We start from the raw sequence: 56,377 nt of genomic DNA on the forward strand, positions 1-56,377 counted from the left end.
CCAGGTCTAGACCGACAGCGTGGTGGGCACCCTTGCCGACGTCCAGGCCGAGGAACACCTCGTAACCGTTGTCCACGTGCGTACCGTCTCTCCTACCGAATGTGCCGGTCACCAGTCAGCATCGACAGCCGGCAGCCACGTTACGAAGAGACCTACCCAGAGGGTGGCCGTGTCCCTATTAGCGGTCCACCGATGCCACCAGACCCGGTGACACCACCCCCCCGGATCATGCGTGCGACTGGGGGCGTAAGTCATACCGGGCCTGGCGACCGGAGCTCCTTGATCAGGAGCCACGAAGAAGGTAACGGGGGGGTGCACTCGAGGAACGGGCCCGGCGGACACTCTTGATCGACCTCGACCCGCAAGGGCACCTCACGACCGAGGCTCTGCGGATGGAAGAAGCCGAGCCCGGCGAACCCAACCTCGCGGCGGCTCTCTCAGGGAGTTTCACCGGACCGGTCAAGGAGCTGATCCGGCAGCGGCCAGCACACTCCAGCGGCGGGCAACTGGACATCATTCCAACGTCGGTGGAGATGTTCCTGGTCGTTCGACAGCTCTATCACGGCAGGGCGCCGGAATCTCGGCTCGCGCGACTGCTGGAACGATTGCCAGCAGGGGTCTACGACCACGTGCTCATCGACTGCCCTCCCTCACTCGATATCCTCACCGACACAGCTTTGGTGGCCGCTGATGGTTTGGTTGTGCCCGTGCAGCCGAGCAACACGTCGCTGCGCGCACTTCGGCTGCTGATCGAGCAGTTGTCGGTGCTGGAAGAAGAGCTCGAACTCCCCCGCCGCCAGCTCTACGGTTTGGTTCCGGGTATCTACCGGAAGCCGCTGTCCGGCATTGCTAAATACAAGATGACCCAGCTCGAGCAGTACGGGGCCCCAGAGGACCCCACTATTCCCCCGCTCCCGATCATCGCGCATCTGCCGTTGGCGGCAGTAGTGGAAGAGGCATGGCTGATGGGCCAGACAGTCACCCAGTACAAACCCACCGCTCCCATCGCGGATGCTTACCGTCGGATCGCGCTGCGTCTCGAGGTTGCGGCTGGACTGGCGTCTGCCGACGAATGGAATCTGCTTCCTCCGCTCGGCTCGTTGACCGAGCCCGCCGAGCGTTCAGCTGTCGCTATCGGGGGTGAGTAGTCGTGCCGAAGAAGGATTTCGCGGCGATGGAGAGCAGCCGGCGTTCCGGCGACAGAGCGGCGCGAGCGGCGTTGCGCAGCAGGATGGCTCACCCGACGAGCCTTCGGCTGGACGAGGTCCAGCCGAATCCGCTGAACCCCCGCTACGACGAGGATGATGTGGAGGTACTTGAACTCGCCGAGACGCTGACCCGGGTGGGGCAGCTCCAGCCGGTGCTCGTTGTCCCGCGCGAGCAGTACTTGCAGGCCTATCCCGATCAGCACGGGAATCTCGGAGGAGAGGCCTGGGTGGTAATCGTCGGCAATCGACGGTTGACCGCATCAAGGATCGCCGGCCGACCTGCACTCGACGTTCGCGTGGCTGCTGACCTGGATACAGCGCAGGATCTTGAGGATCGGATTCTGATCGAGAACATCCAGCGAAAAGATCTTCCTCCGCTGCTCGAGGCTGAGCATCTGCAACGTCGTCTCAATCGTCCTGGACAGACGACCCGATCCGTCGGAGCCGCCATCGGGAAATCCCATGCCTATTTCCAGCAGCGGGTAGACCTGCTCAAGATGATCCCGGAGTTTCGTGAGCTCTTCCGATCCGGAGAGATCAACCTCAAAATCGGTCGTAGGCTCGGCTCCCTCGATGAATCGGAGCGGCGGTCGAGACTCGCGGCCGGGCCGCCGTATACGCCGATTGATTCGGCCGTGAACTCCCATGCCGCGAGGATCCTCTCAGGAAACCCGGTTTGCACCGAGAGCGCCGGAACCGGGGATGTCGTCAGGGAGACCGTGACGGCGCTGGCAATCCCTAGACAGAGCCAGCCAGTGGGCAGCCCCGCGATCGACAACCAGGTTTCCGTCGACCCCTCGTTGCACCAGGGACAACCGCCCGCAACGGGCGATCAGGACATCGCCTCTGATCTGTCCATCTCCTCCGACGATCAACAGCTGATAGAAGCCAGCGGGCCACGATTTGACCATGGGACCCGTTCTGAGCCGCAGCCGGTGTGCAATGAAACTGGAAACGGTGCGGGTGTCGGTGTCCCAATGTTTGGACAGTGCGCTCGCCGAGCTCGACAGCGCCTTGCAGAAGGACGTCGAGGATCGACTGAGTCATGCTTTGGCGGAGACACAGAGTCACATCTTGGCCGCCCGTGAGGCCCTTCTCCGCGCTCACGGTTAACGCATGGAGCCAGGCCAGCCACCTTGCGATAGCCACATCGATGTAGTCGGCCGTGACTGTCGGCGCTTCGGTGGCCACGGGCAAACACACCCGAGTCCTGCTCATCACCGCCGCCTGCGTGGCCGGTATTCATAGAGGTCGGTGGCCACCCGCACAGCCGAGACATGGTCGCGGTCATGAGGTACAGCACTTGACCACTCAGGACACTGTGTGGCCAGTTGACCACGGTCAAGGAACGGTCGTGTAGTTGTGTCGAGATCTCGGCTCCCGCAGCTCGCTGCCCGACGACCGGACACCACGCCATTCGGTTCACTGCGGCGACCTGCTACCTGATCAGAGCATGAAGACCTCCACGAGCCGATCAATCCCTGCGGCCCATCGTTCGGCCAGGCGTCGGGTCAGAATGCGCACGGCAGCATGCAGTGTCCGCGAGCCTGTCCCCAGAAGCCGGAACGCTGGTGGACGGTCCACTGCGGGCGAGCGCAGCTTAGTGGTCACGGCCTACCCACGACGCCCTGCACCCACAGTGACCGTTACCGCGGAAATCGTGATCGTCATCGGCGTGTCTTGCGCGTATTGCGAATACGAAACGGTACAAATCTCTCATGGCATCACACGGACGACCTCATCGTTGGGGAGAACCGACCAGCGCGGTGTCGGTGCGCTGGCCGGCATCGCATCGGGAGTTCTATGCCCAGCGCGCAAAGGAGCTGGGCATGCCTTTCAGCGAGTACATCATCCGTGAGATGGCCGAACGTCACAGCCTGGAGCTGACCGCAGGAGACGACGGAGACCAGCTGCAGCTGACCGCCTGAGCACCAACGCGAGACCTAACACGCGAGAAACCCCCCGACACGCCGGGAAGCAAGTCCGGGGGGGATCTCGGTACACCGTTCCTCTAAATGAGAGGTCGCACGTGCGACTGTACAAGCCGCGACTGCGGCGCGCTATCTTCACGTATCGGCGCGTCGTCACAAAACACACCCTGAGTCGAACTGGGCACTACTCTGCGCGGCCCGTTCTCTTAGCGCCTCTACCTTGTGCCGCTCAGTGGTATGGCTTCGACGCCAGCCTCAACGGAGACCCCTCGCACTCCCACCAGACTTCCCCTCGCGTATCCAGCGCGCAGCGGATCATGCCCGCCTCCAGCTCACTCGACGGGCCCGTTCATCTGTCTGAAGGGAGGGCACCCTGAGCTACTGACACACCATCGGCCTGTGAGCCGTGGGGCCGACCACCCCACTTCCCTAAGCCCGACGGTGACAACCACATACCGGGCCTTTTACGCACAGTGCGCCTCAGACGCGAAAGGGCCCGCCTCTCCGGTGTGAGAGACGGGCCCACGTTCGAGGACACGCGGAGTGACCGCTCCGGTGCCCAGGCCCCCTTTCTTAAGGAGGCGTACGCTTGCCTGCGCGCTCTCATAGTAGCGCGCGCCCTGATGAGTACCTAGGCGACACGTTCGGTGATACCCACCGAAAACTGAGCACGAACCGTCACCGGCTTTCCGTGACGGCACACTCGCTCGACCTCAGCCTGTTCAAGTCATCGCACTCGATGACGCCTGTGGTCGAAATGTGTGTGTTGTGCTGCCGTCGTTCAGGACTGGCGCGCCCTGTTCCCCTACACACCGTTTTGTGCGGCCCCTGTTGGCTTGCCGAGCGCTGTCAACCCACCGCCGCTGAGCCCGACGGTGATCCGACCCGCACGCGGCCGAGTCGTCCGTTCACTCAGCTGCCACGCGACGCTCGCAGTTGGGTTCACGACGTTCGAGCCTCCGACTGGTTCCACACCCGCCGAGGTGACAGCGCAGCTCGGCTCACCCGCTTGCTGGTGTGCCTGGCCCGCCATGCCGACTGGCACGATCACACCACATGGCCGACCTGGCAGCGGCTCATGAACGCGACCGGGTGGAGTCGGAGCACCATGAGTGGCTGGCTCGCTCAGCTGCACGCTCGCGGGTGGATCGACCGCGTCGAACCCGGCACAACACCCCGGTTCCGGCCTAGGGCCCTACGGCATCTGGAAGGCAATCGGGCTGCCGTCTACCAGCTGCGTGTACCCGTGTACGCATCCGATCAGAACATAAATCGGACCCCAACCGTCCCCCTAACTACTTCTAACTCAAGATCCATATCGGTTCTAACGCGCGCGAGCCAAATTTTCCACAGCTGCGAGACTGAACGTTCTAGTTCACAGCAAGAAGACGGCCCTAGCGGGCCGCGCCTTGACCAGAAAACAGGCGGTTATTTCAATCTTCGAGTTCCGGTTGGGCGGGCGCAGATGCTCGCTGCCGCGACTGAACTCCGCCACAGGGATTTCGCGCTGTCGCGGCTTAGCTCGCGCGCAATCCGGGCGCTGCTGCGTACTTGGTGGCAGGCCGGGTGGACCAACTCTGACCTGCTACAAGCTCTGACCCAGCGCCCGGCTCCCGGCGGCACCCTCGACACCCACCGCTGTCCAGCCGACCAGCTGCGCCACCCCAGCGGGTGGGTCCGTCACCGTTTGCGCGCCTGGTGCGATCCGATCAGCGGAACGCCTGTTGTGCCTCCGTCGAAGTGGGCACACAGCCAGAACCTCGTACGGGCCTCACACGGCGGCGAGGCCGCGAAGAGGCTGCGGTACGGACAAACTCGACTCACCGTCGCCGACCTCAACGCCACCGACGCTCAGCGCGCCTCGGCTACTGTGATGCTGATGCGGCGCCGGGCAGGCGAGTTCAGCGATGCCCGCGCTGCACTCCGGCCGGTGGAACTCATCGCATCCAGCGAAGTCCGGCGTGCACGGCTAGACAGAATTCACGCAACCCTCGACAAGCACACGTCAGCAGGCAGGTCCATTACGGCCACGCCATCATCTCCTGAGTCGTCCGCACACCCATCGCGGCAGGAGCCTCACCGGCGAGAGTCGCACGAGAGCTGGCTGCGTGCCCTTGATCGTGCTCGCAGCGAGAAGAGAGGGCGTCCTCAACAGAGGCACCGTCGATGACTTCCGAAACTTGTGTGCCGGAGGGGAGAGGTCCAAGGCCGACGATCTGGCGTAAAACCCGTCAGTCTTTAACTGACGCCAGACAAGTGTCTGGACTAAACGCCACAGAACCTGCCCGTCGATTGGCGACCGTGAACGCGACCCGGCCTTGGCGCGCTCCATGTCTCCGCACACCCGGTGCGACGATTTTCACTGGTCAGAGGCCGGTACGCAAGCACGTGACGTGCTGGATTACCTGTGTCGCCGGCCCCCGAGACCTGGACGCTATCCGGGCATCATTAGTTGGCAGGGCACCGGGGAATACCTGCATCGTCTAGACGCGCTGGTCACCGAGTACCAGCGCACGCAGAGGATGCCGCACGGCCCGGCACATGGGATGGCTCGGCGGACCCGCTACAGGTGCGGACGCAGACCATCCGAGCCGCTCGGGGCGCGAGATGGGCGCTCGGCCTGAGTCAGCCACGCGGAGGAACGGGCCCATCCATCATGGCAACGCTGGTTGGAACTGCACCGACCGCGCGTGGCGGCGGCGTTGAACGACGTCCTCGAACAAGTAGATCGCCAGGGCATACGCCCTGCTGTGGATGAAGGACAGCGTAGGGCTGGCGGAGTTCCAGGATGCTGACCTTCGGGACAAGGTTCAGTCGAGCCTCAGTGATTACCGTGCCATGTTGAGCGACGACTACGTGACCGCGTAGTAGACACTAGTGCCTCTCGCCAGCCTTCGACGGGTGCAGGGCGAACTCCGCCTAGATCCTCATGTGGTGGGCCAGACGGCCGTTCACGGCATTCACGGAGCTATCGGAACCGCAGTTCGGCTACGCGCCGAACTCAGTCGGCTGGCCAGCGCGGGCTGACGCGGCTGGAGCGCCGGCGTAATTGTCGGGTCTGATACCAGCGGGGGTATACAAGGTGATCCACCCGCTGGTATCAGACACTGCGGTGGTCAGCCCACAGCGGACTCAGCGAGCTTGAGTTGTTCGCTGAGCAGGCTCACGAGCAAGCTGAGCTCGTCATCGTTGAACTTGGCGCGAATTGATTCCGCGGCCACGGCAGGGCTGCTCACCCTGATGACTCGCGTGCCGGGCCGGCTGCCACCAGGGACAGGTCGGGAGAGGTACGGCGGGCCACCCGCATGGATCCTGCGCTGCTCGGACTGCGGCAGCTCGCCGAGCTGTCGTGCACGCTCGACCTTGAGGACGCCGCGTTCGAACAACTCGCGGAACTCAGGGATCAGCTTGAGCAGCGACAACCGCTGCGACACATACATGTGCGACTTGCCGATCCTGCGTGCCAGCTCGCGCTGCGAGATCCCCGACGCTTTGATCGCTTCCTCGATCGCTTCGGCCTCGAGCACGGGTGGCAGGTCCTTACGTTGACCGTTCTCGATCAGCATGACCTCGTACATCGAGCTCACCTGGCCGTCGTTGACGACGATCGAGACTTCGGTCAATGGCACCAACCGCGCAGCCGCCAGCCGCCGGTTCCCGATGAGCGTGATCCAGCGAGCGTCACCGATGGCCATCCGCTGGCTGGGGAATGCGGCGAGATAAGCCTCTGCCGAGCAGACGACGAGAGGCTGTATGACGCCGTGCTGACGAATCGTCTCTGCCATCTCGAGAAGTTCGTCGTCGCCGCCGACGTGGCGCTTATTCAGAGGGTTGTTCGCCAGATCACCGATGGGCACAGTTCGTGTGCCACCGAGATCGCCCTCGGGCGCGGTGCTCACTTCCTCAGGAACTGCCGCTGCCTCGACCACCGGCGGTGGGACCGCTGCCGATGGGGTGTCGACAGAGAGCGGCTCCGCCGCGCGGAGAGTGGGCGCCGGTTGGGCAGGCTCGTAGAAGTCGTCCTGCGCCAAGGCAGCGAGACTGACTCGTTTACCCATGGCTCAGCTCCGTCCCGCGGCAACGACAGCGTCCGTGCGTGCGTGCTTGGGTAGGCCTCCGTTGCTGCCCAATACTTCAAGTGCCAGGCGGAAGAAGTCCTGCCGTGCCTCGAGCGCAACGCGATTCTTGGCGTACTGCACCACGGTGACGCCTTCAGCGGCGGCCCTGGTGTGCAACTTGTAGTGGCGGATCACGGTGTTGAAGATCGGGAACCGCTTGGCTGCGAGGTACTCGCGGGTCTGCTGCAGGTCGCTCTCGCCGTCGCGCGGATCCCAGTTGTTGATGAGGACCCGCCATGGGACCTTACTTGGAACGATCACCGACTGGATGGTTCGCGCGGCCGGCTGGAACGCGAGCGGCTCGGGCTCGATGGGCACGATGACGTCGTCGGCCTGACGCAGCACCTCCTCCAGAATCGACTGGTTCTCGAGGGTCCCCGGGGTGTCGACGAAGATGTGCTCGTACTTAGTGATCGCGCGAAGCCGGGAGAGCATTCCCGGGTCGTCATCGCACTGCTCGAAGTCGAACGGCAATTCATCGCCGACTCTGGTGGCCCACTCGAGCATGGAAGCCTGGGGGTCGGTTGACACGCCGAGCACCGGAGTGTCCTCGGCGGTGCGGCCCATGGTGTCGGCGACGACGGCCGCCAGATTGACAGTGACGGTGGTCTTACCGACCCCGCCCTTTTGATTCGCGATTACGTGGACATGTGCCACTGGTAACCTCCGTGTGCTTCCCAGCGCTGAGCTGGTACTTCGGATGGGCAGCTCCAGGATCGCATGCCGAGTTGCGGATGTTGTGAAGACATGCCGAGGGCCGTGGCGGGTGTAAACGTCGTTTCCACCAGGGGCGTCGCACGGTTGCGGAATCGACAGAGCAGGATCACCACCGTTCCGGCTGGCAGACTCCACGTTCCTATTTTATAACACTGTTTTTAATCGCGATTGGCCGCTGTTCTCCTGGAACCGCGGGCCGAGCGATGCCGTCTACGTCATGATCGAATGAATCAACTCTTGAGCTCAGGGGAGAGTGATCGCAACCGATCGCCGCCGACTCTGGAAACGGCGTTTACAGCTGCGCAGCATATCTCTGGCTGCAGAGATCTCAGCTCACAGGAGTGGTACAAGATGCGGTCGACACAACGGATTGTGCCGGCTGCACCTGTGCCGCCATGTCTACCCGGGTTTGGTTCACCTCCGCCTGTAAACGGCGTTTCCATCGGATGCACAACGAACCGCTGACCCCGCCGGCTCACTGTCATCCGCACCCATGAGTTGCTAGAACGCCAACGGGAGACCGCACCTTGCGCCCTCCGGCCCGAGAGCGACAGGATGACGACTGATTGAAATCGTGGAACTCTGTGGTGCACGTCAGGGTGTAAACGTCGTTTCCAGCCGGGCGATCTCGGGGCGAAACCGTGGCGCTGACGGCCCGATGGAGGGCGCGGTATGACAGCCGCCGCTCGACACCGGAGACATGAAGTCCAACTGGGGAATTCTTAGCGAGCTCGATGCTGAACCAGGCGGGCGCCGACCGCCCTGCCACGGATGACAAGCTCCGGGGGTGAGAGGGCGTCGACATCCCGCTCTATCGTGTTTCGCACCGCGCGTCGATAGCTGCTGTGGTGGTTCAGCTCGGGTCGCCATCCGTACGCGGCTGGAGGTGCTCGCGGGTTCACAGCGTCGGCGAGGTGGAAACGCCGTTTCCACGGCTTAGCGGGCCGCGGCTGGTGGCATGCCTTCAAAATGAGTGCTCCTCCGGCCCTGCGGCGCACTTGTCGAGCCGATCGCCGGCGCCAGGGGTGAGGTTCCCTGGTTCTTCCAGCCCCGCAGCTAGATGGTTGTAGGGACCGCCACTAACCGAGCCTCACACCACCGCACACCCTTCGTGCCGCGAAGAAACTCGAAATGCGGTCCTCTCCCCGAGACCGTCTGCCACTGGCCGGGCGGACGGCCGGTGGAAACGGCGTTTACACACCCGCAGCGACGCGAGACTCAGACAAGGCCGGTTCACTAGATCTCGCTGTAAAACGCCTTTTCCACCGGTGTGCTCAACTGTTCAGCCTGCGACGACCCCTCCCTACGTGTACTTCGTCAGGTCCGCGCGGGGGCGATATCGATCTGAACATGCACGGTGTGCCAAGAGACCCGTATGAGCGGCGGATGAATCAGCCCTTCTCGAAGCTCCGGGCGGTGACTGGCCTGTTAGCCAGCGTTCCTCGAGGTGTGTTGAACGCGTGCGTCCGAGTCAGCTGTCCTCTCGTTCGGGGCCGTGGCTTCCACCCGATCCACACGTATACACGGCGTTTCCATGGCTTCCGCACGGTGAGAACGGAGCGCCGAACGATAGAGAAACGCCGTCGGACCGTGCTCAGGCGCCTATCCGGTGTACTTGAAAGTACGACCAGTCGAGGACTGTCGGGTCGACTGGTGAGGCACCGAGCGTGTGCTCAGCTGGTGGGCTGCTCAGGTCAGCAGTACCCGACCTGTGTCGTGAGGAAGTGAGCCGTGCCAGACATATCGCAACGATCGCTCTCATCGGGCACTCCTCGAGGGCGGGTCCGACTTCGACCTGCACGTCGACAGGGCGCCGTTCGACCCTGCGCCGCGGGCCGGGGTGTAAACGCCGTTTCCGCTTGAGTCATTTGCACGAGTGTCGCCAGCGCCGGTCCGCACCGGCGATATGACGCATGTTGGGTTGGGCGCTTGCCGCGAACTCGGTACTGAACAAACCGTGGCCAGATCATGCTCCCCACAGAGAGGAGATCGAACAGCCAACGCATTCGAATCCCGTACCGATGCGCTCTTCATGCCGCGTCGACATCTGTCGCGGCGCGGATCAGGGGCCGCCATCTGTGTGGCAGGCAGCAGCCGTCACCTCGGCCCGGTGGCGGTGTAAACGTCGTTTCCACCCCCCTCGCGGCTGTGCCTGATGGCATGCTTTCGGGATGACCTCGCCTCCGACCCCGCTGTGCTTGTCTGACCAGTCGTTGGCGCGACGGGTCGACTCCTCGGTTCCTCAGGTGCGGCGGCTCTACGTAGCGCGTCTCAACCGAATGACGTCCTGTGCACTGATCTCCGTGAAGAACCCGGAAGCAGTTCTCTTCCAGAGGCTGTCCATCACAAGCCAGGTGCCCGGCCGGTGAATCAGCGTTTACACGCCCGAACCACTACGGGACTTAGACGGGGTGTGTCAACGGATCGGGCCGTAAACGCCGTTTCCACCGATATCGTCGACCCGTTCGACCAGTGAGGACACCTCGTACGCATGCGCTTCGCTAGGCGGCGGGGCGATACTGATCTGAGCACGCACGGGGCACCGCGAGACGTCGATGAGCCGTGAGCGGATCAGCCTTTCTCAGGTCTGTGGGTGGTGACTGGCCAGCAGCGAATCACGAGGGTGTACACGGCGTTTCCACGACCTCTGCGCCGTGGCGGTAGAACTGCGCACGATGGTGAGGCTCAGCCACGCGGCGCTCAGACTCCTCTTCCTCGTGGGGGAAGCACGACCAGTCGACGGCTACTGGTCGATTGGTGGGTAGCTCCGGGTGTGTGTGCCCGGTCCGTGAAGCCAGTCGGTCAGCTGGACTCGACCTGGATGAAGGCGGTATTCCGTTGAACAACGCTGTGACGAGCTTGCCAGACGCTTGGGGGCAGAAGTTCAGACCACCGTGAGTGCTGGTCGGGTGTAAACGACGTTTACACCCGTGAGTTCTGGTGTTTCCGCGTCCCATATGAGGCATTGACAGGTTCCGTGCATCAAAGATGCTTTCTGCTGTAAACGCCGTTTACGCGCGTGTTCTGGGTGGAGGGAAGAGCCGTGCTCCCCAAGGCGCGCACCAGTGTGGCATGATCCGCCACGACCTGCGTTTGAGTGCGTCCACTAGGCCTACTCAAACGACGACCTGTGGTCCCTGCCGGGTGGTAACGCCGTTTACAACGGTCACTAGCGAAGTGTTTTGAGCGGGATCTGGGAAGGCTTGCAAGCGGGGTTTGCGCCGTCACCGTGGGTCGGCATTCGGCTGGCGGACGACCGTGTCGGTTGAGTGAGTGACCCAAGTTTGGGTCCCAGCGCGAGGTCGCGGTCTTGTCGGGAGTTGTCCGCCACACTGACCTGGCTGGGAGTAAACGGCGTTGACAGCCACATCGGCTCTCCTCGTGTTGACCAGCGCAGCCATTCAACGCCAAGTCGAGATGCGCACCGCGACGATGGCTTACCCAATGAGTTCCGCGCTATCGCCGCCTTAGCCCGACTCGTGCTTGCAGCCGCTCGCCGGACCTATGTGTGTAAACGCCGTTTCCACGGGGCGACCACTGCATCGAGTTTCTCCGGCGCTCGAGCAATCGGTGTTGGCAAGCGCAGATCCGGCGAAACCAAGATCGTTTGCATAGCTCACATACTGTCGAACATATGTTCGGCAGTATGTGAGCTTCGTATCGGAGTTCAGCAAAGACGCCAGGCTTCATTCGACGAAGCGGCCACAAGGATCTCCGCCGCAACATCAGGGAGATCGCCAGGTGATCGTCGAGGTGGGACTGACATCTTTTCGACAGAGGCCGGGCTCTCTTTGTGGAGCGTCGGCAGCGAGACCGACACCGGTTGCCACGTCCAGTCGGTATCAAGACGCGGACGGCTGAACTCTACTTTCCGGCGTACGCACAAGACGACGAGTCGGCGCCATGAGCTGACGATACAGGCACGTCAGCCAACGGAAGCGAGCATCCCGTCTCACGCCGGATGCATGTATTTGTGGCACACCGATACCTGACCATGGCATAACCGATTGACCAGCGGTACAATCGAAACCGCAACCTCTCACATAGAGGAACGGTGACGAGGGCCCCCGGACTTGCTTCCCGGCGTGTCGGGGGTTTCCTCACGTGCCAGGCGCAATGGCCCAGCTGCTTAGGCTGTTAGCTGCACGTGGCCATGCGTTCCCTTCTCCGGCAGTGGGGTGTGGCGTGCGAGGGCGACAATCGGCAGTGCCATCTGCTCCGCGTGGTGGACTAGATCCGGCGCAAGGTCTGCTCGACCGTAGGCCGTACAGATGAGCCCCTCGAGGTAGGACTTCCTCGACGAGGAGGCTCCTTCCGTGACCTTCTTATCCAGCAGCTCGACCACCGCGTCGGGAATGCGTAGCTTCACGGGCTCCCTGCCGCCCGCAGCCTGACGCTCCGAGGCGTCCTGCCTGCCGGGCGTTCCCCTCATCGACATACTGGAGAGCCGTAGCTGCTCCTCGCCGCGATCGAACTCGCGGGCGGAACGCGGGCTGCCCAGCAGGTGACATACGAGGTCGGCGAGGTACTGGCTCATCGATGACACCTCGAACGCCCTTCGATCCCGCTCGACGAGCGTCAGGATCACATCCGGCACGACGACATTGACCTGCGTCCTCGGCCCCTTATACGGCTGGGCCATGCGATTCCCCTACGAGTGTGCGGTATCTGGTACGAGCATTCTGTCGAAGGTCGCGTACCAGATACCGAAGACACGCCGAAAGCTCGACTCTTTCGTGGGAGCGTTCAACAGGCGCTCCCCTGGACACATGGTGTCCGGATACCTGCGCCACATCGGGGCCGGCGAGTGGAAGTACCAGGCTGGGCCCGTGGGCATGGAGCCTGCGAGCACCTGGGTGCTGCCGGCCGCCGCTCCCGATAACCACCGTTGCCAGCCGGAATCAACTGGTGAGCGCCGCGTAAGACCTGCCACCAGTCCGATGCCGCGCGTCAGGAGCCCGAAAAGAAGGAGGCGCATTCCCCGACCCGACGGCGGGACTCGAACGGCACTGACAGACCGGCGGTCAGCTCCATGCACCGTCACCGTCACCGTCGGCGAACAGAGCCCGCGTTTGCCGGTCAGCCCGGAGTGCTGCCGCAGCAGGTCGCCCAGCGCGCGGCAGTCGTAGGTGCGGTAGTCGATCCGGATGCCGTAGTCGTTGATCGCCCGCCACCTCACCGGCAGCAGTTCGAGGTAGTCGGTGCCGGTCAGGGTGAGCGGCAGATAGCCCGCGATCGCCACCAGCGCGGCGTAGCGCTCGTTCGGGGTGAACATCCGCCGCGGGGAGGTGCGGGTCGCGCAGGGCGTCGTGCGGGCGGTGCTGCCAGCCGACTTTACCGACCGTTACCACTCAAAATGCGCTCTGACCTGCGACGAAGCAGAGATTACATGTCCGTGCTGATGGGTGAAAGTCGGGTCAGGTCGCTGTTTCCGGGTTGGCGATGGAGGCTTCAAGATCGGCGACGCGGCGGTCTTGGAAGCGGAGGTTGGAACGGGCGGCTTTGAGCCGCTCGTCGAGGGTGCGGTTGTCGGCGGTCAGTTGGCGGACCCGCTGCTTGAGCGTGGTGTTCTCGGTGGTGATGCGCTGGATGGCTTCCTCGGTCCATTCGGCTTGCAGGTCGCGGATCTGGCCGAGGAGTTCACCGATGCGGATGCGCTGGGTGCTGATCTCGTCGTGCGCGGACCTTGAGGGCGTCCTCGGCGTTGAGCGCGCGTTCCCGCCAGGTGGCTTCGCGCTCGGCGTCGCGGTCGATGGGGATCCGGGCGCGGAGTTCCCCGGTCTCGGTAATGGCTGCGGTGACGGCAGCTCTGGCTTCGGGATTGTCGTAGAGGAAGGTGCGGGAGACGTTGGCGCGGCGAGCGACTGCAGCGACGCTGACCTGGACCTTGTCGCGCCGGAGGTGACCGATCGTTTCGTGGACGCGCCGGAGTGCTGTCTCGGTCTTGCGGCGGCGGGCCGCCAGCGCGGCGGCGGTGCGCGACTCGGAGACGGCGGCGGTGTTCATGCGATCTCTCGTTCGGCGGTGTCGGTCGTCTTGGCGATGTGCTCGTCGTCCTGGGCGGTGTCGGCCAGGTCTGCTGCGCGGAACGCGGTGGACCACACGCGCTGGAAGTAGTCCTGGGGTTTGCGCAGGTCCAGGGCGAGGGAATCGTCGAGGAGGCCGAGGCCGGCGAGGGCTTTCTCCAGACCGTCGATGGCGCGGGCGGTGGGTTCGAAATAGCGGTGGAGGTAGTCGGCGATGGCGTCGTCGGGGCACCCTCCGACAGCAGCCGCCACTGCTCACGCTTGCGCCGCCAGTAGAGGAGATCGGCGCCGGACAGCACGAACTTGTCGCAGTTGTGGCAGTCCAGGTTCCAGGGGCAGGCGCCGCCGTCGACGACGGGCTGGAAGGTGCAGAACCCGCGCTCGGCTGGGGTGCTGCGCCGGGACAGATCGATCGCGAGCGCCTGTGCCTGCTCGCGGGTCAGCGGGGTGGTCGGTCCGGTAAGGAGGTCGCCGGGGTTGACGGTGCCGGGGCCGGCGACCCAGACGTGCTGCAGGACGTCTTCCAGGTCGGACTGGGTGAGGTGGATGTAGTGCTCGGCCATCCTCTCGGAGACGTGACCGAGATAGCGGCGGATGTGGGTCAGGCTCGCGCCAGCGCGCAGCAGGTTGGTTGCCAGGCTGTGCCGGGCCTGGTGCGGAACCCAGCCGCCGATGTCGAGCTCGTCGATCCACAGCTTGAAGCCCTTGTGGAACCAGTTGTAGGACAGCGGCGTCCGTCCGTCACGGTTGCGCTGGTTGGTCGGGAACAGTGCCATCTGGGCCCGCTCCTGCGCGGTGGGCGGCCGGTTGTTCCGAGTCTCGAACAACTCGAGCGTCTTGTGCTGGCGGGCCTGCAGGAGCTGGTGGACTCGTTCGGGGATGCGCAGGGCCTGGTCGTAGTTGCCGACCTTGGTCTGGTCGTGCCAGAGCATCGGGAGGCCGCCGTAGCGGCCGAGACAGTCCAGGCGCAGCGTGAGGATCTCGCTGCAGCGGCGGCCGGTGACGATGATCGTTTCCCAAGCGTCGCGCAGACCGTGGTCGAGCGGGTCGTGATGGTCCGCGAGCTTGCAGAGGTTGTCTTCGTCGGCGAGCGCGCGGGCGACGCCGTCGGCGAACGGGGCCCGAGAGCGGCGGATCGTCGGTCCTGGGGAGGGCATGGCGGCGATGAAGTCCCGGTCCAGGCCGAGGCGTTCGGCTTCTCCCGATTCCAGAGCCCCGCGTAGCAGCCGTCGGGTGCGGTGGAAGACGCGCTGTCGGGTATTGGCGGTGACGATCGACGGCTTGCCGTGAACCCCTCGGGCCGCGAGTGAGGCGAGACTATCGCGCTCGCGTTGGCGTTGGTCGGCGACGAATCGGTGCATGTGCTCGGCCGTCAACGCTCGTGGGTCGTGGCCGTGCGTGGGAGCGTGGAGCTCCAGGAAGGTGCTCAGCTCCAGGCCGGCTCGGCGCATGTCGTCGAAGGTGCCTCCGCTGCGCGGGCAGTCGGGCGAACGCAGGATCGCGACCAGGTGATCCCAGATCAGGTCCCGCAGCCAGCGCTGGGACACTCCGGTCAGGTCGAGGCGGATCCCGCGGTTGGTGAGCTTGCGCCCGAAGTGCTCGGTGAGGATGTAGCCGAGTTCGCGTGTGTCCTGCGGCGTCACGTAGAGAGCGTGCAGGGCGTCCGCTACCGCCTGGGCGATGTAGACGCCCTCGCGGGTGATCGCCGTGCGCTGGTCCGGGCCGTCCCAGCTCGTATCGGTCAACGAGCGCAGGCCGTGGGTGCGGCCGTAGTCGGCCAGCCGCTGCAGCGGCGCCAGCTCCCACCGACCGTGGGGTCGTTGGGTGTGCCAGAACATGCCCCACTGGATCTCGGCGCGCAGCAGCGGATGCAGCCCGCGCAGGTTGATCTGCGCGGTTCGCGGCACTGCCGCCGCGGTCGCGCACCATCGACGGAAGGCCGGCCCGTCGGCGTACTCGACCGGCGTGGGTCGGCCGGTGCGTTCGTAGCGGTTGCCCCACTGACTGGGCAGCACCGCCCCGCCGGGGCTGTCTTGATTGCGGTAGTGCCGATCGTGGCGATAACACAGCCCCAGCGGGGAATGCGCCCGATCGGGACAGACCCTCACCAGGCAGTTTCCGTAGCCAGGGGCCGCCTGCTGGGTGAGCAACCAGTCGTCGAAGTCGCCGACGGCGCCGTGGCGGTCGCGGTGGTGATACCACCGGAACTGGTGGTGATGGCAGAGCTCGAGGGTTAGATGGCGGGCGGGCCGGTCGGGACAGATCCGGCAGGCACGTTCCTCGACCTCGTGGCCGGGTCCGTCGGGTGTCGCCGTGCGCAGGAACTCCGCCCGCGACGTCCCGGCGTCGCGCTGCCGACGCCAGAGTTTCTGGTGCGTCGAGCACAGATCTCCGTGGCCCATCGTCGGTCGCCCGCAGTCGGTGATCAGGCAGTTCCAGCGGAAGACCGGGTGATCGGGCGGGATCGTGACGATGTCGGTGCGGAACACCGGATCGAACGACGGCGCGTTGATCAGCGCGGTGAGGACCTCCAATCAGTCCCGGCTCGTGCGCGGATCCGGCTGCGCCAGTCCGGACGTGACGCTCACCTGGCGCCACCCCAGACGGTGCGCAGGGCGGCATCGAAGGCGGGGTCGTGGACATCGACGTGTCCGTAGACCTCGTCGACGGTGGCGGCCGAAGCCCACCCGCCGGCGTCGCGGGCGATCAGCAGGTTGCCGTAGGCGGCGTCGAGAACCGCGGAGGTGAACGAGTGCCGGAACGCGTGCGGCTTCACCAGCCCCAGGCCAGCGCGTTCCCCGGCCCGGGCGAGCATCCGCCGCGCCCCAACTGGCGCCCATGGCTGCCCGGCGCCGACGCCGTGGAGCTGGACCAGGAGCATGCCGTGCCCGGCGCCGCGCGGGTACTCGGTAGTCAGGTAGTCGAAGTAGGTGTGGATCATCGCCGGGCTCACCCGCTTGATCAGCTCACAAGTCACCGCGCCGCACTCGGTCCGCCAGGGTTGCTTGGTATTGGCCTCGGCCCGGTTCGGGTTGTCCGAGCGGTGGCAGACGTGCAGGTGCGGGCTTCGGCACTCGCCGCAGGCCACGTTCGCCCGCAGGTGCAGGTCGACCAGATGCAGCCCGCAGAGCTCACCGATCCGCAGCCCGCCGTCGGCAAGCCAGGTCACCACCAGCCGATCGCGAGCGGCGTTCACCACCTCCAGCAGTCGCTCCCGGGCGCCGTCGGGCAGCATTTTCGGATGCCGGCGGTGCGGACGCTTGGGCGCGAGCGGGTTCGCCGGCATCGTCGCGGTCACGTGTCCGAGGAACGCGCGACGGCGATCCGCCCGCGACGGCAGGTGGGTGCCGTCGAGCTTCTCGCCGAGCTCGACACCGACACCGAGCGAGGCCTGATGCCGGTAGAAGCCCTTCAGACACGCTGCCGCGGCCGACAGCGCGGACCGGCCGTAGGGGCACTTGCCGACCCGCCAGGGCTCCCCGAGCGGCATCCGGACCTCGGCGCCGACGATGCCCATGTAGCGCTGCAGGTCCCGCAGCTCGACCGCCTCGAAGGCCAGACACTCACGCTCGAGCCACCGCAGATGATCGACCAACAAGTACGCGTAGGTCCGCCGCGTCCCCGAGCCGTCATGCAGACGCAGGAACCGGTCTGCCTCGTAGTGGACCGTCCCCTCGGGCCACACGATCGTCCACGACCGCCGCCCACCCTTCTGCTGGATCTGCTGGACCCGCAGGTCCCCGATCACGACGTGCCGTACCACTCGTCCTCCGTACCGACTCCAGGCCATGACAGACGTCCCGGTCCCGGTCGGTAAACGAGTCCACGACGCCCACGTCGCAGACACATACGGACAATCACGAGCAGCGCAACTCGCGGTCGGTAAAGCCGACGATCAGCCACTCGTCGAGCAAGTCTTGGAGCTGGTCCGGCGTCCAGACCGGCGTGACATCGCGCCCGCGCTGGGTGGTCGCGGCCTTGAACCCGGCGACGTGCTGTGCGAACAGCGTCTTGATCTCGGTGAACGTCGCCTCGACCACGGCCTTGTCGGTCGGGGTGTCCGTGCGCGCGGGCTGGATGGAGATCCCGAGACGTTCGCAGGCGCGGGCGAACGTCTCGGAGACGAACACCCTGCCGTGGTCGATCACGACCTGCTCCGGGACGATGACCGGCCGCGCCGCGGCCTCGCGCATCCGCGCGTCGATCGTCAGCAGCCGCTCGTGTGGCAGCCGCGAGGCCGACATCCGCAGCGCCTCAGCCCATCGTGGCCGCGTCGGTTCCGGGACCAGCATCTTCGCCAGCAGCAGCGCCGCGTCGACCGCCTTGGTGCCCACCGGGCGGAGCGCCGCCGCGGCGATGGTGCGCGAGGCGACGTCGACGGCGATCGTCAGATCCGCCCGGACCGGGACGCCCTCGGCGGCGAAGACAAGCACGCCGATCGGCGTGGAGTCGATCTGGACCTGCTCACCGGGCCGCGCCGCCGCCGTCGCGGTAAACGCCCCGGCCGACCGGTTCGCCGTCTGCCGCCAGGTCACCGCCGAACCGAACGTGTGCCGCCCGACCGCCATCCGCTCCACCAGCTCGTAGAAGGCGCTGCGCCCCGGAAGCGGCACCACCGTGACGCCGTGCAGCTCCTCGACCCGCTCGGTGGCGCGGCGGATCAGCCGTGACCGGGTGCCCGTTGAGACGTCCGTCTCCGCCGTGATCAGCTCCCGCAGCACCTCGACCAGCCGCGCGTCGGCCCGCCCGGTGGCCTCGAACGTGCGCGCGGCGCGCTGATCGATCGGACCTCAGAGCCCCTGTGCGTCGAACCGGGCGCGCTTGCGCTCGATCGTGCGCGGGCTGACGCCCAGCTCAGCGGCCTTGGCCTGCACCCGGTCGGCCGCCGAGGTCGTGCTCGGGTCGAAACCGGGGCGCGCGGAGGTGCCCGGCGCGGCGCCGGGCGGCAGCCCGGTCGCCATCTCCACCAGGTGATCACGCCAGCGCTCCGCCTCCGAGACCACCTCGTCGGGCAGGGACTCCAGCAGCCCGAACGGCTCCATCGCCGGCAGGCTCACGCTGTCCAGAACCGCGAAGTCCGCAGCGGCCATCAGGTGCCCGGCCAGCACCACCTGCTCCCTACCGGAGTCCGCGCGCAGCCGCACCTGCGTGCCCGCGAGCTCGACCACCAGATGCTCGTCGCCGTCGAACGTGACCCGATCACCCACCCGCAGCACTGCCCCGGCCGACGTCACGAGCCCACCGTCGCGGCCGTGACAAGGACTTCCGGGTGCAGTGGCCGGTCCAATTCGGCGTGCAGGTCACCCAGCCAGAGCAGGTGGAACAACACCGGCAGCACCGCGATCGGATCGCCGACCTCCTCGGCCCCATCGAGCAACCCGACCGGAGTCGCGAACCCCGCGCGCAGCGCGACGGCGACGGTGTCGCGCATGTGGCGCGGGTGCCGGTAGCCGGCCAGCCAGCGCACATTCGCCAGCAACACTTCCGGTGATGCCCCGGCCACCTCGTAACGCCAGCCCAGCGCCACGCAGGCCTCCGCCGTCGCGTCGAACGCCGCCCGGTCGCGGGGCTTGATCCGGTCTGCCGCGCGGACGTCGAGCAACAGCGCGGACCCGTCCACCAGACGCGCGAAGTAGTCCGGCGTGTGCGAACGAGCCTTGCCCTCCGCCGTGGTCCAGAACAGCCAGAACGGCTGCGAGGCGATGCCAACGATGTCCGGATCGAAGTCCAGCAGCACCAGTCGATCACGCTCAAGCCACGACTCGTAGCCCACCAACGTGCCGGTCGTGGCCGTCCACCAGCGTCCGTTGAGTGGCGCTGCCCCTTGTCCGAGGGGAACCCGCGCACCAGCGTGCACGTCTCGAACGGCACTGACCAGGCCTCGGTCAACGCGATGCGCTGCTCATCACGCTCGTCGACGTACGTGAGCTCGAACCGCTCGCCCAGCGTCGGCGGCGCCCCGCCGGGGAGGTGATCAAGCGTCGGCACGGCGGCATTCTCTCGGGCGACGCGAGCGCTGCCTCACCGGCCCCGACGAGTACCCCCGGACACCGACACCATCACCGACAACTAGGTCCGGACACCGACAACTTCTGTCGGACGAGGTACCACTCCCTGTGGATGGTTGACCTACAGGAAGTAGTCATAGGGAAAGAACTACAGGGTGGTGCTGAAAGCGGCCTGTGACCAGCGGTTTCGAAGGGTAAGCGTGCCCTGTTTCTGCGTGAGGCGTGTCCTGTTTCTGCGTACCCACCTGGTCAGACGCAGTTCAGGCGTGCCCCGCTTCTGCGTCAGATGTGCCCTGTTTCTGCGCTGAGCGTGCCCCGTTTCTGCGTGGACAGCTGTGTTCAGGGGTTTCGGGTGCCCAGATGTGCCCTGTTTCTGCGTGGACAACGCTGACCAGTGCGGCGAGCGCTGTGATGTGCCCTGTTTCTGCGTGGACAACTTGCCGGGATCCGTAAGTCCTCGGTAGTTGCGCCAACCTGTGGCAGTCTCCCGATCCATGAGCCGTTCAGCTGACCTAGCCTTCGTGAGGCGCGCGGCGGAGCTCTGGGATCACGACGACCCGGAGATCGGATACCACCCTCGGCTGTTCTGTCAGCTCGTGCTGCCGTACAAGGACCCGGGGGATGTGCCAGTCTGGGGTCGGCGCAACGGCGACAGATCGCTAACCATCGAGCCCGGGCGCAAGTTGGACCGCGACGGAAACCCGTTCTGTTGGGGTTACCCGTACGGAACGATCCCACGGCTACTTCTCACCTGGCTGGCCACCGAGGCTGTGCGAACTCAGAGCCCGGAGCTGGTGCTCGGCGAGAGCTTGAGTGACTTCATGGGGCAGCTCGGACTTGCCCCGACCGGTGGGGTGCGCGGCAACATCACCCGACTCCGTGATCAGATGAACAGACTGTTCAAGGCGCGGGTCTCCGTTGAATACGACGGAAACGCGATGATGGATGCGGGCGTCCAGCTCAACATTGCCACGGCGCGTTCGTTGTGGTGGAGCGATGACGACCGTAACGCGAGCCAACGATCGCTCATGCCATCGATCGTTGTGCTGAGCGACACGTTTTTCAAGGAAGTGCTTGAACATCCGGTACCAGTGTCGGCGGACGCGCTGCGTGCGCTGCGTGGTTCTCCGCTGCGGCTGGACATCTACGCCTGGCTGACCCACCGGATGTCGTACCTGAACCGTCGGACCACCGTTACCTGGGATCAGCTGCGCTTCCAGTTCGGCTCACAGTGTGCCGACAACCGGTTCGGACGGGCGAAGTTCAAAGACATGTTCACCAAGCAGCTAGCGCATGTACTACTGGTCTATCCCGAGGCACACGCCGAGGCGACCAGCGTGGGCGTCGTTCTGAAGCCGAGTCGGACGCACGTCCCGTTCAGAGGCGTGCGGGCACTGACGAGCAACTGAACTCTTCGCCTGCGGTCACCGCGTCATCGTGGTGGGTGGATCTCTGAACCAAGATCCGATTGGGTAGTCCCGGCTTCACCTTGCCGACCTGGACGAAACGCAGGCCCGAGCGTCTCGACATTCTGCGCTCGTCTAACCCGAAGTGCGGGCCGCAGTCCATCTTCATCAAACGGTATCAAGAATCTGCCTGTGGCCCTCACCCCAGAGCCCGCTCGACATAGTGCGAACCTGGCAGGTGACGAAGATTCGGGAGTTCCGCAGCTCGATGAATCCGTCTCGGATCATCCCCTGGTGCTGTACACCTCTTACTCGTGGCGCATTCGTCCCGACTTTCTCTCTGGGTTGTTCAATGGGTCCGGTATGCTGGGACCAGATTTGCTCTGGTCAGCGGGGGGTGAACGGTTTCGACTCTGGACGTCGAGTCAGGGGAAGCGTGCAGGTGCAGGCGAGAGACCACTTGAAGAGTTATCGCACAGCGAATAAGCGCCAGCAAGGTTGACGCCGACGCTACTCAGCACGATTTCGCAATCGTAGGCTGAACAAGGGGACTCACCGTTCGACCCGGTCGCGGGGTCGAACAGGACATTGAACAGCGACTGGGCTCGTCACACCGAACTCGTCCGCGTGAGCGGTGGAGCCGAGCAGAGACCCAGCGGACTGCGCACGGAGAAGCCCTGGTGACACGCCAGAGGACCCGGGTTCGATTCCCGACACCTCTCCACCTACGGTGGGTGGGTACAAGACGACCTTTCGAGGTTCTCGAGCCCACCCACCACCAATTAAGCGCCGGCAGCTCGCATACTGCTCGCTCCTGGTGTATTGATCCTAAGCTGCGGAATTTTTCACAGTCAACGGCGTAGTGGATTTTCTGGTCCGGAATAAAGTATTCGCCGACTTCTACTCGCTTCTGGGTGATGAAGAATTTAAAGAAGTTGATGCTGCGCACTGATGAGCAGTCCATCTAGGCTTGGATGCCGTTGCCGAGCTCGGCGAGGACCGGGGTGATCCACGTCGATGTGCTGATACTATCTACTGTAGGAGGTAGTAATGGCGGATCGAGCGCGACCGCTCGGTCGTCCGCGCCGGGTCGAGGACGAGGACGTCTTCGCGGCGATGGGCGTCGTGTTGCTTCGGGTCGGACTGTCGCGACTCTCGGTTCAGCTCATCGCCGACGAGCTGGCGATCACCCCAGCCGCGTTGCGCCAGCGGTTCGGCGGAAAGGCGGAGCTGTTGACCGCCTTCCATCAACGGGGGACCGAACAGATTCGGACCGGACTCGTAGCGGCGCTGGCCGAGGACGGGAGAGAACCACTGACCGTGCTGCGGTCTGTGGTGCGCGCCTCGGTGGCGCAGATCGAAGAACCCGACCACGTGATGAACGCATTGTCGGTGTTCACCGGAGGCGGCGGCGACCCGCGCCTGCGACTGCTCATCGCCGAGCGGCTCGAGCTCGGCATCACGCACACCGCGACCCTACTCGAGCGAGCCATCACCGAGGGGTCGCTTGCCGGGATCAGAGCCCGGGCCTTGGCCGAGCATCTCCAGCGATGCATCGTCGGCACCTGTCTGATTTGGTCGACCGGTCAGGCACGGCAGCCGCTCTGCGACGAGCTCGACGCGCTGCTCGATCTGGTACTCGCTCCATACCTCCGCACCACATCCCAGTGATCCCCGAGAGGACCAGTTGACATGCGATCCGACACCATCCCTCGCCCCACAGCCCCACGCATCGCGCCCATCGACATCGCGGATCTCACCGCTGAGCAGCGCAAACTGCTGGTCGGTGCCTCAACGGTCGTGCAGGTTCTCGCGCACCGCGACGAACTACTCGGCGCCTGGATCACCTTCGCCGGACGAGTGATCTCGGACAGTCCGCTGACCGGACGTGACCGGGAGCTGGTCATCCTGCGGGTTGCGCTGCGGACCCGCTGCGCTTACGAGTGGGCCAACCACACCGTCGCGGCGCAGATGTACGGTCTGTCCGTCAGCGAGGTCTGTGCGCTGGCCGACGAGACGGCGACCTGGTCGGATTCCGACGCCGTGCTCCTGGCCGCCGTCGACGAACTCTGTGCTGACAACGCCCTGTCTGACCCTACCTGGGCGGCACTTCGACACACCCTCGATGAGGGCGCGATCCTCTCCCTGATCATGCTGATCGGTTTTTACCAGATGACTGCCGGCGTGCTCAACGGCGTCGGGGTACAGCCCGAGGATGGTCGGCCGCCGCTCGGGGAACCGTATAAGCCCGGTGCATCCATACCGACCGCGCCAGCGTCGCCGACCACCGCCACGGGTCTGGCGAAGGTCTCGGGGACCTGGGCCGTGACATTCCACCACCCGGCCGGGGACCAGCGGCTCACCCTGAGGTTGGCGGTCGAGGACACCACGCTGACCGGGACAGTCAGCAGCCCCGCGCTCGGCATCGACGTCGACCTCACCGACGGCGTCGCTGACGGCGGCCACATCACTGGCGCCAGCCACATCACCACACCGTTCGATATGAGCCTCGGCTGGGACGGCCACGTCGTCGATGACACCATCGCGGGCCAGGTCGAAGTACCCGGGGCAGGTGCGTATCCCTTCGACGGCACCCGTGAGTGATGAAGGCACCCTGGATAACTTTGTCATAGCAACTGAGATCGGCCTCGGCTCATCGATTTCCGCGACGCCTGAATGCGCGAGCATGATCGCCATACTCCGCGGGCGTGGACCTCAACAGGCCCTCGATCGTCCGGGTGTACCACTATGTCCGGGGCGGCAAGGAACACTTCGAGGGTGGACTCGGCACGGGTCGCTTTCGCACCTGGGCCGGGCACCTGCGATTCTTCGAAGGGCTCGAGCTGGTCGAGCCGAGTCTGCTGTACGTCAACGACTGGCGCCCGGACGAACTCACCCCAACCGACAGCCCGGTGCACACCCTTCAGGTGGGCGGCATCGGGCGTAAGTCCTGACCGCGCGGGACACAGTCAGGACTCGGCGAGTAACTCGCGCAGGATGTCCCTGGTGCGCGACGCAGTCCAGAGGGCGACGCTTGCGGCGTTGCCGTGGAACGCACCTGACGCGTGGTGCGCCGATCCGCGATCGCCGTCGTGCGGCGTCACTGATGTGACACCCTAGGCCGGGAGGCCGCGCTCTCGTCAGGCGATCGGAAAACGCGCCTGCATGCGGTGTTCGGCAGTCAGCCAGCCTTGGGCGACCATGGCATCCAGCACGAAGTTCCATCGTCCCTCAGTCCGCCGCGGATCCAGCGCCGGGTCCCACCGGGACGGCATCTGGATGACGCCGATGAGGACGGCTACCTCGGAGACGTTCAGCTCCCAGACGTTCTTGCCGAAGTAGGCCTGGCTGGCGGATTCCATGCCGTAGGCACCTCGGCCGAAGTAGACCGAGTTGAAGTAGTCGGCGAAGATCTCCTTCTTGTCGCTCTGGCGCGACACTTTCATCGCGATGATCATCTCTTGGTATCTGCGCCAGAGCGAGTGCTCGTCGCCAGGCAGCGTCGCCTTGATGTACCGCTGGGTGATCGTGGCACCACCGCCGTCGCCTCCGGCGAGCTGTTGCCAGGCGCCCTCAGCCAGGCTGACCGGATCGAAACCCCGGGTTGGAGTAGAAGGTGCGGTCCTCGGCGGACAGCACCGCGTACTCCACGGATGGTGGCACCTGGTCGAGAAAGACTTTGATCCGAGCGCCTTCGACGGGGACGATCCGCGCCGGCTCAGGGCCGCCCCAGCGGCTGACCGCGTCGCGCGCGGTCGGGACAGAGATGAACAGGTATCCGAGGAACGGCAGCAGAACCGGTAGTGCGACGAAGACGGTGAGGGCCGAGCCACCGATCAACCGGATCCAGCGCAGCGCAGTTGAGCAGGGGTATAGCCGTCCAGCTCGGCGCGGCGACGGCGCCGGTGGTTCTGGAATCGCTCCCTCGGGCTCCTCAGCGGACTGACCGGGGGCATGCGCTCGCCCTTCTCTCCGCCGGTGTGTGCGGACATCGAACAAGGCGCCCATTCCGGCCTCAGCGCCCCGCCAACAGTGATCTGAGCGGCTCGTGACGCGTTCGCCACCCGAGGCGCCGGTGAACGACCCGCGCAGGTGTGTGCTGCTTCGCGCACTGCATGCCGTCGCTGAGACCGAGGACGACATCGTCGGCGACCTGACCGGGCTGCGGCTGCTTCGCACGGTCCCGTCGGTCCGAGGCCGTGCCCTGCAGCTTCAACTCGCCGCCGAGCGAGGGATCGCCAGGAACCTGCATGCCGCGTTCCCCGATGAGCTCGACGAAGTCGCCGCCGCCCTGGTCGGAGCAATCGTCGGTGTCCTGCAGGTCCTGCTCGACGACCCCGCCAACGCGACTCCCGAGGGGAAGAGCGCTTAGCGAACGAGTCCGCCACGCCATCGCTACCCATTAGGCCCGTGGCACGCTTGACTCCGATCTGGGGCAAAGCGACCGTGGGTTCGAACAGGGCTCAGGGCTACGGTACAACCCATGGCTTCACCTGTATTCCGAGCCATGGCAAACGTCACGTCGATGCAGCTCGACAGCGAGACTCGTAACCAGCTGGCGGCGATCGCTGAGCGCGACTTTCACGGGGTGAGCCTCGGCGAGGCGTTGAAAAGGCTGGTCCGAGAATACAAGATCAACCAGATCATGCGGCGATACGAGCAGCTGCGTGCCGATCCGGACGAGTGGGCCAGCTATCAGAGCGAGGCCAAGCTGACCGACAACGTCGCCGGGGATGGTCTGCCGTCGGCCGATGACGAGTACCCCGAGTACAACCGTTGAGCCGAACTCCTCAGATCGCTCCGTGGCAGCTGTGGCTGGTCGACTTCGGTCAACCGATCGGCACAAGCAGGGCGGTATCCGTCCGGCGGTGGTGGTCGGCTCGATGGCCCACTGCGGTTCCCGATCGACATGGCCCTTGTCGTGCCACTCACCAGCCGTGACCGCGGGCTCGAGCACCATGTGCGTATCGCTTCTCCAGGGTCTGGTCTGCATCGGCCGAGCTGGGCACGAACCGAAGAGATCGTGGCGCTGTCGACCGCGGCGTTCACCCAGGACAAGCCGCTGGGAGTCGCTGCCGTCGCTGAAGTCGGACAGCTACGAGAATGGCTCCGCGAGATGGCTGACTTCTAGCCCGAGCCGAGGATCGTCCGTTGTCCTGGAACTCAGCAAGATCGAGTGGCCCAGTCGACGTCGGTTTCGTCGTAGAAACGTTGCAGGCGCTCGGTGGTCTGGTCGATGTCGAGACAGGTGTAGGCGTTCCAGGCCTCGATGCGGAGTTGGGCGTCGAGATCCTTTCCGATGACGTCCTGGATGGTTTCCTTGGCGCTGCGTACCGCCGGCTGCGCATTGCGGAGGATCTGCGCCGCGATGACTTCAGCCTCGGGCATCAGCTGATCGTGGGGGACTACCCTAGATACGAGATTCCAGCGTAATGCTTGATGTGCATCGATCGGCTCGGCGGTGAGCAGCATATGCGAGGCCACGCTGGCGCCACAGGCATTGACCATTCGCATGATTCCACCATCGCCATGGTGGTAGCCTCGGCGGGCCTCGAACGATCCGAATTTCGCGCGTTCGCTGGCGATCCGGATGTCACAGGCCAATGCTTGTTCCAAACCGACGGCGAGAGCCCATCCGTTGACAGCGGCGATCATCGGTTTATGTATCTTGTGTAAGCCTCGGGCGATACCGCCGAACCCCAGGTTCACCGTGTCTCGCAGGCTGCACTCGCCCCGCAGAAACGGCGGAATGTAGGTCTTGAGGTCGGCGCCTGCGCAGAATGCGTCGCCCGCGCTGGCGACGATGGCGACATCCGTGTCCGGGTCGTCGCGGAAGTCGGACCAGATCTCCACGAGTAGGTTCTGCATCTCGGGATCGATCGCGTTTTTGCTTCGGGCCGGTTGAAAGTGATGTAAGCGATCCGGTCCCTCTTCTCATACAGCGCCTTCATTCTGGTGCTCCCGTTTCTTGAGTCATCGTTGCTGTACGGCGAAGGCGGCGAGGATGTCCTGGCCCTGGCTGAGGGTGTAGCCGTTCCATGCTTCGAGGCGAAGTTGGTCTTCTAGTGTTCGGCCGATGAGGTCCAGGGTGGTTCGCTTGGCCGAGCGGATCGCGGTCTGGTTGTTGGCCAGGATCAGATTGGCGACGTTGAACGCGGCGGGGAGCAGCTCGTCGGGCGCGACGACCCTGGTGACGAGGTTGCAGGCCAGGGCGCGCTGGGCATCGATGGGTTCGCCGGTCAGTTGGAGGTCTAGCGCGACCCCGATCCCGCAGGTGTGGATCAGGCGGGTGATCCCGCCGTCGCCGGTGTGAAAACCGTAGCGGACCAACGGGAGTCCGAACCGCGCCAGCTGTGATGCGATGCGAATGTCGCAGGCCAGCGCCAGTTCCAGTGCGCCGCCCAGCGTCCAGCCGTTGATCGCGGCGATGATCGGTTTGTTGAGGTCGCGCAGCCCGCGAGTCAGGCCGGCGAAACCGATTCCCTCGACGTGGGAGCGCACCTGAGCAGGGTCCGCGTCGACCCACCGCGTGAACCAGGTGTCTCGGTCCGCTCCTGCGCAGAAGGCGTCTCCGGCCCCGGTCAGGATGGCCACGTGCAGCTGGTCGTCGTCGCGGAACTCGTACCAGATCTCGGCCAGGCGTTGGTCCATCCCCGGGTCGATGGCGTTCTTAGCCTCGGGTCGGTTCAGGGTGATCAGCGCGATGTGGCCCTGCTTGTCGTAGAGCACGCTGTCGGTGGGCTGACTCATCTCCGATGTTCCTTTCGGTGTGCGGGTCTCGCGGGGTCAGGTGTGCGGCGATCACGGCTGCCGCGCGGGTAACGCGACAGCCGCAGAGCGGTCATCGATCAGCTCGGGGCGGGCGATCACGAGTTTCGTGGGCGGGTCGGCCAACGCCGTCGGCGCGTCTTCCCAGCTCACGACAGCGCTGGTGACCGTCGCCGGGTTGAACGCGCCGGTCGCCACCAGATCGAGCACTCCGGGGATGGCCGCGCGGGCATGTACCCGGCCGGTGTGGAAGGTGATGCCTTTGAGGTACATCTCGAACAGCGGCACCTCGGTGGGCTGGTAGTAGATCCCGACGCTGGTACAGACCCCGTCGGGTTCGGTGGCTCGCAGTGCCAGCGCGAGGCCCTCCGGACGGGCGCTGGCATCGACGGTGATCGGGAACTGACCCAGGTCGCTCGCCGAGGCCGAGTCCAGCACGGTGGCACCCAGCCGCGCGGCGACCTCACGTCGCTCGGCGTGGTTGTCGACGTAGGTCACCGATCCGGCGCCCAGCGCGGCGGCGATCCCGGTGGCGTATAGCCCCACGCTGCCCGCACCGCCGGCACTGATGAGCACATCGGCGGCGGGGCGGGCGGTCAGCGCGGGTGCGACGGTGCGCCAAGCGTCGGGCAGGTTGTCTACGGCGCTGGGCACCGCCAGCGGATCGATCCCGGCCGGCAGCGCCACCAGCATCGCGTCCGCGTACGGCACCAGGACCAGCTCGGTGAGCACTCCGCCCCATCCGCCGCCGAACTTGCCGATTCCGTACATCGAGATGCCGGACACCGTCTGACAGTTCCCGGTTCGGCCTTGTGTGCAGGCTGAGCAGGCCCCGCAGGAGATCTGGAACGGCAAGACCACCCGGTCGCCCGGGGCCATGGTTCGGACTTGGTCACCGACCTCGACGACCTCGCAGATCGATTCGTGGCCGAAGGCGAACGGCCCGGTGAACAGCGGGACCTTGCTACGCAGGACCGCCACGTCCAGATCGCAGGTGGCCACCGTGAGTGGCCGAACCAGTGCCTGCCCGGGCTCGGTCAGTGTTGGTGCCTCGACGGTGCTCCATTCGCAGCGCCCCGGTTCGAGATACATCAGCTGCCGCATCTGCACTCCTCTTGATCAGTGAGCGTGGGTTCCCTGGCCACAGCCACGGTGATCACTGAACATAGATATAGATGACCGTCTAGTAGACGATCGTCTGATACCGTAGCGCCACCATGAGAGACTTGCCAACCCCTCGAGTGGCGCCGCGCACGGCGATCTTGCGTAGCGCCTCACAGCTGTTTCGACGTCATGGTCACCGTGGCACCGGGGTCAGCGAGGTGTTCAGCGCCGCGAGCGTGCCGAAGGGCTCGCTCTACTACCACTTCCCCGGCGGCAAGACGGAGATCGTCGTCGCCGCCGTCCAGCGCAGCGGGCGCGCCGTCAACCGCGCGATCGAGCACGCATTCCACGAGACCGATCTGCCAGGTGCGTTGACCGACATCGCCGAGGTGCTCGCGGCCAACCTCGAACAATCCGGGTTCCTTGACGGCTGCCCCCTGGCCACCGTCGCCCTGGAAGAGGCTGCGGCTGACGACCGGATCGGCGATATCTGCCGCGCGGTGCTCGACGACTGGCTGGCGCGGCTGAACGCCGCGCTGCGCGCCAGCGGACTCACCCGATCCGATGCGCAGGATCAGGCGATGCTCATCCTCGCCGCGTTCGAGGGCGCGCTACTCGTGGCCAGAATCCACCGGGACACCACCGCACTTCATCGCGTGGCCATCTTGCTCGCCCAACAGCTCCCCGACATCGCTACGTCCGCACAACGCTGATCGCCGCAAGAAGTTCCGCTAGGCCGCAGTCGACTGTTCGTCCGCGCGAGGCTGCCCCGCCGTCTCGTCCGGGCTCTCGGCGCAGCCGTAAAGCAGGTGACCTGCCCCGATGTGCCGCGACCCAGCTCGACAGCTCGTGGTAGATCAGCGTCAGGTGAGGCTCTGAACCGCTTGCCCAGGACGGACAGCCGACATCCTGAAGGTCATTCCTGGTGCGGGTGGAACCATACGGTTCCGCTGAGCAAAGCGGTCAGGTCGAGTAGTTGCGCGGCTGACCCGTCGTCGGAGGTGAGGTGGCGCACCCCGTCGGTGTGGACCCACGCCGTGCCCGTGTCGTCGACGGCGACCTGGCCGGGACGGCTTGGACCATGGCACTCACAATCGGGTCCAGGGTGACCGGGCTGAGCTCGGTAAGCAGCCAGTACTGGCGGTCCTCGGGATACACCGGCGGGCCGGGCAAGGGCCAACAGGCATCGACCCCGTGGATGGCGATGTCCTGAGAGGGTGGGGAATGGACGCTCACCCACATCCGCCCGGCGCGGCCGTAGGCGCGCAGTGTGTGCCTGCGCATCGGCCTGTCCGCGCTGATCGTCAGGTCGTCGCGGACCCAGCGCAGCGCCGCGTTGCTCTCGTCGAACAACATGGGTGGGTCGCTGCCCAGCAGCCCGACCAACGCGGGGTGCCCGACGTCGAGGCAGGGGCAGCCCTCGACCAGCTCGCCGGATCGGGCGAGCCTGCCCAGCCAGGGGCGCTCGTCCATCGATTGGTCAGGTGACGCAGCAGTAGCAGGATCCGCTTCCGTCATCGAGGGCGACGGCGGCCACGGTGGCGCGCGAGCCCAGCTCCACCTCGATCCCCGTCGCCCGGTGGTCGAGCAGACCCAGCACTGACGACGATCGGAGGTCACCAGGTCCGAGTAGGACCTCGATCAGCAGCAGGTCCTGCCCGGAGACGGCGATCGGGGTGTCGTCGATCTGCCGGACGCCGTCCCTGGGGTCGATGCGATGAATGCCATCAGGGCCGGTGATCCAGCAACCGGCTGGATCGGCGTGCAGTATCCGTCCTCCGGAGTTCTCGGTGGGGAGAATGCGCCCTTGCCACGGGAACACGTCGACCTCCGGCTCGTCGGTCAGCGCTCCCCGGACCCGCATGACCAGCGGCAGGCAGGTGTCGGCGATCCACAGGTCCGGACCCGCGACGCAAGGGAGCCAGGCACGATCGTCGGTCGCGGTGGTGGCGGCGGTACCTGATCGAGGTCAAGATCGACCAGTACCCTGGTCTCGGCGACATGGGGATCGCCGAACGCGGGCGCGTACGCGCCGATGGCGGGAGCCTCGGCCGGCTCGACCGACCCCAGCCGAACCAGCGTGGTGCGATATCAACCGCGCGCAACCGCTGCTCTGCCGGGACCGGTCGTGTCGATCGTCTCGGTGATGACCTGTACCCGAGTCACCCGGCCTCGGACGCCGGTGCTGATCTCGAGGACCAGGTCGTCGAACAGGACGCCGCGCAGCTGGACCTCTCCGATCAGCGGGCGCGGTGCCTGCCAGGTCGCCGTCCAGCCGTCGCCATGTAGCACGGTGGGCCAGGCGGTCGAACCTCCGCCGAGTGCTCCACCGGAGAGCCGTCATACAGCGGCTGGGCGCTGGCCTGAAACGACGTCACCACGGCCCCGCGCTCGTCGGAGTCGACCTCGCGGAAGCGCAGCCGATAGCACCCCGCTTCGCCGCGTGCCGGTGGTGGCGGCTGGCCGTCTTCGATGGCCAGCCGCCCGACCACGATCCGAAGCCGACGGGGAGGTATCGCATCGGCGTCTACCCGATCGCCGTCTCGGCTGGCCGCGATCATGTCGAGGGACTGTGCTTCGCGTAGCGGTGAGATCGCCATGGCCGGCGGGTTCCTTCGCGGATGCCCGTTTCGGGAGTTGTGTGGGACCTTGGATGCATGACTGCTCCGCCGGATACGTTGACCGACCGAGAACGGTGACCGACGTGGGTCCGCTCCGGCTCGCGGTCGACGGGCCGATAGCGACGTTGACTCTCAATCGGCCGCGACGGTTGAACGCGTTCAACCGTGAGTTCCTCGCGGAACTGCTCGAGGTCTGTCGCCGACTCGATGACGAACTCAGTGTACGAGTCGTCGTGCTGATCGGTGAGGGACGTGCGTTCTCTGCGGGTTTCGACCTCGACGAGTTCATACCGCGCACCGACGGCCCGTTGACGCACCGCGTCGTTGAGCAGGGGCGTCGGGCCCTCGACGCGGTCGATCGGCTGCGTCCGCTCACGATCGCCGCCGTCCACGGATACTGCGTGGGTGGTGGGCTCGTGCTCGCCGCCGTGTGCGACCTGCGGATCGCGAGCCAGGACGCGGTGTTCTCGATTCCGGAGGTCGATCTCGGCATCCCGCTCGCGTTGGGCGGAATTCCGCGACTCGTCCGCGAGCTGGGACCCGCGTTGACCAAAGAACTCGTGTTGACCTGTCGTCCGTTTGGGGCGCAGGAGGCGCACACGGCCGGCTTCCTCAACCGGGTGGTTCCTCCCGAGCGGCTGCATGACGAGGTGTTCGAGCTGGCCGAGACGCTGGCCGCCAAACCCGCCGTGCTGCTCGAACAGACCAAGCGTCACATCGACGCCACCACCGAGGAGCTGGCGAGTACCGCGCATGGCGGTACCGACGCGATGGCGCTGGCCGCGGCGCTCGCTGATCCTGAGGTCCGCGCGTCGGCGTCCCGGTACCTGGCGAAGTTCGGCCGTACTCATCCTCCGGTCTGAACTGGGTTCGTTCATCAACCGGGCTCCGTTCGCGCCGCCGTTGCGGAACCACCCAGGTCAGCACAAGTGAGCCGACCCGACCCGGGTGCGCGATCGCCCATAATCGGGGCGCCGCGATAATTCGCGATTCTCTATATCGTCACTGATTGAGCGCGCTTTCATGGAATGGGTAGAGGCGGAAGCCGGTCTTCTGGAAGTGGGGGAACCCGCGGTAGAAACCGATGGCGTCATCCTCGCTGAGCAGGTCGACGCGCTCACCTCCGGCCAGTCGCAGCGCTTCGTTCACCAGGGCGCGGCCGATACCTTCGCCTCGACGGGCGGGATCTACGGCCATGACAGCGAGGTAGGCCTGTATTTCTCCATCGCTGAGCAGCTCAGCGAACCCGACGACCTGACCTCGGTCGAGCGCGACGACCGAGGTGACCCCGGAGCGGTCAACACCCTGGCTGCCCGCTGCGGGTCAGCGGGCAGCGACGGCCAGCCTTCCCGCTTACAGGGCAGAAGCACGCCGGTCAGGTGCGCCGGCACCAATTTCGCGTACTTGAGCATCGATCCATCGTGCCACCCTCTGCCGCCCCTTCCGCTCGTGGTGCGCTGCTGGCCGCGAGCGGGCGTGACGTGTTCGGTAGTGGCCGCGCTGCCTGCCTTCGCCGGACACGAAGTACAGCGTCGACTCCGCGTTGCTGGCCGAGCGGCAACGCGGCCAGGTGTTGCAGGCCGACTGCGTCGCCTTGCGCATCGTCACCTTCGTCATGCCGTTCGGCGGGTGCGTCCCTGCGACCCTGGTTCAGCTGTTCCTCACAACGGTCACGATCACCCTCCTCCAGATGTCCTGGCCGCTGTTCCTCGCCGGTCTGTATCTCATCCCATGGATGTCGATCGCGGTGCTGGTTGGCGGCTGCCCGACGAGGCCCCCGAGCTCGATGACGCCTCCGACCTGCCTGTCACGGGCGGTGTCGTGGCTGGCTGAGTTCTGACTTCGCCCTATTCCGTCCGCGATGTGGCGGGTAGGCGTGCTTGGACGACGGGTATGAGCGGGGTAGTCTTTGGGTGTGAGCGACAAGAAGAAGCGAGTCACCGTCACGCTGGATCCTCGGGTCGCGGAGGGTCTCACCAGCGCTGCCGAGCGTGCGGGCTCGCCGAGCGTCTCGCAGTATGTACAGGACGCGGTGGACGCTCGGATGACTCGTGAGGAGTGGCTTGCTAGGTGGCGGGCCGCGACCGGCGATGTCGATCCCCAGGCACTGGCCTATGCGCGCCGCGCGTTGCTGGGGGAGTCGGTCGTGCCGCAATCCCAGGCCTCGTGAGCGGCCGGGTCCTCACCAGCTCCGCCATCACTGACATCGCCACCGGGCAGTCGATCTATGCCCGGGCGTTTCTGGTCGCCGCGGTCGAGCTGGGCATGAGCCTGCCCACCCCGTCCAGTGAGTTGTTGCACGCCTGGGCGAGTGTTCCCACCGAGTCGCGGGCGCTGCTGGAGTTGTTCCTCGACGCTCCGGCCGTGCAGGTGGAGGAACTCGACGCGACCACCGCATCCGCTGCCGGAGTCCGGGCGTGGCGGATGCATCAGGGCGTCGACGTCGCCGCCGCGCACGCGGTGGAAGTGGCGATCGCTCGGGACCTGCCGATCCTGACCGCGAACCCGGCGCCGGTGCGCGCGATCAGCTCGGCCGTCCAGATCGAGGAGCTGCCCGAGCTGTAGGGCGCGGATCCTCATGTCGGGGCCAGAGGTGCTCGCCGGTCTGAGTGCTGTTCCAGAGCAGGATGTTGGTGCCGGGTGGTCGGTGGGCGGTGGCGATTAGCTCGCCGTCCGGGTCGGCGAGCCAGAGTCCGGTGGCGACTGGTTCGAACCGGTCGCCTCGGTGGATCTGGGCGATGTAGGCCGCCAGCCGGTCCTGGGTGAGTGTGACCGATAGCAGCCGCTCGGTGAGTTCGCGGGCGATGTACTCGGTGGGCATCTCCAGCAGGGCGAACGGCGCCGGCAGCCGCAGCAGCCGTCCGGCGGTACTCCAGAGCCGGCAACAAGGCCCCGGGCTGTATACGCCGCTCTCTTCGAGAGCGGCGTACGCCACAAGAAACCCCACGACCAGCATGACTGCCACGATGTGGATCAGTCACAGCCAGCCGAGCCGCTGGCGGCTCAGGTCGAGTGCTCGGCGAGACCAGTCGGCGAAGCCGGTCGGTATCAGCGGATCGATCCGCGGACGCTGATCCTCAGGTTCGTTGTCGGCGGTCGATGAAGACTGCATTTCCGCACGATATCGAGCGGATTGACCATCGGACGGTGATTGCCGAATGTTAGTCGTCGCTTATTCTTGAAATATTGCATGCTCCAGCACACTGCGAACAGGATTGCCGAGAACGTCGTCGCCTTCTTCACCGGCATCGATGATGGCGAAATTCGTTCGCCTAAGGGTTACCGGGCGAGAACGGGCTGCCCTACAAACTTGCGCGACAACGATCGCGGTTACGTCAGCTACCGCATGGTGGGCGGCCCGTGACGGTGACTGACAGATGGTGAGAACAACCGAGGAGCGCATCATGCGGATCAAGCAACAACAGCGCCGGCGAGAACTTCGCGCGCGGCTCGAAGCTACGCGGCGCGCCAGGGCCGGGGGCGGACCCGCGCCCCGCGTCACGCGGCTCTGGTTGTCGGTGGGCTATCTGCTGTGCGTGGCTTCCGATTCGGTCGCGGCGCTGCTGTTTCCGGAACGGATCGCGGCCCTCGTGTGGTTCGCGGGCTTCTTGATCGGTATGGGTCTACTGATAATGATGACCATGGCCACTCGGCGCACCGACGAGCTCGACGGGGAGGGATTCTATTCGCGGGCATACATGATCCTTTCTATCGTCTGCTTCGTCGCGTTCGGCGTCATCGTGGTTCTGCACGGCATATTCCCGCCCCCGATCGAGTATCGCCTCACCGAAGCCGTCATGTGGCCCCTCGTCCTACTCGTCTTCGGGCTGCCCACGCTCATCGCCTGCTGGTCCCTGCCCGACAGCGACCACTCGGCCGAGTAGCCCCGGCGGCCACGTGCCCGGCTTCGACTTACAGGGGTTTGGCGAAATAGAGCGCGGTCTCGTGGGCGTAGTCGCCGTCGTACAGGGTCCGGTCGAGTCCGACGAGTTCGAAACCCATCGCCTGGTAGGCGCGCACGGCCAGGACGTTGGTGTTCTGCGTCTCGAGCCAGAGGTGCCGAGCGCCGTTGTTCCGGCCGGCGAACATGACGTGTTCGATCAGTCTCCGTCCGATGCCGCGGGCCCGGTGCAGGTGGTCGACGTAGAGGTGCCACAGCACCTGGCGTCGGTTCCACCGTTGGTACCCGGTCGCAGCGAAGCCGACGATGCTGGTGCCCTCGACCGCGACGAAGCCGTCGGTCCAGCGTCGATCCGGGTCGGTGACCTCGGTGACGAACTCGTGGTTCTTGATCAGCGGCCTCGGTATCGATTGCTCGGTGAGCTGAAATCCCTTCGAGGTGGCCGAGACCCGGAATACAGTGCCCGCGTGCGACGCGGTGCCCAGGTGTGACAAGGCCTGAATGTCCTCCGGTACACGCAGCGACCGTATTCCCACACGACGAATCGTAGTCCGGAGCCCCGTCCGTAGCGTCGATCGCTTTTCGCCCGAGCGGCCGGCGGCCGACCTGAAGGAATCCACGCGATGTCAGGCGACTGGAAAGGGATCGTCAGGCGGGGCTACGACGCCGTGTCCGAGCGTTATCGCGCCGATCACGATGCACCCGCAGAGTACGAGGCCTGGCTACACCTACTCGCCGAACGGCTCCCGATCAATGCCGAGATTCGCGATCTCGGCTGTGGATGTGGAATCCCGATGGCCCGACGGCTGGCCGAGCTTGCCCACAGGATCGTCGGGGTTGACCTCAGTGCGGTCCAGATCGACCGGGCACGGCGACTCGTCCCGCGCGCCCGCTTCATCAGGGCCGATGCAATCGACCTGGTCTACTCGGCCGCGTCCTTCGACGCGATCGTCTGCCTGTACCTGCTGATCCATCTGCCCGAGCGAGAGCAAGAGGTACTCATCCAGCGCGCGGCGGCCTGGTTGAGAACCGGTGGGGTGTTCCTTGCGACGGTCGGCGCGACAGCCTGGACGGGAGAGCAAAGCGACTGGCTCGGTGGTGGCGCGCGCATGTGGTGAAGTCACCCCGACGCGGACACCTAACGAGGATGGCTGGGCTCGGCGGGCCTGATCATCGAACCACGACGAATTCGTCCCCGAGGGAGACGGCGGTCATCAACTGCTCATCGCCCGAACTATCCGCCACGTGTCTGGGGGTGTATTGCCGGGTCAGCCGGGCGGAGTGGACGGTCGGACCGGGGCGAACAGCCAGGTCTGGGCGACGTCGTCGACCTTCTTGCCGGAGATTCGTTCCAGCAGCGCAAGGAAGTCCGCCACCGTGCCGTTGTGGCCCTGCCGTTCGGTCACCCAGGTCCGCAGACCGGTGAAGAAGGCGTCGTCACCCACTCGCGTGCGCAGCGCCTCCAGGGCCATAGCACCTCGGGAGTACACCGCTGAGTTGAACAGTTCATCCGGACCCGGGTCACCGGGCGGGACCCGCCAGAAATCAGTGTTGGCGAAATTGCACAGGTAGGTCTGGTCGGCGATCTGCTTCGCGCTGGGACCGCCGGTCCGTTCTCGGTAGAGCCACACCGCGTAGCTGGCGAACCCCTCATTGAGCCAGATGTCGCTCCAGCGGTGCACCGACACAGTGTCGCCGAACCACTGGTGAGCCAGCTCGTGCACCACCACCGAGACGTCCGCGCCGGCACGGAACATCTGCGGCCCGTACACCGGGCGGGTCTGGGTCTCCAACGCGGACTGCTGCGCGCACGCGTCGGGTACCACGCCACCGATCGTGTCGAACGGATACGGGCCGAAGATTCCGGAGAGCACACCGACGATCTGCGGGGTCTGCTCCACCGCGGCGCGCGCGACGGTCGCGGTCAGCGGGTCGAGCCCGTCCTGGAAAGCCGCGATATACGGGCCGTAGGGCGTGTCCCGCGTGACGATGTCGTAGTGGCCGATCGCGACGAATGCCAGATAGGTGGCCATCGGCGCGCTGGCTCGCCACCGCCATCGCTGCCAGCCGGGCTCGGCCGGTTCGGGGCCAGCGAGCAATTTTCCGTTCGAGATCGCCTGCAACCCCGCGGGCACGGTCACCGTCACCGCGACGGTCGCCTTGTCCGATGGATGGTCGTTCGCCGGGAACCACCAGGCCGCGCCCTCGGGCTCGCCGGCGATGACCGCGCCGTCCACGGTACGGGTCCATGGCGGGTCATGGCCGAGGTCGTCCCTGACTTCCGACGGCACACCGCCGTAGGTCACCTGCACCACCATCGGCCGGCCGGTCGGCACCGGCCGGGTTGGGCTGAACAGCAGCTTGCCCCGGTCCTGGTGAAACCGTGCCAGCTGGTTGTTCACCGTCACCTGGGTCGCGGGCAGCCGCAGGTCGAGTGCGAACTCGGCCCGGTTCTCGGTGGGCAGCGCGTTGACGGTGGTGCGTCCGTCGAGCCGCCCGGTCGGCGGGTCGTAGCGAAGCTGAATCTCGTAGCCGGTCACGTCGTAGCCGCTGTTGCCCGCCGGTGGGAAATACGGATCCCCGATACCCGCCGCGGCCGGCATCGGTGGCTCGGGGGAATCGGCGGCGTGCCATTGATAGCCGATTCCTACACCTGCCACGAGCAATACGGCGCTCAGCCCCATCCACCGCCAAGATCGCATGACTTTCCTCGCTCGCGCACCGTCGGATGTGTTGCCCAGCCGTCGCGGAGCAGACCCCGTCGAGTCATCGGGTCGCTGCTGCGAGCCTGCGCAGCAGCTGCTGGGACACCAGGTCATGCCCGGCGGTGCAGTACCTGCGCCTCGTTGATATCGCCGAGCGCGTCCTTTGCTCTGTGCAACGTGTACCAGGCGGTATGGAAGCATCGGATAGGTTGAGCTAACGCTAAGGAGGTCTAAGCGTTAGCTCAATTTATTCTGCTCAACCAGCGGAGATGTCTTACGCACTTTTCGGGGATGGTCGAGTGAACCGGGATGGACCTCCATCAGGTCTCCGGATCGCTCCCTGGGAGCGCGGTATGCCTGGTGATTCGCGGTGAACCGTTCCGGCTTCGCCAGACCTGGCACGAGCTCCTCCGTCCCGGATTGTCGGACAAATCGTAGCGTTTGATCAAGCCGCTCTATAGGCTCGTCGAATTCTGCGCGGGACAACAGCTTTCCTACAACGTGGGAGCCGTTGGAAGAAAGGACTGGCCGTATCGGTCGGGACTACGTCAGCCACCGATTCTTTCCCGAACCGCGGACGATTCGTGCCTTGCTTGAGCTGATCCCGCATGATCGGCGAACGGAGTGGCCGCCATGACCGCAATCCTCATCGCCGCTACCGCGGCCTGGCGCGGTGACAGCCGTCTGGAACGCAACAGCCGCGTGCTGATCACCGAGCGGAACCTGGTCTGGGATCCGGAGCCGAGCACCGTGCCCGGTGAGGTGGTCCGGTATGGAGTGGACGGCGTGCTGGTCCCAGGGCTGGTCGACCATCACGTCCACATCGAGCAGATCGACCTCGCTGAGCTGGGTGCGAGCGGGCTCAGCGAGGTGGTCGACCTGGGTGGTCGACCGGATGAGGTGTTCGCCCTGCGCGACCGCTCCCGCGATGATCCCGACCTACCGCTCGTGCACGCCGTCGGCCCGTTCCTGACGGCCCCAGGGGGTTATCTCTCGGACCGGAAATGGGCGCCGGCGGGAACCTGGACGGCCATCGAGACCGAGGATGACGTGTTGCGTGCGGTCGCGCGCAGCGCGGCGCGCAAGGCGGTCGCCATCAAGGTGGTATTGCACGAAGACGACCCGGTAGCCCTGCCGATCAGCTTGTTGAGGACGTTGGTGAACGCCGCCGCAGGTGTCGGCTTACCGGTGGTCGCGCACGTCGAAGGTCGAGGGCAAGCCGACCGGGCGATTGCCGCCGGAATACGCCGGCTCGCGCACACCCCGTGGACGCACCGGCTGAGCCACGAGGTGATCGCGCTGAGCGCGGCCACCATGACCTGGACGTCGACCCTGGACGTCCACAGCAGGGGTGAAGCGACGCCCGAGTACGCCACGGCGTTGGACAACCTGCGCCGATTCCATGCGGCGGGTGGGCGAGTGCAGTACGGCACCGACCTGGGCAACGGCCCGCTGCCTGTCGGCGTCAACGCCAGAGAACTTCACGCGCTGACCGAGGCGGGGCTGACTTCGGTGCATATTCTGCGCGCCATCTGTCTCAGCCGCACCGCGGTCGCGGTCCTGCCCGCCGATCCGCTCATGAACCCCTACCTGCTGTCCGACATCGCGGCCACCGCTCGCGTGGGTCGCGCCGTTCGGTTGCGGTCACTATCTCAGTGAACCGGAGAACAGCATGGATGCGGTCGTAACCCTCAGAGTGACTGACCCGACGGGGGAGTCCGATCTGCAACGGCGACAGATCGCGATGCCGCCGCCGCAGTCAGCAGTGTGGTCAGTGTCGCCACCACCGCCCGACTGCTCCGAATACTGGTGTCGATCACCGTAGTAGCGTCGCTGAGTCGTCGGTGAAAGATGGTTCTCTCCGCGACGGCGCGGGACGTGACCTGGGCCAGTCGCCAATCCGGCGCCCCGGTCAGCGAATCCCCTGCTAGCCAGGGCCATCCGCCCTGGCCACGGCGGGCGACTCGATCCGCGAGATCGGTAGGCGATGCGTCGAGACACACGGTGGTCAGGTTCTCGCCGGCGAGCGCCGGCTCGTACGCCGGGGGGGCACCCCGGGCGACGACGATCAAGGCCCGCGCGCCAGCGGCACGGTAGCCGCGCCAAACACCCGTCAAGGCCTCGGCCTTCACCGGCCCGCACTCCGGCTGGACGAACCCGAGCTGGTCGACATCGATGTAGGCGGCCGTCACTCCCTTCGCCCCGAGCGATTGCATGACCTCCCAACCCACCGCCGACTTACCGACCGCGGTAGGATTGACCAGAAGCAACACTGGTACGTCCGCACCGAGCCGACGGTGCACGGTCTGGGTGCCGGACCAGATCGAGTGTTCCTGCTGCTGGCGATCGACCCTCTCGATCAACGCCTCGACGACCTCGTGCGGCGACCTCGTCGTCGTGTCCAGCGGGACGCCCAGGCCATCACGGTCCAACTTGTCCGCCAGTGACATGAGCTCGTCGAGGCACTCGCCCGATGAACCTCGCCCCAGGTATCGGCGGCGCAGCTCGTCGCGGGCACAGCGCAGGCGAACCAGGGTGAACTCATATTCAGCCTCGGTACCCCGCACGTAGGGTTCGATACCGCGATGTGGATCGACCACACCAGAGACGATCACCTGCCGGGCACCGTTTCGTCGGAATGTATCGATCACCTCGAGGAGGTTGGTCGCCTTCAGCCGGTGGCGTTCCGGGTCATCAGCCGGAGCGGGGACGAACAGGCGGAGTTGATCGATATCGACGTACGCGACGCGATCGTCCGCCGAGGCGAGTCGGGTGTACAGCGCCCACCCGGCCGTTGACTTGCCTACCCCGGGCGCTCCGGTCACCCACAACACCGGAACCGGTGGCACAGCACCCTCCCGGCGAATCGCTTGCTGAGGACGCTCCCGATCTTCACAGATCGAGCCCAGCGTCCTCAACAGACTTCTCAGCGAAATTCTGGAGGCGCCCGGTCAGCGCAGAGCAGTCGAGTCGTCGGCGAGCATCCCGGCTGATCCGTCTCAAAATTTGTGGCCGGAGCAATGCTTGTGGCTTTGGCGGATCGAGAGAGCCGATGACCGGCCAGGTCACTTGGCCGGTGGTTGCGCAGCGTGGCGTCTCCCGTCGAACTGGAGCAGGGGCAGGCGCCGGGACAGGTGCAGCTGTTGCGGGGTCCTCGCGGCCGTTCGGTTCGAGCGAGTCTTCGAATCAGCGGTATTGTTGGAGCTGAGCAGGGCGGAGATCCAGCGAGCCGCGCCGATCGTGGACCGGGTATAGCGCTCGCCGTCCCTGACGAACTGGGTCGGCGCGACGCACAGCGTCACCGCTGCGAGCACGACACCGGAGCGGGTGTCCCGGATCGGGGCGGCGATACAGCGGACCGAGGGGTCGGTCTCACCCAGATCGAATGCCACGTCGTTACGCCTCACGACAGATAGTTGCTGACGCAATAAGATTTCGTCGGTGATCGTTCTCGGAGTGAAGCGCTCGAGCGTGCCTTCCAGGTCCACTATTCCGTGGGACAGGGCGATCTTTCCCGGCGCGGTCGAATGGACCGGCGGGCGGTCACCGACTCGTGCGATCGGTATGGACCCGCGCGGTTCGATCTGCTCGAGGCACAGAACCTGACCGCTTTCCCAGGTGGCCAGGCCCGCGGTTTGACCGAGCTGCGTGGCGAGCTGGTGAACCACGCCGGTGCCGATCCGGACCACGTCTGTGCTCTTCACCAGGTGGTCAGATAGCTGCAGTAATCGCCAACCCAGGCGATAACGTCTGTCCGGAGTTCGTTCCAGCAGACCGATCCCGGCCAGGCTGGACACCAGCTCGTACACGTTGGACCGCGGAACGCCCAGTTCACCCGCCATCTCGCGGACACCCCACTCGGGATGCAACTCGGTGAATAGGGTGAGCACACTGTCGACTTTTCGTATCGTGTTCAACATCGTTTGTCTCCCGGGCATCTTCCTGGTGACGAGCGTTCGATGCGATTTGACACCGACCGATGAACACTGTGGCTCCTGAACCTACTCGGTGCGCCGGCACCTTCGAGCAGTTTGTTCAGGGAGGTTCGGATGGTCTGATATTAGTTTCCGTAATAGTGACGTTATCCCACGCGGATGATAGGTAGCGTCGCCGTGGTGAGGACGATCAACGACTGGTGATCTGATGGTGCTGGCCGGCACCGAGTCGACAGAGCACCCTTAGCCAGCACCGTCTGTGAGGAGGGTGTGGACGGCGGCGTGGTAGGTGGCCTGGACGATCGGGATGGTGTCCAGCCGGATGCGTTCGTCGGTGGCGTGTAGTCCGAGGTAGTCGACGCCGAACCCGGCGGTGGCGGGGATGCCGAGGCCGGCGAGGTAGTTGCCGATGCTGGACGGGCCGGCGATCTTGGTTTCGAGGGGGATTCCGGTCAGGCTCGCGGCGTCGAGGACGGCTGTGCGCAGCCGGGAATCCGATGGAAAGGCGTACGCGGGCCAGCGAGTGACGAGCTCGATCGTGGTCGGCCGGGTGCCGGGCCAGGCATCGTCGACACGGGAGGTGAGGTCGGTGAGCAGCCCGGCCGCTGCCTCTCCGTCGAAGGTGGGGGTGGTACGGATGTCGACGTTGACGGTGCACAGGTCCGGGATCGCCGAATAGCCCTGACCACCGTCGATCGCGGTGACCGTGAGCTTTCCCGGTAGCGGGAAATCCCGGTCGGCGCCGTGGGGCAGATCGGCGGCGGACAGCACCTGGACGAGCTGCGCCGCCTTCGTCACGGCGTTCGACCCCGGCGTGCTGCTGCTGCCGGAATGCGCGGACCTGCCGTGGACGCGGAGCACGGCGCGATACACCCCGCGTCCGCCGACCACGAGCTCGCCCATACCGGGGTACCCGATGATCACCCCCGCGACGTCTCGCGGGGCGTCCGGCCCGGCGAAGTACCTCTTGGCCCCGCCGAATCCGCCGGTGTGCTCATCGACGTCACAGAGCAGCACGAGGCTGCCGTGCAAGTCCTGCGCGACCCTGGTCAGACGTACGGCGAGATGGCTGAAGATCGCCGCTCCGGATTTGGCGTCGGCGCTGCCTCGGCCCCACAACCAGCCGTCGGAGATCAGTCCGGATGTGGGCGGGTGGGTCCACGTCGACTCGTCGCCGAACGGCGCGGTGTCCAGACACGCATCCAGTACCCAGCGAGGTCCGGGACTGCCGCCACGTACTTCGCAGGTCAGTCCCACGACCGCTCCGCTGTCGTCGATCAGGACGGTGGGGGTCAATCCGTGCTCGGTCAGCCAGGTGCTGAGTCGATCCAGGACCGGACCGTAGGGGTCGACACCGCCTCGGCTGGGGATCCGCACGAGCGCGCGGGTCAAGTCCACGACCGACCGGTGGTCATCCTCGGCCGCGGTCAGCGCCTCATGCCTCATGTGACCCCCCGGTCGGATGGCCGCGCGTCTCGGCGAGACCTGGCGACACCGCGCACCGTGCATTCACACCGCGCAGTGTGCACACCACGCGGTCTGAACGCACGGTGCGCGGTGTCGATCAAGGTAGCCTGTGAATGTGGACCTGTCGGTACGTGACCTGCGACAGGAGGATCTGAGATGGTGTTCGTGGTCCGGCACGGCGCTGCATCTGTGGAGAGTCGCGGGTGAGCTGGAGCGTGCTCGGACCGACGCCGTCGACTACCTGGCCGTGTGCTCCCCGGCCGATCTACCGGTGGCGATCGGCGGGGTCGACTACGAGGTGAACCCGGCAACGGGAACTTTATGGCAACTGGTCGTGCACCCGGCATTGCGGTCGCGCGGCATCGGCACGCTCCTGATTCGGACGGCCGAGCAGCATATCGTCGCTAAAGGCCTCTGTCGGGCGGAGTTGGGTGTCGAAGAGAGCAATACTCGTGCTCGGGCGCTGTACGAGCGCCTTGGTTACCTCAGCTATGATCGGAAACCAGGCGTGCGAGAAGTCGAAGAGCCCACCGGGTTGATTCGTCGTTATGAAACCGTCTGCACGGTGATGTGGAAGTCGTTGGTGATTCGACCTCGCGAGGATAATTGAATGGATGCCGCCCGATTTCGTTCCGGACGCCCTGCTGCTCGCGGAGCTGTGTCTTCGCAGTAAAGGGCACGTCGGAATTCGCTCAACAGGCAGTGTCAGGTCGCGGCTGGAGAAGCACGATGGGCAGGCGGCGCCGGGTGAGCGTGCGGTATTCGTCGAACCCCGGATTGAGCTGTCGAAATCGGTTCCACAGGTACTCGTCTTGCTCGTCCGTCGCCCTCCGCGCGGTGACCGGGTGGTGACTTCGGTCGGCCAGAACATGCCCGATCGGGTCGGCCTGCAGGTTGCGCCACCAGGCAGGCACCCGGTCGTTTCCCGCGTTCCCGGCGATGACCGCATAGCAGTCGCCGAATCGAAGATAGCCCAACGGTATGGAGCGTTTCTTGCCGGTTTTGCGGCCGACCGTGGTCAGTATCAGAATCGGCATTCCTCCGGTGAAGAGATAGGAGCGCCGAATACGGCCACCGCTGTGGAGGACGACGAATGCGTGGGCGCGCGTCAACAGACCGCTCGTGCGACGGAACCATCCCACGCTGTGCCGAAATCTGGCGAATGCGCGATTGCGCCAGAATCGCTGCGTGCGAGTAAGAGGAGTGATCTGCTCGACTTCGTCGGCGTCCATCGGCGACCTCACCTACCTCGTCCATGTGAGCACCGCCCACGTTGGCCTGCAACGACGATTCCCGCAATTACCTCAGAGGTAGTGGAACGCGGTCGCCTCGGAAGGCGGGCTCAGGCGGTGATCTCGCCCAGCAGACGCAAGGTCCGAGCCTGCTCGTCGGGTTCGCCGGCCAGATTGACGAGCGCGTCGGTGACCCCGAGGCCGGCGTAGCGGCGCAACCCGGCGGCTACCTGCTCCTCGGTGCCGGCGATGGTCAGCTCGCCGCCATCGGTGAAGCCGTCCCGGTCGAGTGTGCGCCGGTAGGACGGCAGTTTCGCTAGGCCCGCGAAGCGAGTCGCGACCTGCTCGCGCACCCGATCGGCATCGGTCGTCACGGACACGGGCAGGCCGGCGACCACGCGGGGCGTCCCCCGACTGGCATCTCGCGCCGCGCGGCTCAGCAACGGGATGATGTGATCACCTAGTGTGCGCGGCCCGGCCAGTACTCGAGGATGGCGAGGTTGGACGACCACCACCGAGGCACCCAGCTCGATCTGGTGGACGTCGCGCCCGATCGCGGCGAGCGTGGTGAGGGTGTCGTAGCCGTAACCCTGCGGCAGCCAGGCCGTACGCAGGCCGGCCTGCTCCGCGCCGCGTGCCGCATAGACCAGTGCGTCTATGACGTTGTAGTTGGCATCCTGCCGAGCTCGTTCGGGCAGCCTCCCGGCGAGGTTGAGTCCGATCCTTAGCATGTCAACCATGGTAGGCATCGGCCGGCCGATCGCCGCCCGGTCGCTAGTTCGACAGCCAGTGAGCTCGGACGAGCGGTGCGAATTCCTCGACGCGTTCGTCGACGAAGAACAGTTTCCCATCCTCGATCGTGATCACCTGCTCGGCGCCGGGAATCGTGTCGCGCAGCCACTCGGCCCAGCGAATGTCGAAGAACTGGTCGCCGGTGCCCCAGATGATCAGTGTCGGAGCGGTGAGTCGGCGCAGCTGCGGTTCGACGGCGACGGTGTCGCGGTTGTCGGCGGCCGCATGCCAGCGCTCCATTCCGGTGATCGCCTCGGGCGTGCCGAGAACGGGTTCGAAGACCGCTCGGATCTTCTCCGCCGTCAGCCGCTCCGGGTGCTGATAGCCCAGCCCGAGGAATCCACGACCTGCCTCGACATCGTGGACGAGACCGTGAGCCTGCTGCCGAAGCGTGCCGTCCGTGGCGGCCTCGAACAGCGGAACCGCCTCGGGCGGTGGCCAACCGTCGTGGGTGTCGCAGTTGGTGAGGATCAAGCTTCGGATTCTGGACGGATGACGAGCGGCGAAGATCTGACAGAATGCACCGCCACTGTCGTTGCCGACCAGATCGACCTGGTCGATCCCGAGTGCTTCGCAGAAGTTCTCGAGCATCTCCGCCTGTCCGGCGGTGGAGAGATCCTGGTCCTCGCGGTATCCGGTGCGGCCGTGGCAGAAAAGATCAAGAGCGATGCATCGTCGGACGTCTCCGAGTCTCACCATCGCCTCGCGCCACAACGTATCGCCGTTCAGGAAGACGCCGTGCACGAAAAGCGCCACGGGCCCGGAGCCGTACTCGACGTAGGCGATGTCACCGACCTTGGTGGTGACCGTCTTCTGTACCGGTTCCCTGGTGGTGCCGACCTGGGGGATGTTACTCATCGTGACCTCTCCTCGCGGACTGGCAGGGGCGACTTCGACCAGTGGAAGTCTCGACCCTTCCCCCACAGGAGGGTCAACCAAGCGCTCGATGGGCCGGTGGCCAGTGGCGAGTGGAGGCCTCGGTGCCCCAAGCGCCAGGCCGTCGAGTGCCGGAGGAACGGCACTGGAGCACACGTCCTCCCCCCGACCGCAGACCATGCGGCAGCCCCATGACCGACCCGATGAGGGAACCTTGATCCGGTTCGTTCAGTGCTGGTCAGGATCGGTTGAACTGGTAGTCGGTATGGATCAGGCCGTCATCGTCGAGCAGGAGTACGGCGTAACCGCCGCCGACCGCGGCGCCGCCGGTGGCGGGGGCCATCTCCCAACGGAGGTGGATCGCGTCGTGGTGAGCCGTGGGTTGGCCGACCGTGCTGAAGCGGAAGTCCTTGGTGGCGACGAATTGCTCGTGCGCGTCGGCGACTCGGACCTCGATGGCTTCGCGTCCCCGGTAGACCTGCGATTCGAGGGTGTGGGTCGCGGCGTTCGCCCACAGCGCGGAGACGATCTTCGTGCGGATGGCGGGATCGGATTCGTTCCACACGGCGGTGTAGCGGTCGACGATGTCCGAGATGTTCATGGGCGGGCTCCTTCGGTAGTGGTCGAGCCACAACCGTGAACCACGCCTGTCCGCGAAGCGACTACCTCGCAGGTACTCGTTTTCGCTTTCCTCGGCGGATACGGTTCCGCTCATGACAGCCGCGGTGGTCGGGTTGCTGATTCGCCGGCAGCGTGACCTGGTCCGGCGCAGCCAGATGAGCCTGGCGCACGAGATCGGGGTGTCGCCTCGCCATTTGAGCTTCGTGGAGCTGGGGAAGTCCCGGCCGAGCCCGAAGCTGTTGCTGGCGATCGCCGAGCACCTCGACGTGCCGCTGCGTGAGCGCAACGACTGGTTGCTGGCCGCCGGCTACGCCCCGCACTATCCGGAGACACCGCTGGCCGGGCCGCGACTCGCTCGGGTCCGCGAGTCGCTGCAGGCACTGTTGGACGCGCACGAGCCCTACCCGGGTGTCGTGGTCGATCGACGCTGGAGTGTCCAGCTCACGAATGCGGCGGCGGCGCGCTTCTCCGCCGGGATTCCCGAAGGGGTGCGCGGCTCGCCCACGAACATATTCCGGGTGTCCCTGCATCCGGACGGTTTAGGCGGCCGTACCCACAATTTCGCCGAGTGGTCGACCTATCTGCTGCGTCAGCTCGACCGGGCGGTCACCCAGACGCAGGACGTCGAGCTGGCCGCGCTGGCGGCGGAGATCGCCACCTGGCCGTCCATCCCGGACCGGCGAAGCTGGACCCGCCTGCTGCCGGTCGACCAGCTCAACCCGGTGATGCCCTGGCGGCTCCGACTCGACGGCGAAGACCTGTCGTTGTTCACCACGATGAGCACCTTCGGGACGCCCCAGGACATCACGCTGTCCGAGTTGACCGTCGAACTGTTCTTTCCCTCGGACGACATAACCGAAGCCTATCTGCGGCGCGCACCCTCGTCGCGGTAGCTCACGGGTGTCGTCAGAGCTTGACGACACGCACCGCGGTGCCATAGGCGCAGATCTCGGTCCACACGTCGCCCATTTCGGAGGTGTCGAATCGCATGGCGATCACGGCATTCGCGCCCCGGCTGCTCGCCTCCGCGGTCATTCGCTCCATGACCTCATCCCGGCTTGCGATCAGTGCCTTGGTCATGCCGCGTAGCTCACCACCGAACATCGCCTTCATCCCGGCGCCCATTTGACTGAACGCGTTGCGTGATCGCACGGTCAGACCGAACACCTCGCCGAATACCTCCTCGATGCGATAGCCGGGTAGATCGTTCGTTGTGACGACGAGTACCTGACCGGAAGAGCTCATCGGAACCTCCATTGTGGATCGGGGCTTGTCCGGCGTGAGGCTACTTGCGGGGCTCGCTCAGCTGCTCCCAGGTCCGGATCGAAGCCCGGGTGAGCACTCCTCGCGCGGTTGAACGTGACACCGTCCGCGCCGATCAGCCGGAAGGTAACGGGGCAATCCGGACCACCGGCGAGGCTCGCGACCAGGCGGTTCAGCTGAGCGAGACGAGGCCGCGCGGGGAGTCGATCAACGCCTGCAGCGCGGCAGGCCCACGGCTGACCTTCAGCCGCACGGCCAGTGCCTCGGTGACGGAGCTGACGGCGGCCGGGTCGGGATGGGTCGCCCGAAAGCCGAGTAAGCGCAACCTGGGTAGCGTCCGCGCCGGGTGCGGGGTGGCGCCCCAGTCGATGAGGAACGGTGTGACGCCGTCGAACGGCGCGGGGAACACCGACGCGAGATGCCACTCGAGTAGCCCGCCATCGGGCGTGCGGCGTGACCACGGCCGGACTCCACCGAGGTCCGCGCCCGCCGTCGCGGATGCCGCTGAGGCAGCGACGATGTCCGGGGGTCGCACCGCCCAGGTCACCAGCCGGGGGCTGGCGAGTGTGTCGATACCGAACGGCACGCCTGCGCCGTCGCCGACCGGATTCTCGACGTCCGGTCCGATGATCTCCAGATAGCTGGTCGGGCCGAGGCCGACGAGATGATTGCGGGTCCCTCGTCCGAGGTGGCGTCCGCCCGGTACCGGTGCCACACCGGTGGCCGAGGCGAATTCGGCCACCGCCTCGGCCAGATCCGGTACGGCGTACACGAGGTGATCCAGCAACGGATCGATCGGCCCCGTCTCCTCCAGCCCCGAGGGGGACCTGGCGATGGTCATGCTCGTTCTCCGATCGTGCTCGTGAGCACGCGGTTGATATCGCCGGTGGCCGCGGCTACGGTCCCCGGTCGTGACGGTGTTCAGCACTGGGTGCAGGTGCCTGGCGGTCGTGGGCGTGCTGATGGTGGTACTGACGCCGACCGCCGCCGCTACGCCGGTCGATCGTACTGAGACTGATCGGTCGGTGTCGGCGGACAAGAGCTTCGCGGTCTACATCGGTAGGAACCTGACCGCGAACGGACACCCGTTCCTGGCCGGATTCGGGCACGAGCCGTCCAGCCATTGGTTCGACATCGTGGCACGTCGACAGCATCCGCCGGGATCGACGATCGAGGTGGGCGCGACGGAGAAAGCGGACATCCCCGGTGAGCTGAGCCGAATCCCGCAGGTCGAGCAGACCGCGCGCTACCTCACCTCGAACTACTCGGAATTCAAGGGCTTCCCATCGCCGCTGACCAATGGCGGACTGAACGAATACGGGGTGTCCGCGCGCGACGTGTGGTCGAATTCGCGGCCCGAGTTGGTCCGTGATACCCCGACGCCGCAGCACGGCCCGAATTACAGCGACCTGTCCCGGATCGTGATGGAGCGAGCCCATACCGCGCGCGAGGCGGTACAGATCGTCGGCGATTTGATCAATCGGTACGGCTACACGACCTATGGCGGCAACTCGCACCTGTTCGCCGACGCTGACGAGGGCTGGATTTTGATCGAGATGGCCGGCGGCAAGGGGTTGTGGGCCGCGCAGCGGCTCGGACCGGATGAGGTCCGGGTGTCCTATCCCGGCTACCTCGGCGATTTCCCGACCACTCCGGATGCCGATCACCTCTCCTCACCGAACCTGATCAGCTATGGGATCGAGCGTGGGTGGTGGAATCCGGCCCAGGGCACGCCGTTCAACGTGCAGGCCGTGTACGGCACGCCGTTTCCCGGGAAGCCGGTGGCGGTCGGTGCCGCTGCCGACCCGGCCGATCCTTCGCCCTACCGACACCCGCCGTCGCTGGAAGCAGAGTTCCGTCGGTTGGCCCCGGTCACGTTGCGCGACGTTCAACGGATCGTGCGGGATCCTCGTTGGTCAGACGACCGGTCCGGGTACGGCCAGGTCGCCGAGCTGAACGACCGGCTGTCCGACCCCGAGTTGGCGACACTGTGGGTCGCGGTGACCGCGGCCGTTACCGCGCCCTACATCCCGTTCCACATCGGTACCCAGTCGGTGCCGCCGGAATATCGGCAGCACCGCTACCTGACCCACGACGCGGCGAGCACCTATCTCAACCCGGAGTTCGCCGAGCAGGAGGCGACCGAGTTCGCCACGCAGACCTATAAACGTCTGCTGTACGCCACGTGTTCGCGCAAGCAGCGCTACCTCGGTCAGGTGACGAAGGCCTGGGAGGGTTTCGAGGCCGTCGAGCTCGCCCAGCTCGGCGACGTCGAGCAGCGTGCCGCACGGTTCTACGCCGGCGGTGATCGAGTGGCGGCGCAACAGGTGCTGGCCGAAGCGAGTACCCGGTGGGCGGAGGACGGTCTGGCGTTGGGTGACCATCTGCTGGCCGACGTGCTGGCCCGCGACAAGGCCGATGGCGGAATTCACCAGCCCGACCCGGCGCAGGGCCAGGACATGTCGTTGCACACCACGGCACCTGCGCGGGATCGGGTGAACTGCGACCGCGGCGGCGGCTGGGCCGACGGCGGCACCCTGGCCAGGAAAGGCCACTACGGCGACCCAGCGGACGTGCCCGACTATCGCGCCGGGGCGATCGCCCCGGCGAATCAGTGGTGGCGGTACGTGTTGGTCGGGTTCGGTGGTGCGCTCGTCGGCGCCGCCGCCCTCTGGTCGATCAAGCTCCGACGTAGAACCTGATCACGTTCAACGCGGATCCGCGGCCGGTCCACATCAGTCGCCTGGTAGTTCGAGCCAGACGACTCGTAGTACGTGCACTTCGTGTTCCCGCTCTAACACGAGGTAGATCACCTGGCCCACACCGAGGGGCCCGAACAGCCAGCGGCGTACCTCGGCGTCGGAGTTGTTCGAGTTGTGTGACATTCCCTGCCACGGCGTACTGGCGAGTGCATCGAGGGCCTGGGCGTAGTCAGGCAACAGGTGTACCGGGAGTGCGGCGATCTGGTCGGATGCTTCCGGGTAGGTGATGACGTGGTACACGCGCCTACTCGCGGGTGCCGTCGTTCAGGTCCGCGTCGGCTAGGCGAGCGTTGATCCGCGCACGTATCTCGTTCTCGGGCACGCTGCCTGACGGTGCTCGTCTCGTGGCCTGAACGTGCGCGGTTGTCGCCAGCACCTGAAAGTAGGTGCCGGGCTCCAGGAGTTCCTGGTAAGCGAAGTGGCGCCAGTGCTGGAGCAGTTGTCGTACGCCGCTGAGGTCTTTGCTCTGTTTCGCCGAGTCCAGAGTGCGTTCCCATTCGGTGTCGAACACCGCAGCCACATCAGGCGTCAGGCATGCCCGGATCGCAATGGGGTCCGCCGCTGGGGGATGCACCGCCGGCCTCGGGCCTATGGGCTGAGGCGCGGGAGCGGACATGCTCGACACGATAGCGCCATTGCCAGGCCGGCCGCACCGGCCAAGACACCGGGCCACCCGATCAACGGGTGCATCGCTCCGGGTAAATCGCGCGACCGCGGCTCCGAGCCGGTGCGAGGGTGTAGATCATGAGCAGTCAGGTGCGCACCACCGTCGGAACGGTCCGTGGAGGCTGGCGGGACGGGGTGGCGGTGTTCCGCGGTGTTCCGTTCGCCGCGCCGCCGGTCGGGCCGCATCGGTTCGCCGCTCCCCGCCCAGCGGCGCCCTGGGAGGGGGTCCGCGATGTCACCGAGTTCGGCCCGCCGCCACCCCAGCCGAATCGCTCTAGGTCGGGTGACGACTGGCTCAACCTGGCCGTGTGGACTCCGTCTCCCGGCCGAACCGGACTTCCGGTCGTCGTGTGGATCAGCGGCGGCGGGTACCTCGCCTGCGACTCGGCGAACCCGCACCTCGACGGCACGACCCTGGCCGGTGCCGGTGCGGTCGTGGTCAGCGCCCACTATCGAAGCGGATTCGAAGGTTTCGCCCGTCTCGACGGCGCACCCGACAACCGGGCGCTGCTCGATCAACTCGCCGCGTTGCGCTGGGTGCGGGACAACATCGCCGCTTTCGGCGGTGACCCGGCGAACGTCACCCTTCTCGGCCAGTCTGCTGGTGCGGGCTCGATAGCCGCGCTGCTGGTGATGCCCGCATCGACCGGCCTCTTCCGCCGCGCGATCCTGCAGAGCGTCCCGGGAACCTATTTCACGCCCGAGCTGGCCACCGACATCGCCACCGAGATCAGTGCCGAGCTCGGGCGTTCGCCCCGGGGCGAGGAGCTTGCCCAGCTGCCACCCGACTACCTGGTCGACGCGACCCGGACGGTGACCGCCCGGCTCTCCCGGCGTGCGTGCCGATGGGGCCCGGTCGCCTACACACCCACGCCCTTCTCCCCGGTTGTGGATGGCGACGTCTTACCCGTCGCCCCATGGACTGGGCTCGCTGATGGCGTGCTCCGAGATGTCGAACTGCTCATCGGCCACACCCGCGACGAGTTCAGTCTGCTCGCCGCCGACCGGTTCGGTGACATCGGCGAAACCGAGGTCGACGCGCTCATCGCCGGCCTGACTCCGTCCCCCCGGCGCCCGACGCTACCGGGCGACCTATCCATCGCTGTCTGCCCGTGAGTTGCGGGACACGGCGCTGTCGGACTGGCTGTTTCGGATGTCCACCGTGCACCTCGCCGAAGCGGCACATGCCGGTGGCGCGCGGGTGTGGCTCTACGAACTCAGCTGGGGATTCAGCTCAGCGGGCGCCTCGCACGGCCTGGACACCTTGCTCATGTTCGGCACCGCCCACATCGACACCGGACTCACCGAAGCCGGCCCGAGCGTCCTGGGGCACGCCCGATTGCTGTCGGAACTGATCCGGTCCGAACACCTGTCCTTCGCGGCCACCGGCGACCCCGGCTGGGCGCGCTACGAACCGCACGAACGAACCACCCGCGTCTACGGCGACGCACCGACCGTCGCCGGCTACCCCGAGGAGCGCTCCCGAAGGATCTGGCGTGACCAGCGATACGACGTACTGACCCTGCATGGATGAGGTCTGTCGGTGCCGAGCAAATCAAGGGACACCACGTCGGGCCTTCGGAAAACGCCGAACGGTTGGAATCCGGTAGGCCGGTTTGCTGAAGATTCGCGATCGGATAAGACTCGATTGCGTCGGAACTTAATTGTCTCTTAGTGCTGCCTTACTTTCGGTTCGATCAGTATTCCATTGATCGCGGGGACCGTGCTTTCCCGAGCAGGATTTCCCGGAATAGTGCGACAAGAATGGCAGTAGGGAAGGACCCCAGACATGATGATCATACCGTCGTCGGATGGCGCGGGGGTATCGCCCGCCCGCATCGATCCGGAGCTGGAGGTCGACTTCGCCGAGCAGCAGAGACGATGGACGGTGCTGCTGCGATTCATCCTGGCGATCCCACAGATGATCGTGCTCGCGCTGGTCAACATCGCGGCCCTGGTCGTGATGGTCATCGGCTGGTTCGCCGCGCTGTTCACCGGCCGTCTACCGGATTGGGTGGCTGAGTTCCTGAGCGGCTACGTCGCCTGGCAGACCCGGTTCGGGGGGTACCTGCAGCTGCTGACCGATCGCTACCCGCCGTTCGCGTTCGCTTCGGCCGACTATCCGATCAGGATCGTCCTCGCGCCTCCAGGGCGGCTCAACCGGGCCGCGGTGCTTTTCCGCATCATCCTGGTTTTCCCAGCGTCGATCCTGAGTGTTGCGGCGAGCTACGGCTGGTGGGTGCTCGGCGTCATAGTCTGGCTGATCGTGCTGATCACGGGCCGGATGCCGGCGACGCTGTTCCTGGCCCTGTCTGCAACGCTGCGCTACCAGGTGCGCTACCAGAGTTATCTGCTGATGCTGACCTCGGCGTACCCGAAGAAACTGTTCGGGGATGTACCCGCCGGTTCCGAACCGATGACGGACACACCGGTGACCCGGCCGCTGGTGCTGACCAAGAGCGCGCGAGCCGTGGTCATCGTGGTCATCGTGTGTGGCGCGCTCGCCTATCTCGGTCAGGTAGCCGCCAGTAGCACCTACGGCCAGCACACTCGACCGAGGCACACCGAGACGTCCGGTCAGTCTTTCTAATACCGCGACGGCGGCGAGTGAAAACGAGTACCTATCAGGTATTCGCGCCATGTAGTTCGAGTGCCTCACGATGGTTGAGGTCCGTTCTGTCAGCGAAGGGAACCCCGACGATGCCGTTCTTTGATACCACGGATGGAACAAGTCTCTTCTATGCGACGGCGGGTGCGGCCGACGGCCGTTGTGTCGTGTTCGCTCACGCTTGGGGGCTGAACAGCGGCATGTGGCATTACCAGGTCCCCGCCTTTCTCGAGGCCGGTCTGAAGTGCGTGCTTTTCGACCGGCGCGGACATGGGCGGTCCGATCTGCCCGGCCAGGGTTACGATCTCGATCGTCTCGCCGACGATCTGGCGGACCTGCTGATCCACCTCGATGCGCGTGATGTGGTGCTGGTCGGACATTCGCTGGGTGCCGCGGAAACGGTCCGCTATCTGACTCGTCATGGTGCCGAGCGAATCGCCGGGATCGTGCTGAGCGCCCCCACCACGCCTTTTGAGCTGCGCACCGAGGACAATCCGGACGGCCCCATCCCCCTGGCGAGCGCCGAGGCCATGTGGGCGCTTCTGCGTCGGGATGTGGGTGCGTTCGTCGAGGCCGTCTCGGGCGCTGACTATTTCGGCGCCGAGTACCCGATCTCGGCAACGCTCGGTGACTGGACCCGCAGCCAGATCGTGAACACCCATCCTCAAGTGCTCGTGTCGACGAGTCGATCGCGCATCACCAGCGACCAGCGCGAGGAGTTCGCCGGGATCACCTGCCCAGCGCTGGTCGTTCACGGTGACGCGGACCGGTCGGCACCCATCGACGTGACCGGCCGCAAGACGCATTCCCTGTTGCCCCAGTCGAAACTCGTCATCGTGCCCGGCGCCGGCCACGGCGTGTACCTGAGCGATTCGGATCGCTACAACAAGGAGCTGCTGGCTTTCATCGACGCGTTGCCCGGCTGAGCTCCTTCGGCCTGCGTCGCGGGTAGGTTGGCGGTGATGTCGACGACCGCGGTGCTGGCCGCCCACGGTCACTCCGCACGGTGCTACGGAGGAAGTATGCAGTCCGGTGTGGTGATCCTTCCCGATCAGCGATGGTCGCACACTATGGAGCGCTGGGTCGCGGCGGAGGAACTCGGATTCCACTCCGCGTGGACATACGATCATCTGTGGTGGCGCAGCCTTCGAGATGGACCGTGGTTTTCGGCGATACCGATCCTATCCGCTGTCGCCTGCCTGACGAAGAACACTCGCCTGGGCACCATGGTCTCATCGCCCAATATTCGAAATCCGGTCGTCCTCGCCAAAGAGACGATGACGATCGACGACCTATCCGGCGGCCGTTTCACACTAGGCCTGGGTGCGGGATCGGTGGGAGCCGGAGACACGTTGTCCGTGAGTGCTGATGAACTATCCACCGCTCAGCGGGTCGAACGGTTCGCCGAGTTCGTGGAATCCATCGACCTGCTCTTGCGTGAACCGGTGGCCAGCTTCTCCGGGGCGTTCTACGAATTCGAGGAAGCGCGCATGATTCCCGGATGTATCCAGGAGCCGCGAGTCCCGTTGCTGATAGCCGCCACCGGTAAAAGAGCCATGAAGGCGACCGTGGGATATGCCGACTCCTGGGTATCCACCGGTGCGACCGGCTTGACCGTACCCAGCACGCTCGATGAACATAT

General features: G+C 65.7%; 56 protein-coding genes, 1 other RNA gene and 4 pseudogenes (1 of these 61 cut by a window edge). 26 read left to right on the forward strand and 35 right to left on the reverse strand.

The features are described from left to right. Window positions 1-326: 326 nt before the first annotated feature. A pseudogene (locus tag G406_RS47905) lies at window positions 327-1,148 on the forward strand (ParA family protein); the annotation flags it as partial. Between the two features lie 2 nt (window positions 1,149-1,150). Beyond that, entirely contained in the window at window positions 1,151-2,296 is a 1,146-nt protein-coding gene (locus G406_RS55785) for a ParB/RepB/Spo0J family partition protein (RefSeq protein ID WP_084216171.1), read from the forward strand. 3,959 nt (window positions 2,297-6,255) lie between these two features. On the opposite strand, the gene G406_RS0118650 is transcribed toward G406_RS55785, so the two are convergent. The 10 genes and pseudogenes from G406_RS0118650 to G406_RS47930 form a co-directional block, all read right to left on the reverse strand. Continuing rightward, window positions 6,256-7,170 (reverse strand): ParB/RepB/Spo0J family partition protein, encoded by a 915-nt coding sequence (locus tag G406_RS0118650; RefSeq protein ID WP_245607155.1) that lies wholly within the window; start codon window positions 7,168-7,170, stop codon window positions 6,256-6,258. A gap of 30 nt (window positions 7,171-7,200) precedes the next feature. Continuing rightward, window positions 7,201-7,914 (reverse strand): ParA family protein, encoded by a 714-nt coding sequence (locus G406_RS0118655; RefSeq protein WP_037077330.1) that lies wholly within the window; start codon window positions 7,912-7,914, stop codon window positions 7,201-7,203. A gap of 4,189 nt (window positions 7,915-12,103) precedes the next feature. After that, a complete protein-coding gene (locus tag G406_RS0118660) occupies window positions 12,104-12,616 on the reverse strand; it encodes a hypothetical protein (RefSeq protein ID WP_028935004.1) in 513 nt (170 codons plus the stop codon). Window positions 12,617-12,625: 9 nt separating this feature from the next. Next, window positions 12,626-13,249, reverse strand: coding sequence for a hypothetical protein (locus tag G406_RS58385; protein ID WP_028935005.1), 624 nt, complete (start codon window positions 13,247-13,249; stop codon window positions 12,626-12,628). 365 nt (window positions 13,250-13,614) lie between these two features. Next, window positions 13,615-13,980 (reverse strand): DUF6262 family protein, encoded by a 366-nt coding sequence (locus G406_RS59740; RefSeq protein WP_051342320.1) that lies wholly within the window; start codon window positions 13,978-13,980, stop codon window positions 13,615-13,617. Between the two features lie 613 nt (window positions 13,981-14,593). Then, window positions 14,594-16,402: pseudogene (locus G406_RS59745) on the reverse strand (tyrosine-type recombinase/integrase); the annotation flags it as partial. Window positions 16,403-16,584: 182 nt separating this feature from the next. After that, complete coding sequence (locus G406_RS47920; RefSeq protein WP_211241197.1) at window positions 16,585-17,763, reverse strand: site-specific integrase; 1,179 nt, start codon at window positions 17,761-17,763, stop codon at window positions 16,585-16,587. 94 nt (window positions 17,764-17,857) lie between these two features. Beyond that, the gene (locus G406_RS54160) at window positions 17,858-18,721 is read right to left on the reverse strand and encodes a DDE-type integrase/transposase/recombinase (protein ID WP_051342322.1); all 864 of its coding nucleotides are present in this window, start codon (window positions 18,719-18,721) and stop codon (window positions 17,858-17,860) included. Window positions 18,722-18,790: 69 nt separating this feature from the next. Then, on the reverse strand, window positions 18,791-19,234 hold the full coding sequence (locus G406_RS58395) for a hypothetical protein (RefSeq protein ID WP_051342323.1): 444 nt from the start codon (window positions 19,232-19,234) through the stop codon (window positions 18,791-18,793). Further along, window positions 19,231-19,857, reverse strand: coding sequence for a TnsA-like heteromeric transposase endonuclease subunit (locus tag G406_RS47930; protein ID WP_211241198.1), 627 nt, complete (start codon window positions 19,855-19,857; stop codon window positions 19,231-19,233). The genes G406_RS58395 and G406_RS47930 overlap by 4 nt, the downstream gene beginning before the upstream one ends. A gap of 672 nt (window positions 19,858-20,529) precedes the next feature. Here G406_RS47930 and G406_RS0118695 point away from each other — a divergent pair. The 5 genes from G406_RS0118695 (at window position 20,530) to G406_RS0118715 (ending at window position 24,368) form a co-directional block, all read left to right on the forward strand. Then, window positions 20,530-21,417 carry a replication protein RepA gene (locus G406_RS0118695; RefSeq protein WP_051342324.1) on the forward strand — a complete coding sequence of 296 codons (888 nt, stop codon included), beginning with the start codon at window positions 20,530-20,532 and terminating at the stop codon, window positions 21,415-21,417. A 390-nt stretch (window positions 21,418-21,807) separates the two neighbouring features. After that, window positions 21,808-22,141: a transfer-messenger RNA gene (gene ssrA, locus G406_RS55225) on the forward strand. Between the two features lie 323 nt (window positions 22,142-22,464). After that, window positions 22,465-23,085, forward strand: a complete 621-nt coding sequence (locus G406_RS54170) for a TetR/AcrR family transcriptional regulator (protein WP_028935007.1) — start codon at window positions 22,465-22,467, stop codon at window positions 23,083-23,085. Window positions 23,086-23,106: 21 nt separating this feature from the next. Beyond that, the gene (locus G406_RS0118710) at window positions 23,107-24,018 is read left to right on the forward strand and encodes a carboxymuconolactone decarboxylase family protein (RefSeq protein WP_051342325.1); all 912 of its coding nucleotides are present in this window, start codon (window positions 23,107-23,109) and stop codon (window positions 24,016-24,018) included. 104 nt (window positions 24,019-24,122) lie between these two features. Beyond that, window positions 24,123-24,368 (forward strand): SAM-dependent methyltransferase, encoded by a 246-nt coding sequence (locus tag G406_RS0118715; protein WP_028935009.1) that lies wholly within the window; start codon window positions 24,123-24,125, stop codon window positions 24,366-24,368. A 15-nt stretch (window positions 24,369-24,383) separates the two neighbouring features. Here G406_RS0118715 and G406_RS59400 read toward each other — a convergent pair whose 3' ends face one another. From G406_RS59400 to G406_RS58915, 3 genes are read right to left on the reverse strand one after another with little or no spacing between them, the layout of a single operon-like run. Beyond that, window positions 24,384-24,518, reverse strand: a complete 135-nt coding sequence (locus G406_RS59400) for a hypothetical protein (protein WP_281172467.1) — start codon at window positions 24,516-24,518, stop codon at window positions 24,384-24,386. A 36-nt stretch (window positions 24,519-24,554) separates the two neighbouring features. Beyond that, a complete protein-coding gene (locus G406_RS58910) occupies window positions 24,555-24,995 on the reverse strand; it encodes a biosynthetic peptidoglycan transglycosylase (RefSeq protein ID WP_245607158.1) in 441 nt (146 codons plus the stop codon). Continuing rightward, window positions 24,988-25,254 carry a transglycosylase domain-containing protein gene (locus G406_RS58915; protein WP_028935011.1) on the reverse strand — a complete coding sequence of 89 codons (267 nt, stop codon included), beginning with the start codon at window positions 25,252-25,254 and terminating at the stop codon, window positions 24,988-24,990. Before G406_RS58915 ends, G406_RS58910 begins: the two co-directional genes overlap by 8 nt. Window positions 25,255-25,462: 208 nt before the next feature. Between G406_RS58915 and G406_RS47940 the strand changes: the two genes are divergently transcribed. The 3 genes from G406_RS47940 to G406_RS59750 all read left to right on the forward strand — a co-directional run bounded on the left by G406_RS47940 (window position 25,463) and on the right by G406_RS59750 (window position 26,545). Continuing rightward, a complete protein-coding gene (locus G406_RS47940; RefSeq protein ID WP_156934977.1) occupies window positions 25,463-25,786 on the forward strand; it encodes a hypothetical protein in 324 nt (107 codons plus the stop codon). A gap of 111 nt (window positions 25,787-25,897) precedes the next feature. Beyond that, window positions 25,898-26,194, forward strand: a complete 297-nt coding sequence (locus G406_RS0118735) for a hypothetical protein (protein ID WP_028935012.1) — start codon at window positions 25,898-25,900, stop codon at window positions 26,192-26,194. Window positions 26,195-26,323: 129 nt separating this feature from the next. Further along, complete coding sequence (locus G406_RS59750) at window positions 26,324-26,545, forward strand: type II toxin-antitoxin system PemK/MazF family toxin (RefSeq protein WP_211241199.1); 222 nt, start codon at window positions 26,324-26,326, stop codon at window positions 26,543-26,545. A gap of 32 nt (window positions 26,546-26,577) precedes the next feature. On the opposite strand, the pseudogene G406_RS47945 reads toward G406_RS59750, so the two are convergent. From G406_RS47945 to G406_RS47950, 3 genes and pseudogenes are all read right to left on the reverse strand, one after another. Next, window positions 26,578-27,297 (reverse strand): annotated as a pseudogene (locus G406_RS47945) (enoyl-CoA hydratase/isomerase family protein); the annotation flags it as partial. 90 nt (window positions 27,298-27,387) lie between these two features. Next, window positions 27,388-28,164: an enoyl-CoA hydratase/isomerase family protein gene (locus G406_RS0118750; protein WP_028935013.1), complete on the reverse strand. Its 777-nt coding sequence runs from the start codon at window positions 28,162-28,164 to the stop codon at window positions 27,388-27,390. A gap of 51 nt (window positions 28,165-28,215) precedes the next feature. After that, window positions 28,216-29,286, reverse strand: coding sequence for a zinc-dependent alcohol dehydrogenase (locus tag G406_RS47950; RefSeq protein WP_051342349.1), 1,071 nt, complete (start codon window positions 29,284-29,286; stop codon window positions 28,216-28,218). Between the two features lie 113 nt (window positions 29,287-29,399). Here G406_RS47950 and G406_RS47955 point away from each other — a divergent pair, with 113 nt between their 5' ends. Next, window positions 29,400-29,999, forward strand: coding sequence for a TetR/AcrR family transcriptional regulator (locus tag G406_RS47955; protein ID WP_084216173.1), 600 nt, complete (start codon window positions 29,400-29,402; stop codon window positions 29,997-29,999). Between the two features lie 250 nt (window positions 30,000-30,249). On the opposite strand, the gene G406_RS0118765 is transcribed toward G406_RS47955, so the two are convergent. The 3 genes from G406_RS0118765 to G406_RS0118775 all read right to left on the reverse strand — a co-directional run bounded on the left by G406_RS0118765 (window position 30,250) and on the right by G406_RS0118775 (window position 31,578). After that, window positions 30,250-30,759 carry a hypothetical protein gene (locus G406_RS0118765; RefSeq protein WP_028935014.1) on the reverse strand — a complete coding sequence of 170 codons (510 nt, stop codon included), beginning with the start codon at window positions 30,757-30,759 and terminating at the stop codon, window positions 30,250-30,252. Between the two features lie 7 nt (window positions 30,760-30,766). Then, window positions 30,767-31,150, reverse strand: a complete 384-nt coding sequence (locus tag G406_RS0118770) for a hypothetical protein (protein WP_028935015.1) — start codon at window positions 31,148-31,150, stop codon at window positions 30,767-30,769. A gap of 227 nt (window positions 31,151-31,377) precedes the next feature. After that, window positions 31,378-31,578 (reverse strand): hypothetical protein, encoded by a 201-nt coding sequence (locus G406_RS0118775; protein ID WP_028935016.1) that lies wholly within the window; start codon window positions 31,576-31,578, stop codon window positions 31,378-31,380. A gap of 412 nt (window positions 31,579-31,990) precedes the next feature. Between G406_RS0118775 and G406_RS0118785 the strand changes: the two genes are divergently transcribed. After that, window positions 31,991-32,770 (forward strand): enoyl-CoA hydratase/isomerase family protein, encoded by a 780-nt coding sequence (locus G406_RS0118785; protein ID WP_028935018.1) that lies wholly within the window; start codon window positions 31,991-31,993, stop codon window positions 32,768-32,770. Between the two features lie 139 nt (window positions 32,771-32,909). Here G406_RS0118785 and G406_RS55815 read toward each other — a convergent pair. Then, window positions 32,910-33,188: pseudogene (locus G406_RS55815) on the reverse strand (GNAT family N-acetyltransferase); the annotation flags it as partial. Between the two features lie 262 nt (window positions 33,189-33,450). Between G406_RS55815 and G406_RS0118795 the strand changes: the two are divergent. The 3 genes from G406_RS0118795 to G406_RS0118805 all read left to right on the forward strand — a co-directional run bounded on the left by G406_RS0118795 (window position 33,451) and on the right by G406_RS0118805 (window position 34,472). Continuing rightward, a complete protein-coding gene (locus tag G406_RS0118795) occupies window positions 33,451-33,747 on the forward strand; it encodes a hypothetical protein (protein WP_028935020.1) in 297 nt (98 codons plus the stop codon). Between the two features lie 75 nt (window positions 33,748-33,822). Beyond that, a complete protein-coding gene (locus G406_RS0118800; protein ID WP_028935021.1) occupies window positions 33,823-34,077 on the forward strand; it encodes a hypothetical protein in 255 nt (84 codons plus the stop codon). Beyond that, a complete protein-coding gene (locus tag G406_RS0118805) occupies window positions 34,074-34,472 on the forward strand; it encodes a hypothetical protein (protein WP_028935022.1) in 399 nt (132 codons plus the stop codon). The genes G406_RS0118800 and G406_RS0118805 overlap by 4 nt, the downstream gene beginning before the upstream one ends. Here the strand turns inward: G406_RS0118805 and G406_RS0118810 are convergent. Next, complete coding sequence (locus G406_RS0118810) at window positions 34,432-34,863, reverse strand: PDC sensor domain-containing protein (RefSeq protein WP_028935023.1); 432 nt, start codon at window positions 34,861-34,863, stop codon at window positions 34,432-34,434. The two genes, G406_RS0118805 and G406_RS0118810, sit on opposite strands and share 41 nt — an antisense overlap. 21 nt (window positions 34,864-34,884) lie before the next feature. Then, window positions 34,885-35,019, reverse strand: coding sequence for a hypothetical protein (locus G406_RS59405; protein ID WP_281172469.1), 135 nt, complete (start codon window positions 35,017-35,019; stop codon window positions 34,885-34,887). A gap of 292 nt (window positions 35,020-35,311) precedes the next feature. Between G406_RS59405 and G406_RS0118820 the strand changes: the two genes are divergently transcribed. Further along, window positions 35,312-35,791 carry a hypothetical protein gene (locus G406_RS0118820; RefSeq protein WP_156934979.1) on the forward strand — a complete coding sequence of 160 codons (480 nt, stop codon included), beginning with the start codon at window positions 35,312-35,314 and terminating at the stop codon, window positions 35,789-35,791. 28 nt (window positions 35,792-35,819) lie between these two features. On the opposite strand, the gene G406_RS0118825 is transcribed toward G406_RS0118820, so the two are convergent. Further along, complete coding sequence (locus G406_RS0118825) at window positions 35,820-36,344, reverse strand: GNAT family N-acetyltransferase (protein WP_051342328.1); 525 nt, start codon at window positions 36,342-36,344, stop codon at window positions 35,820-35,822. A gap of 87 nt (window positions 36,345-36,431) precedes the next feature. On the opposite strand from G406_RS0118825, the gene G406_RS57820 reads away from it, so the two are divergent. Continuing rightward, the gene (locus tag G406_RS57820; RefSeq protein WP_064742970.1) at window positions 36,432-36,926 is read left to right on the forward strand and encodes a class I SAM-dependent methyltransferase; all 495 of its coding nucleotides are present in this window, start codon (window positions 36,432-36,434) and stop codon (window positions 36,924-36,926) included. Between the two features lie 150 nt (window positions 36,927-37,076). Here the strand turns inward: G406_RS57820 and G406_RS47965 are convergent, their stop codons facing one another. After that, window positions 37,077-38,468 carry a M1 family metallopeptidase gene (locus G406_RS47965; RefSeq protein ID WP_169736722.1) on the reverse strand — a complete coding sequence of 464 codons (1,392 nt, stop codon included), beginning with the start codon at window positions 38,466-38,468 and terminating at the stop codon, window positions 37,077-37,079. A gap of 678 nt (window positions 38,469-39,146) precedes the next feature. Here G406_RS47965 and G406_RS0118840 point away from each other — a divergent pair. Next, window positions 39,147-40,172, forward strand: coding sequence for an amidohydrolase family protein (locus G406_RS0118840; protein WP_028935026.1), 1,026 nt, complete (start codon window positions 39,147-39,149; stop codon window positions 40,170-40,172). Between the two features lie 32 nt (window positions 40,173-40,204). Here G406_RS0118840 and G406_RS47970 read toward each other — a convergent pair whose 3' ends face one another. The 3 genes from G406_RS47970 to G406_RS0118855 form a co-directional block, all read right to left on the reverse strand. Next, complete coding sequence (locus G406_RS47970) at window positions 40,205-41,338, reverse strand: AAA family ATPase (RefSeq protein WP_169736723.1); 1,134 nt, start codon at window positions 41,336-41,338, stop codon at window positions 40,205-40,207. A 240-nt stretch (window positions 41,339-41,578) separates the two neighbouring features. Further along, window positions 41,579-42,451, reverse strand: coding sequence for an IclR family transcriptional regulator domain-containing protein (locus G406_RS47975; RefSeq protein ID WP_084216177.1), 873 nt, complete (start codon window positions 42,449-42,451; stop codon window positions 41,579-41,581). A 240-nt stretch (window positions 42,452-42,691) separates the two neighbouring features. Further along, window positions 42,692-43,894, reverse strand: a complete 1,203-nt coding sequence (locus tag G406_RS0118855; protein WP_051342334.1) for a M20 family metallopeptidase — start codon at window positions 43,892-43,894, stop codon at window positions 42,692-42,694. 136 nt (window positions 43,895-44,030) lie between these two features. On the opposite strand from G406_RS0118855, the gene G406_RS0118860 reads away from it, so the two are divergent. After that, window positions 44,031-44,525: a GNAT family N-acetyltransferase gene (locus G406_RS0118860; protein ID WP_211241200.1), complete on the forward strand. Its 495-nt coding sequence runs from the start codon at window positions 44,031-44,033 to the stop codon at window positions 44,523-44,525. 82 nt (window positions 44,526-44,607) lie between these two features. On the opposite strand, the gene G406_RS55825 is transcribed toward G406_RS0118860, so the two are convergent. The 4 genes from G406_RS55825 to G406_RS47990 form a co-directional block, all read right to left on the reverse strand. Continuing rightward, window positions 44,608-45,147, reverse strand: coding sequence for a nitroreductase/quinone reductase family protein (locus tag G406_RS55825; protein ID WP_084216178.1), 540 nt, complete (start codon window positions 45,145-45,147; stop codon window positions 44,608-44,610). Between the two features lie 110 nt (window positions 45,148-45,257). Then, a complete protein-coding gene (locus tag G406_RS54180; RefSeq protein ID WP_084216180.1) occupies window positions 45,258-45,878 on the reverse strand; it encodes an LLM class flavin-dependent oxidoreductase in 621 nt (206 codons plus the stop codon). Window positions 45,879-45,921: 43 nt separating this feature from the next. After that, window positions 45,922-46,797, reverse strand: coding sequence for an alpha/beta fold hydrolase (locus G406_RS0118875; RefSeq protein ID WP_051342336.1), 876 nt, complete (start codon window positions 46,795-46,797; stop codon window positions 45,922-45,924). A gap of 256 nt (window positions 46,798-47,053) precedes the next feature. Beyond that, entirely contained in the window at window positions 47,054-47,416 is a 363-nt protein-coding gene (locus G406_RS47990; RefSeq protein WP_051342337.1) for a hypothetical protein, read from the reverse strand. A gap of 112 nt (window positions 47,417-47,528) precedes the next feature. On the opposite strand from G406_RS47990, the gene G406_RS0118885 reads away from it, so the two are divergent. Continuing rightward, the gene (locus G406_RS0118885; protein ID WP_028935031.1) at window positions 47,529-48,329 is read left to right on the forward strand and encodes a helix-turn-helix domain-containing protein; all 801 of its coding nucleotides are present in this window, start codon (window positions 47,529-47,531) and stop codon (window positions 48,327-48,329) included. Window positions 48,330-48,342: 13 nt separating this feature from the next. Here the strand turns inward: G406_RS0118885 and G406_RS0118890 are convergent, their stop codons facing one another. Next, window positions 48,343-48,681, reverse strand: coding sequence for a YbjQ family protein (locus tag G406_RS0118890; RefSeq protein WP_037077354.1), 339 nt, complete (start codon window positions 48,679-48,681; stop codon window positions 48,343-48,345). A gap of 190 nt (window positions 48,682-48,871) precedes the next feature. Next, on the reverse strand, window positions 48,872-49,540 hold the full coding sequence (locus G406_RS0118895) for a VOC family protein (protein ID WP_051342338.1): 669 nt from the start codon (window positions 49,538-49,540) through the stop codon (window positions 48,872-48,874). Window positions 49,541-49,610: 70 nt separating this feature from the next. On the opposite strand from G406_RS0118895, the gene G406_RS0118900 reads away from it, so the two are divergent. Next, window positions 49,611-51,401: a C69 family dipeptidase gene (locus tag G406_RS0118900; protein WP_028935034.1), complete on the forward strand. Its 1,791-nt coding sequence runs from the start codon at window positions 49,611-49,613 to the stop codon at window positions 51,399-51,401. Window positions 51,402-51,434: 33 nt separating this feature from the next. On the opposite strand, the gene G406_RS47995 is transcribed toward G406_RS0118900, so the two are convergent. Both G406_RS47995 and G406_RS0118910 read right to left on the reverse strand, forming a co-directional pair. Next, complete coding sequence (locus G406_RS47995; protein WP_037077334.1) at window positions 51,435-51,701, reverse strand: hypothetical protein; 267 nt, start codon at window positions 51,699-51,701, stop codon at window positions 51,435-51,437. A 4-nt stretch (window positions 51,702-51,705) separates the two neighbouring features. Then, window positions 51,706-52,077 carry a DUF6247 family protein gene (locus G406_RS0118910; RefSeq protein WP_037077335.1) on the reverse strand — a complete coding sequence of 124 codons (372 nt, stop codon included), beginning with the start codon at window positions 52,075-52,077 and terminating at the stop codon, window positions 51,706-51,708. 128 nt (window positions 52,078-52,205) lie between these two features. Between G406_RS0118910 and G406_RS48000 the strand changes: the two genes are divergently transcribed. The 5 genes from G406_RS48000 to G406_RS0118930 form a co-directional block, all read left to right on the forward strand. Next, a complete protein-coding gene (locus G406_RS48000) occupies window positions 52,206-53,243 on the forward strand; it encodes a carboxylesterase/lipase family protein (protein ID WP_211241201.1) in 1,038 nt (345 codons plus the stop codon). A gap of 37 nt (window positions 53,244-53,280) precedes the next feature. Next, complete coding sequence (locus G406_RS58405; RefSeq protein ID WP_211241202.1) at window positions 53,281-53,661, forward strand: hypothetical protein; 381 nt, start codon at window positions 53,281-53,283, stop codon at window positions 53,659-53,661. A gap of 255 nt (window positions 53,662-53,916) precedes the next feature. Further along, window positions 53,917-54,717, forward strand: coding sequence for a DUF4389 domain-containing protein (locus G406_RS48005; protein ID WP_051342340.1), 801 nt, complete (start codon window positions 53,917-53,919; stop codon window positions 54,715-54,717). Between the two features lie 110 nt (window positions 54,718-54,827). After that, window positions 54,828-55,661 (forward strand): alpha/beta fold hydrolase, encoded by an 834-nt coding sequence (locus G406_RS0118925; RefSeq protein ID WP_028935036.1) that lies wholly within the window; start codon window positions 54,828-54,830, stop codon window positions 55,659-55,661. Window positions 55,662-55,697: 36 nt separating this feature from the next. Continuing rightward, window positions 55,698-56,377 carry the 5' portion of an LLM class flavin-dependent oxidoreductase gene (locus tag G406_RS0118930; RefSeq protein WP_156934980.1) on the forward strand. The gene runs 280 nt beyond the window's last position, so the window shows 680 of its 960 coding nt (coding positions 1-680); its start codon is at window positions 55,698-55,700; the stop codon falls past the right edge of the window.

Source organism: Actinospineispora spinosispora DSM 44797 (assembly GCF_000429025.1).
GTDB lineage: Bacteria > Actinomycetota > Actinomycetes > Mycobacteriales > Pseudonocardiaceae > Pseudonocardia > Pseudonocardia spinosispora.

What these genes read in the sequence shown, in the direction of transcription:
- G406_RS0118660 (WP_028935004.1), bottom strand. Translation starts at nt 12,616, where the DNA reads ATGGCCCAGCCGTATAAGGGGCCGAGGACGCAGGTCAATGTCGTCGTG.
- G406_RS58385 (WP_028935005.1), bottom strand. Translation starts at nt 13,249, where the DNA reads ATGTTCACCCCGAACGAGCGCTACGCCGCGCTGGTGGCGATCGCGGGC.
- G406_RS59740 (WP_051342320.1), bottom strand. Translation starts at nt 13,980, where the DNA reads ATGAACACCGCCGCCGTCTCCGAGTCGCGCACCGCCGCCGCGCTGGCG.
- G406_RS54170 (WP_028935007.1), top strand. Translation starts at nt 22,465, where the DNA reads ATGGCGGATCGAGCGCGACCGCTCGGTCGTCCGCGCCGGGTCGAGGAC.
- G406_RS0118710 (WP_051342325.1), top strand. Translation starts at nt 23,107, where the DNA reads ATGCGATCCGACACCATCCCTCGCCCCACAGCCCCACGCATCGCGCCC.
- G406_RS0118735 (WP_028935012.1), top strand. Translation starts at nt 25,898, where the DNA reads ATGGCTTCACCTGTATTCCGAGCCATGGCAAACGTCACGTCGATGCAG.
- G406_RS59750 (WP_211241199.1), top strand. Translation starts at nt 26,324, where the DNA reads ATGGCCCTTGTCGTGCCACTCACCAGCCGTGACCGCGGGCTCGAGCAC.
- G406_RS0118750 (WP_028935013.1), bottom strand. Translation starts at nt 28,164, where the DNA reads ATGAGTCAGCCCACCGACAGCGTGCTCTACGACAAGCAGGGCCACATC.
- G406_RS47950 (WP_051342349.1), bottom strand. Translation starts at nt 29,286, where the DNA reads ATGCGGCAGCTGATGTATCTCGAACCGGGGCGCTGCGAATGGAGCACC.
- G406_RS47955 (WP_084216173.1), top strand. Translation starts at nt 29,400, where the DNA reads ATGAGAGACTTGCCAACCCCTCGAGTGGCGCCGCGCACGGCGATCTTG.
- G406_RS0118765 (WP_028935014.1), bottom strand. Translation starts at nt 30,759, where the DNA reads ATGGACGAGCGCCCCTGGCTGGGCAGGCTCGCCCGATCCGGCGAGCTG.
- G406_RS0118770 (WP_028935015.1), bottom strand. Translation starts at nt 31,150, where the DNA reads ATGCGGGTCCGGGGAGCGCTGACCGACGAGCCGGAGGTCGACGTGTTC.
- G406_RS0118810 (WP_028935023.1), bottom strand. Translation starts at nt 34,863, where the DNA reads ATGCTGGTCGTGGGGTTTCTTGTGGCGTACGCCGCTCTCGAAGAGAGC.
- G406_RS59405 (WP_281172469.1), bottom strand. Translation starts at nt 35,019, where the DNA reads ATGCAGTCTTCATCGACCGCCGACAACGAACCTGAGGATCAGCGTCCG.
- G406_RS0118820 (WP_156934979.1), top strand. Translation starts at nt 35,312, where the DNA reads ATGCGGATCAAGCAACAACAGCGCCGGCGAGAACTTCGCGCGCGGCTC.
- G406_RS57820 (WP_064742970.1), top strand. Translation starts at nt 36,432, where the DNA reads ATGTCAGGCGACTGGAAAGGGATCGTCAGGCGGGGCTACGACGCCGTG.
- G406_RS0118840 (WP_028935026.1), top strand. Translation starts at nt 39,147, where the DNA reads ATGACCGCAATCCTCATCGCCGCTACCGCGGCCTGGCGCGGTGACAGC.
- G406_RS47975 (WP_084216177.1), bottom strand. Translation starts at nt 42,451, where the DNA reads ATGCCCGGGAGACAAACGATGTTGAACACGATACGAAAAGTCGACAGT.
- G406_RS0118855 (WP_051342334.1), bottom strand. Translation starts at nt 43,894, where the DNA reads ATGAGGCATGAGGCGCTGACCGCGGCCGAGGATGACCACCGGTCGGTC.
- G406_RS55825 (WP_084216178.1), bottom strand. Translation starts at nt 45,147, where the DNA reads ATGGACGCCGACGAAGTCGAGCAGATCACTCCTCTTACTCGCACGCAG.
- G406_RS54180 (WP_084216180.1), bottom strand. Translation starts at nt 45,878, where the DNA reads ATGCTAAGGATCGGACTCAACCTCGCCGGGAGGCTGCCCGAACGAGCT.
- G406_RS0118875 (WP_051342336.1), bottom strand. Translation starts at nt 46,797, where the DNA reads ATGAGTAACATCCCCCAGGTCGGCACCACCAGGGAACCGGTACAGAAG.
- G406_RS47990 (WP_051342337.1), bottom strand. Translation starts at nt 47,416, where the DNA reads ATGAACATCTCGGACATCGTCGACCGCTACACCGCCGTGTGGAACGAA.
- G406_RS0118885 (WP_028935031.1), top strand. Translation starts at nt 47,529, where the DNA reads ATGACAGCCGCGGTGGTCGGGTTGCTGATTCGCCGGCAGCGTGACCTG.
- G406_RS0118890 (WP_037077354.1), bottom strand. Translation starts at nt 48,681, where the DNA reads ATGAGCTCTTCCGGTCAGGTACTCGTCGTCACAACGAACGATCTACCC.
- G406_RS0118895 (WP_051342338.1), bottom strand. Translation starts at nt 49,540, where the DNA reads ATGACCATCGCCAGGTCCCCCTCGGGGCTGGAGGAGACGGGGCCGATC.
- G406_RS0118910 (WP_037077335.1), bottom strand. Translation starts at nt 52,077, where the DNA reads ATGTCCGCTCCCGCGCCTCAGCCCATAGGCCCGAGGCCGGCGGTGCAT.
- G406_RS48000 (WP_211241201.1), top strand. Translation starts at nt 52,206, where the DNA reads ATGAGCAGTCAGGTGCGCACCACCGTCGGAACGGTCCGTGGAGGCTGG.
- G406_RS58405 (WP_211241202.1), top strand. Translation starts at nt 53,281, where the DNA reads ATGTCCACCGTGCACCTCGCCGAAGCGGCACATGCCGGTGGCGCGCGG.
- G406_RS48005 (WP_051342340.1), top strand. Translation starts at nt 53,917, where the DNA reads ATGATGATCATACCGTCGTCGGATGGCGCGGGGGTATCGCCCGCCCGC.
- G406_RS0118925 (WP_028935036.1), top strand. Translation starts at nt 54,828, where the DNA reads ATGCCGTTCTTTGATACCACGGATGGAACAAGTCTCTTCTATGCGACG.